This is a genomic window from Stenotrophomonas sp. 115C5 (assembly GCF_056861055.1).
In genome coordinates this window covers 229,826-285,052 of record NZ_JBSPUQ010000002.1, presented here as the reverse complement: position 1 = coordinate 285,052, position 55,227 = coordinate 229,826, and the positions used below count along the sequence as shown (strand labels likewise).

The 55,227-nt window shown below is 63.7% G+C and carries 54 protein-coding genes (1 of these 54 running past the window's edge); 24 read left to right on the top strand and 30 right to left on the bottom strand.

Going from position 1 to position 55,227, the window contains the following annotated elements; genetic code table 11:
* The first annotated feature begins 414 nt into the window (after positions 1 to 414).
* Positions 415 to 1,074: an RIO1 family regulatory kinase/ATPase domain-containing protein gene (locus tag AC13FN_RS04725; protein WP_401742241.1), complete on the top strand. Its 660-nt coding sequence runs from the start codon at positions 415 to 417 to the stop codon at positions 1,072 to 1,074.
* A gap of 125 nt (positions 1,075 to 1,199) precedes the next feature.
* Here AC13FN_RS04725 and AC13FN_RS04720 read toward each other — a convergent pair whose 3' ends face one another.
* The gene (locus AC13FN_RS04720) at positions 1,200 to 1,538 is read right to left on the bottom strand and encodes a P-II family nitrogen regulator (protein WP_478488866.1); all 339 of its coding nucleotides are present in this window, start codon (positions 1,536 to 1,538) and stop codon (positions 1,200 to 1,202) included.
* A 155-nt stretch (positions 1,539 to 1,693) separates the two neighbouring features.
* Here AC13FN_RS04720 and ubiK point away from each other — a divergent pair, with 155 nt between their 5' ends.
* Positions 1,694 to 1,945, top strand: coding sequence for a ubiquinone biosynthesis accessory factor UbiK (gene ubiK, locus AC13FN_RS04715; protein WP_049456468.1), 252 nt, complete (start codon positions 1,694 to 1,696; stop codon positions 1,943 to 1,945).
* A 126-nt stretch (positions 1,946 to 2,071) separates the two neighbouring features.
* On the top strand, positions 2,072 to 2,506 hold the full coding sequence (gene arr / locus AC13FN_RS04710) for an NAD(+)--rifampin ADP-ribosyltransferase (protein ID WP_329923720.1): 435 nt from the start codon (positions 2,072 to 2,074) through the stop codon (positions 2,504 to 2,506).
* 151 nt (positions 2,507 to 2,657) lie between these two features.
* Here the strand turns inward: arr and AC13FN_RS04705 are convergent, their stop codons facing one another.
* Both AC13FN_RS04705 and AC13FN_RS04700 read right to left on the bottom strand, forming a co-directional pair.
* Complete coding sequence (locus tag AC13FN_RS04705) at positions 2,658 to 3,023, bottom strand: hypothetical protein (protein ID WP_026347203.1); 366 nt, start codon at positions 3,021 to 3,023, stop codon at positions 2,658 to 2,660.
* 55 nt (positions 3,024 to 3,078) lie between these two features.
* Positions 3,079 to 3,681 (bottom strand): DUF998 domain-containing protein, encoded by a 603-nt coding sequence (locus AC13FN_RS04700; RefSeq protein WP_329923777.1) that lies wholly within the window; start codon positions 3,679 to 3,681, stop codon positions 3,079 to 3,081.
* Between the two features lie 645 nt (positions 3,682 to 4,326).
* On the opposite strand from AC13FN_RS04700, the gene AC13FN_RS04695 reads away from it, so the two are divergent.
* Both AC13FN_RS04695 and AC13FN_RS04690 read left to right on the top strand, forming a co-directional pair.
* The gene (locus AC13FN_RS04695) at positions 4,327 to 4,683 is read left to right on the top strand and encodes a hypothetical protein (protein WP_094001232.1); all 357 of its coding nucleotides are present in this window, start codon (positions 4,327 to 4,329) and stop codon (positions 4,681 to 4,683) included.
* 45 nt (positions 4,684 to 4,728) lie between these two features.
* Entirely contained in the window at positions 4,729 to 5,226 is a 498-nt protein-coding gene (locus AC13FN_RS04690; RefSeq protein ID WP_482984598.1) for a cold-shock protein, read from the top strand.
* Between the two features lie 49 nt (positions 5,227 to 5,275).
* Here the strand turns inward: AC13FN_RS04690 and AC13FN_RS04685 are convergent, their stop codons facing one another.
* The 6 genes from AC13FN_RS04685 to AC13FN_RS04660 form a co-directional block, all read right to left on the bottom strand.
* Positions 5,276 to 6,523: an ABC transporter permease gene (locus AC13FN_RS04685; RefSeq protein WP_482984597.1), complete on the bottom strand. Its 1,248-nt coding sequence runs from the start codon at positions 6,521 to 6,523 to the stop codon at positions 5,276 to 5,278.
* A complete protein-coding gene (locus AC13FN_RS04680) occupies positions 6,520 to 7,827 on the bottom strand; it encodes an ABC transporter permease (protein WP_482984596.1) in 1,308 nt (435 codons plus the stop codon). The genes AC13FN_RS04685 and AC13FN_RS04680 overlap by 4 nt, the downstream gene beginning before the upstream one ends.
* 10 nt (positions 7,828 to 7,837) lie before the next feature.
* A complete protein-coding gene (locus tag AC13FN_RS04675; RefSeq protein WP_482984595.1) occupies positions 7,838 to 8,611 on the bottom strand; it encodes a class I SAM-dependent methyltransferase in 774 nt (257 codons plus the stop codon).
* Positions 8,601 to 9,446, bottom strand: a complete 846-nt coding sequence (locus tag AC13FN_RS04670) for a hypothetical protein (RefSeq protein WP_482984594.1) — start codon at positions 9,444 to 9,446, stop codon at positions 8,601 to 8,603. Before AC13FN_RS04670 ends, AC13FN_RS04675 begins: the two co-directional genes overlap by 11 nt.
* Positions 9,443 to 10,690 carry a hypothetical protein gene (locus AC13FN_RS04665; protein WP_482984593.1) on the bottom strand — a complete coding sequence of 416 codons (1,248 nt, stop codon included), beginning with the start codon at positions 10,688 to 10,690 and terminating at the stop codon, positions 9,443 to 9,445. Before AC13FN_RS04665 ends, AC13FN_RS04670 begins: the two co-directional genes overlap by 4 nt.
* A gap of 170 nt (positions 10,691 to 10,860) precedes the next feature.
* On the bottom strand, positions 10,861 to 11,169 hold the full coding sequence (locus tag AC13FN_RS04660; protein ID WP_482984592.1) for a hypothetical protein: 309 nt from the start codon (positions 11,167 to 11,169) through the stop codon (positions 10,861 to 10,863).
* A 447-nt stretch (positions 11,170 to 11,616) separates the two neighbouring features.
* Here AC13FN_RS04660 and AC13FN_RS04655 point away from each other — a divergent pair, with 447 nt between their 5' ends.
* Positions 11,617 to 11,967 (top strand): helix-turn-helix domain-containing protein, encoded by a 351-nt coding sequence (locus tag AC13FN_RS04655; protein ID WP_134731015.1) that lies wholly within the window; start codon positions 11,617 to 11,619, stop codon positions 11,965 to 11,967.
* Positions 11,968 to 12,097: 130 nt separating this feature from the next.
* Positions 12,098 to 13,603 (top strand): YifB family Mg chelatase-like AAA ATPase, encoded by a 1,506-nt coding sequence (locus AC13FN_RS04650; RefSeq protein ID WP_482984591.1) that lies wholly within the window; start codon positions 12,098 to 12,100, stop codon positions 13,601 to 13,603.
* A gap of 7 nt (positions 13,604 to 13,610) precedes the next feature.
* Here AC13FN_RS04650 and AC13FN_RS04645 read toward each other — a convergent pair whose 3' ends face one another.
* The 4 genes from AC13FN_RS04645 to yidA form a co-directional block, all read right to left on the bottom strand.
* Positions 13,611 to 13,907, bottom strand: coding sequence for a hypothetical protein (locus AC13FN_RS04645; protein WP_159360672.1), 297 nt, complete (start codon positions 13,905 to 13,907; stop codon positions 13,611 to 13,613).
* Positions 13,908 to 13,931: 24 nt separating this feature from the next.
* A complete protein-coding gene (locus AC13FN_RS04640) occupies positions 13,932 to 14,321 on the bottom strand; it encodes a hypothetical protein (RefSeq protein ID WP_482984590.1) in 390 nt (129 codons plus the stop codon).
* A gap of 100 nt (positions 14,322 to 14,421) precedes the next feature.
* Positions 14,422 to 16,740: a TonB-dependent receptor gene (locus tag AC13FN_RS04635; protein ID WP_478413016.1), complete on the bottom strand. Its 2,319-nt coding sequence runs from the start codon at positions 16,738 to 16,740 to the stop codon at positions 14,422 to 14,424.
* 360 nt (positions 16,741 to 17,100) lie between these two features.
* Entirely contained in the window at positions 17,101 to 17,934 is an 834-nt protein-coding gene (yidA, locus tag AC13FN_RS04630) for a sugar-phosphatase (protein WP_329760671.1), read from the bottom strand.
* A gap of 149 nt (positions 17,935 to 18,083) precedes the next feature.
* On the opposite strand from yidA, the gene AC13FN_RS04625 reads away from it, so the two are divergent.
* Positions 18,084 to 18,746, top strand: coding sequence for an exopolysaccharide biosynthesis protein (locus AC13FN_RS04625; protein ID WP_329760672.1), 663 nt, complete (start codon positions 18,084 to 18,086; stop codon positions 18,744 to 18,746).
* Between the two features lie 90 nt (positions 18,747 to 18,836).
* Here AC13FN_RS04625 and AC13FN_RS04620 read toward each other — a convergent pair whose 3' ends face one another.
* Both AC13FN_RS04620 and AC13FN_RS04615 read right to left on the bottom strand, forming a co-directional pair.
* Positions 18,837 to 20,147, bottom strand: a complete 1,311-nt coding sequence (locus AC13FN_RS04620) for a PQQ-dependent sugar dehydrogenase (RefSeq protein WP_478413017.1) — start codon at positions 20,145 to 20,147, stop codon at positions 18,837 to 18,839.
* Entirely contained in the window at positions 20,140 to 20,580 is a 441-nt protein-coding gene (locus AC13FN_RS04615; RefSeq protein WP_010482106.1) for a DUF2231 domain-containing protein, read from the bottom strand. Before AC13FN_RS04615 ends, AC13FN_RS04620 begins: the two co-directional genes overlap by 8 nt.
* Positions 20,581 to 20,909: 329 nt before the next feature.
* On the opposite strand from AC13FN_RS04615, the gene AC13FN_RS04610 reads away from it, so the two are divergent.
* Entirely contained in the window at positions 20,910 to 22,688 is a 1,779-nt protein-coding gene (locus AC13FN_RS04610; protein WP_482984589.1) for a S8 family serine peptidase, read from the top strand.
* Entirely contained in the window at positions 22,688 to 23,281 is a 594-nt protein-coding gene (locus AC13FN_RS04605) for a S8 family serine peptidase (protein WP_478413019.1), read from the top strand. The genes AC13FN_RS04610 and AC13FN_RS04605 overlap by 1 nt, the downstream gene beginning before the upstream one ends.
* A gap of 145 nt (positions 23,282 to 23,426) precedes the next feature.
* On the opposite strand, the gene AC13FN_RS04600 is transcribed toward AC13FN_RS04605, so the two are convergent.
* The 5 genes from AC13FN_RS04600 to cyoA form a co-directional block, all read right to left on the bottom strand.
* Positions 23,427 to 24,098, bottom strand: a complete 672-nt coding sequence (locus AC13FN_RS04600; RefSeq protein ID WP_010482109.1) for an SCO family protein — start codon at positions 24,096 to 24,098, stop codon at positions 23,427 to 23,429.
* Between the two features lie 143 nt (positions 24,099 to 24,241).
* Entirely contained in the window at positions 24,242 to 24,574 is a 333-nt protein-coding gene (gene cyoD / locus AC13FN_RS04595; protein WP_005411473.1) for a cytochrome o ubiquinol oxidase subunit IV, read from the bottom strand.
* A gap of 1 nt (position 24,575) precedes the next feature.
* Positions 24,576 to 25,211, bottom strand: coding sequence for a cytochrome o ubiquinol oxidase subunit III (gene cyoC / locus AC13FN_RS04590; RefSeq protein ID WP_082783343.1), 636 nt, complete (start codon positions 25,209 to 25,211; stop codon positions 24,576 to 24,578).
* The gene (gene cyoB, locus AC13FN_RS04585; RefSeq protein ID WP_006474876.1) at positions 25,208 to 27,184 is read right to left on the bottom strand and encodes a cytochrome o ubiquinol oxidase subunit I; all 1,977 of its coding nucleotides are present in this window, start codon (positions 27,182 to 27,184) and stop codon (positions 25,208 to 25,210) included. The genes cyoC and cyoB overlap by 4 nt, the downstream gene beginning before the upstream one ends.
* Before the next feature lie 5 nt (positions 27,185 to 27,189).
* Positions 27,190 to 28,095 (bottom strand): ubiquinol oxidase subunit II, encoded by a 906-nt coding sequence (cyoA, locus tag AC13FN_RS04580; RefSeq protein WP_049435746.1) that lies wholly within the window; start codon positions 28,093 to 28,095, stop codon positions 27,190 to 27,192.
* Between the two features lie 183 nt (positions 28,096 to 28,278).
* Between cyoA and AC13FN_RS04575 the strand changes: the two genes are divergently transcribed.
* Genes AC13FN_RS04575 through AC13FN_RS04560 form a run of 4 tightly spaced genes read left to right on the top strand, consistent with a single transcriptional unit; the run spans position 28,279 to position 32,151 of the window.
* Complete coding sequence (locus tag AC13FN_RS04575) at positions 28,279 to 29,694, top strand: aminotransferase-like domain-containing protein (protein ID WP_482984588.1); 1,416 nt, start codon at positions 28,279 to 28,281, stop codon at positions 29,692 to 29,694.
* Between the two features lie 55 nt (positions 29,695 to 29,749).
* Positions 29,750 to 30,028: a hypothetical protein gene (locus AC13FN_RS04570; protein WP_227852303.1), complete on the top strand. Its 279-nt coding sequence runs from the start codon at positions 29,750 to 29,752 to the stop codon at positions 30,026 to 30,028.
* Positions 30,028 to 30,627: a DUF6436 domain-containing protein gene (locus AC13FN_RS04565; protein ID WP_049435748.1), complete on the top strand. Its 600-nt coding sequence runs from the start codon at positions 30,028 to 30,030 to the stop codon at positions 30,625 to 30,627. Before AC13FN_RS04570 ends, AC13FN_RS04565 begins: the two co-directional genes overlap by 1 nt.
* Before the next feature lie 9 nt (positions 30,628 to 30,636).
* Positions 30,637 to 32,151: an aminotransferase-like domain-containing protein gene (locus tag AC13FN_RS04560; RefSeq protein ID WP_482984587.1), complete on the top strand. Its 1,515-nt coding sequence runs from the start codon at positions 30,637 to 30,639 to the stop codon at positions 32,149 to 32,151.
* A gap of 223 nt (positions 32,152 to 32,374) precedes the next feature.
* On the opposite strand, the gene AC13FN_RS04555 is transcribed toward AC13FN_RS04560, so the two are convergent.
* Both AC13FN_RS04555 and AC13FN_RS04550 read right to left on the bottom strand, forming a co-directional pair.
* On the bottom strand, positions 32,375 to 33,676 hold the full coding sequence (locus AC13FN_RS04555; RefSeq protein WP_482984586.1) for an aminotransferase class V-fold PLP-dependent enzyme: 1,302 nt from the start codon (positions 33,674 to 33,676) through the stop codon (positions 32,375 to 32,377).
* Positions 33,676 to 36,078, bottom strand: a complete 2,403-nt coding sequence (locus tag AC13FN_RS04550; RefSeq protein ID WP_482984585.1) for a TonB-dependent receptor plug domain-containing protein — start codon at positions 36,076 to 36,078, stop codon at positions 33,676 to 33,678. Before AC13FN_RS04550 ends, AC13FN_RS04555 begins: the two co-directional genes overlap by 1 nt.
* Positions 36,079 to 36,277: 199 nt before the next feature.
* On the opposite strand from AC13FN_RS04550, the gene AC13FN_RS04545 reads away from it, so the two are divergent.
* Genes AC13FN_RS04545 through AC13FN_RS04535 form a run of 3 tightly spaced genes read left to right on the top strand, consistent with a single transcriptional unit; the run spans position 36,278 to position 38,924 of the window.
* On the top strand, positions 36,278 to 37,105 hold the full coding sequence (locus tag AC13FN_RS04545; RefSeq protein WP_460134258.1) for an AraC family transcriptional regulator: 828 nt from the start codon (positions 36,278 to 36,280) through the stop codon (positions 37,103 to 37,105).
* Positions 37,106 to 37,118: 13 nt separating this feature from the next.
* Positions 37,119 to 38,198 carry an alpha/beta hydrolase family protein gene (locus AC13FN_RS04540; protein WP_482984584.1) on the top strand — a complete coding sequence of 360 codons (1,080 nt, stop codon included), beginning with the start codon at positions 37,119 to 37,121 and terminating at the stop codon, positions 38,196 to 38,198.
* A 54-nt stretch (positions 38,199 to 38,252) separates the two neighbouring features.
* Positions 38,253 to 38,924, top strand: coding sequence for a VOC family protein (locus tag AC13FN_RS04535; protein ID WP_197578207.1), 672 nt, complete (start codon positions 38,253 to 38,255; stop codon positions 38,922 to 38,924).
* A gap of 1 nt (position 38,925) precedes the next feature.
* Here AC13FN_RS04535 and AC13FN_RS04530 read toward each other — a convergent pair whose 3' ends face one another.
* The 3 genes from AC13FN_RS04530 to AC13FN_RS04520 form a co-directional block, all read right to left on the bottom strand.
* Positions 38,926 to 40,329 (bottom strand): TPM domain-containing protein, encoded by a 1,404-nt coding sequence (locus AC13FN_RS04530; protein ID WP_482984583.1) that lies wholly within the window; start codon positions 40,327 to 40,329, stop codon positions 38,926 to 38,928.
* 2 nt (positions 40,330 to 40,331) lie between these two features.
* Positions 40,332 to 42,170, bottom strand: a complete 1,839-nt coding sequence (locus AC13FN_RS04525; RefSeq protein WP_049435758.1) for a M3 family metallopeptidase — start codon at positions 42,168 to 42,170, stop codon at positions 40,332 to 40,334.
* A gap of 73 nt (positions 42,171 to 42,243) precedes the next feature.
* On the bottom strand, positions 42,244 to 42,771 hold the full coding sequence (locus AC13FN_RS04520; protein WP_482984582.1) for a hypothetical protein: 528 nt from the start codon (positions 42,769 to 42,771) through the stop codon (positions 42,244 to 42,246).
* An 82-nt stretch (positions 42,772 to 42,853) separates the two neighbouring features.
* Here AC13FN_RS04520 and AC13FN_RS04515 point away from each other — a divergent pair, with 82 nt between their 5' ends.
* Positions 42,854 to 43,480 (top strand): YiiX/YebB-like N1pC/P60 family cysteine hydrolase, encoded by a 627-nt coding sequence (locus AC13FN_RS04515; RefSeq protein ID WP_482984581.1) that lies wholly within the window; start codon positions 42,854 to 42,856, stop codon positions 43,478 to 43,480.
* A 54-nt stretch (positions 43,481 to 43,534) separates the two neighbouring features.
* Here AC13FN_RS04515 and AC13FN_RS04510 read toward each other — a convergent pair whose 3' ends face one another.
* The 3 genes from AC13FN_RS04510 to ubiA form a co-directional block, all read right to left on the bottom strand.
* Positions 43,535 to 43,693 (bottom strand): hypothetical protein, encoded by a 159-nt coding sequence (locus tag AC13FN_RS04510; protein ID WP_162838410.1) that lies wholly within the window; start codon positions 43,691 to 43,693, stop codon positions 43,535 to 43,537.
* Positions 43,694 to 43,966: 273 nt separating this feature from the next.
* The gene (locus AC13FN_RS04505) at positions 43,967 to 45,391 is read right to left on the bottom strand and encodes a short-chain fatty acid transporter (RefSeq protein ID WP_482984580.1); all 1,425 of its coding nucleotides are present in this window, start codon (positions 45,389 to 45,391) and stop codon (positions 43,967 to 43,969) included.
* Between the two features lie 187 nt (positions 45,392 to 45,578).
* Complete coding sequence (gene ubiA / locus AC13FN_RS04500; protein ID WP_054172712.1) at positions 45,579 to 46,472, bottom strand: 4-hydroxybenzoate octaprenyltransferase; 894 nt, start codon at positions 46,470 to 46,472, stop codon at positions 45,579 to 45,581.
* Positions 46,473 to 46,587: 115 nt separating this feature from the next.
* On the opposite strand from ubiA, the gene AC13FN_RS04495 reads away from it, so the two are divergent.
* Positions 46,588 to 47,790 carry an alginate lyase family protein gene (locus AC13FN_RS04495; RefSeq protein WP_281055732.1) on the top strand — a complete coding sequence of 401 codons (1,203 nt, stop codon included), beginning with the start codon at positions 46,588 to 46,590 and terminating at the stop codon, positions 47,788 to 47,790.
* A 68-nt stretch (positions 47,791 to 47,858) separates the two neighbouring features.
* Here AC13FN_RS04495 and AC13FN_RS04490 read toward each other — a convergent pair whose 3' ends face one another.
* On the bottom strand, positions 47,859 to 50,087 hold the full coding sequence (locus AC13FN_RS04490; RefSeq protein ID WP_053443664.1) for a polysaccharide biosynthesis tyrosine autokinase: 2,229 nt from the start codon (positions 50,085 to 50,087) through the stop codon (positions 47,859 to 47,861).
* A gap of 769 nt (positions 50,088 to 50,856) precedes the next feature.
* Here AC13FN_RS04490 and AC13FN_RS04485 point away from each other — a divergent pair.
* Together AC13FN_RS04485 and AC13FN_RS04480 are read left to right on the top strand one after the other, a co-directional pair.
* The gene (locus AC13FN_RS04485; RefSeq protein ID WP_197643960.1) at positions 50,857 to 52,119 is read left to right on the top strand and encodes a lipopolysaccharide biosynthesis protein; all 1,263 of its coding nucleotides are present in this window, start codon (positions 50,857 to 50,859) and stop codon (positions 52,117 to 52,119) included.
* The gene (locus AC13FN_RS04480; RefSeq protein ID WP_100050590.1) at positions 52,112 to 53,434 is read left to right on the top strand and encodes a hypothetical protein; all 1,323 of its coding nucleotides are present in this window, start codon (positions 52,112 to 52,114) and stop codon (positions 53,432 to 53,434) included. Before AC13FN_RS04485 ends, AC13FN_RS04480 begins: the two co-directional genes overlap by 8 nt.
* Here AC13FN_RS04480 and AC13FN_RS04475 read toward each other — a convergent pair.
* Entirely contained in the window at positions 53,406 to 53,783 is a 378-nt protein-coding gene (locus AC13FN_RS04475) for a hypothetical protein (protein ID WP_482984578.1), read from the bottom strand. The two genes, AC13FN_RS04480 and AC13FN_RS04475, sit on opposite strands and share 29 nt — an antisense overlap.
* Between AC13FN_RS04475 and AC13FN_RS04470 the strand changes: the two genes are divergently transcribed.
* The 3 genes in view from AC13FN_RS04470 to AC13FN_RS04460 are tightly spaced (each overlapping or abutting the next) and all read left to right on the top strand, a layout consistent with a single transcriptional unit that may run on beyond the window.
* Positions 53,775 to 54,035 carry a hypothetical protein gene (locus AC13FN_RS04470; protein ID WP_197575406.1) on the top strand — a complete coding sequence of 87 codons (261 nt, stop codon included), beginning with the start codon at positions 53,775 to 53,777 and terminating at the stop codon, positions 54,033 to 54,035. The genes AC13FN_RS04475 and AC13FN_RS04470 overlap by 9 nt on opposite strands.
* Positions 54,032 to 55,009 carry a glycosyltransferase family protein gene (locus tag AC13FN_RS04465; protein WP_482984577.1) on the top strand — a complete coding sequence of 326 codons (978 nt, stop codon included), beginning with the start codon at positions 54,032 to 54,034 and terminating at the stop codon, positions 55,007 to 55,009. Before AC13FN_RS04470 ends, AC13FN_RS04465 begins: the two co-directional genes overlap by 4 nt.
* A protein-coding gene (locus AC13FN_RS04460) for a glycosyltransferase family protein (RefSeq protein WP_053443668.1) crosses the window boundary here: on the top strand, positions 55,002 to 55,227 show its start. The gene runs 230 nt beyond the window's last position; the window shows 226 of its 456 coding nt (coding positions 1-226); its start codon is at positions 55,002 to 55,004; the stop codon falls past the right edge of the window. The genes AC13FN_RS04465 and AC13FN_RS04460 overlap by 8 nt, the downstream gene beginning before the upstream one ends.

Here is a 55,227-nt window from a genome sequence, read left to right as displayed (position 1 = left end):
AGCCGGAATGGGAAACGGGGCGATGCACGGCCAAGCGGCCAGCACCGGTGGGGACCGCGGCAGGGGACGGGGACGTGCCAGGAAGGGGCGGCCGCCGATGTCGCGAATTAACAGCTTATGGTCGGCAGGCCGTGCGTCGGGGTCAAGCTGGACGTGCGTGGCGTTCAGCGGGCCGCGGATGAACGAAGCGATGCGACACCCAACATATTGATTCTGAAAGAATCGAAGACAAAGTGAGACAGAATTGTCCGATTGGGCGCGACGAACTGTTCCAGCCGCGACCCCGACATTTCTCCGACAAACCGTGGAATAGCGAACTGGCGAGTACTAAAATTAACGAAAACTTAGTAACTCCCTGTAACACCGGTTCGCTTGACGCTTTGCGCCACCCACCGGGTCGTCCGAGACCCCGACATGTATCTTCCTGCTCTCCCCCCCTCCTCCTGCGGCAATGACGCCGCCTCCCCGCTGCTGCTCAAGCGTGGCGAACGTTTCCTGGCCCCCGACGTCTATCGCACCTGCCTGGACGGGCGCGAGGCGGTCATCAAGGACTACTCCCGCTACCGCGGCACTCCCGTTTCACTGATCGCGCGGCTGATGGTGCACCGCGAAGCACGCATGCTGCAGCGCCTCGGCGGCTGGAAGCACGCACCCGCGCTGCTCGGCACCCTGGGTGGCCTGGCACTGGGCATGGAGTTCATTCCCGGCCAGACCCTGAGCACCGCGCAGGCCGTGGGCAATGAAGTGTTCGAGCAGCTGCAGCACGCGCTCAGCCGTTTGCACGCCGCCGGCATCACCCACAACGACCTGCATGGCACCAACGTGGTGGTCAGCGGCGGCGTGCCGGTGCTGCTGGACTTCACCTCCGCCTGGCGCGCCCCGCGCTGGCTGCGCCGCAACCCGCTCAGCCGGCAGATGCGCCGCAGCGACATGAAGAACCTGCTGAAGATCCGCCAGCGCATGACCGGCCAGGCCCCGAGTGCCGCGCAGGCCGCACTGGTGGCCGACCCCGGCTGGGTCGCTGCCGTGCGCCGGGGCTGGAAGCGGTTCTACAAGTGGGCCAAGCGCCGGTAGGGGGCGAGCTCGCTCGACCGCTTTACCGCTCTTTGTAGAGCCGAGCCCGCGCTCGGCTGCTGTTCCTGCATCGCGCGAAATGCAGCCGAGCATAGGCTCGGCTCTACAACATCCCGCCGAACGGGTTACAACGCGTCCGCGTCCAGCTCACCGGTACGAATACGCACCACACTGCCCAGGTCGTACACGAACACCTTGCCGTCGCCAATCTTGCCGGTGCCCGCCGCCTTCACGATGGCCTCAACCACGGCCTCCACCTGGTCGTCGGTCACCGCCACTTCCAGCTTCACCTTCGGCAGGAAATCGACCACATACTCCGCGCCGCGGTACAGTTCGGTGTGGCCCTTCTGGCGGCCAAAGCCCTTCACTTCCGTCACCGTGATCCCGGTAGCCCCACGCTCGGCCAGCGCTTCGCGCACGTCGTCGAGCTTGAACGGCTTGATCACCGCCATGACCATCTTCATCGTCTATCTCCTGTCTTCCGGCGTGGAGGATAGCGCCTGAACGAGGCCCGTGCGAAGCCGCTGCGGCCTGTCCGGGCAATGGGTGCCGGCAGTATCCTTGTGCCCGAACGGCCTGCCCGCGCCGGATGCACGGGCCCACCCCCACGGAGCACCCCATGATCGACCTGAACCACATCGATGACCTCGCCCGTCGCCTCAGCGACCTGGTGCCGCCGGGCCTGCGCGAATCGCGCGAGGAACTGCAGGCCACCTTCAAGAGCGCGCTGCAGGCCGGCCTGGCCAAGCTGGACCTGGTCACCCGCGAGGAGTTCGAAGTGCAGCGCGCCGTGCTGCTGAAGACCCGCGAAAAGCTGGATGCGCTGGAAACGGCCGTGCGCGAGCTGGAAGGGCGCGGCGCCGCAGAATGAAAAAAGGAGGCGCACTGCGCCTCCCGTTTACAGATTATTTCCCGGATGGGGCCTTGCAGCAAGGCCCACCGGGCGCCCTAGACTCGCCGGCCTGTCGATCCGGCAGCACAGAGAGGGGCAGCAGCGATGGCGCAGGACACCGATTGGACACCCGTTTCGCATGACACCTGCGACCAGGTCGACGGGCCGTTCTATCACGGCACCCGCGCTGACCTCGCGGTGGGCGAGTTGCTGAGCGCGGGCTTCCGCTCCAACTATCGCGACAGCGTGGTGATGAACCACATCTACTTCACCACGATTGCCAAGGGCGCCGGGCTGGCTGCGGAGATGGCCCGCGGCGAGGGTCGGCCGCGTGTGTATGTGGTGGAGCCGACTGGACCGTTTGAAGACGACCCGAATGTGACCAACAAGAAGTTTCCGGGGAACCCGACGCGGTCGTATCGCAGTGCGCAGCCGTTGAGGGTGGTTGGGGAGATTGTGGAGTGGGAGCTGTATGACGCGGAGTTCGTCCGGCAGTTGAAGGCGTTTGTTGCTTCGGGGAGTGGGGAGATCATCAATTGAGGGAAGGAGAGACACGTGCTTTGGCCGACGGAGGATCAACGCAGCAGATCGTCGAACGATGTCCGCTCCCGGCCAAGAGCGGACTCTCGCAGTGCCTCGAACAGACCCAACCACAAATTTTCCTGACCTGGAACGAAGTATCGGGCCGGCACTACTTGAACATCTCCAACAGATCCTTGTCTTCATGCCGCTTCTCCCACGTGGAGAGAAAACAGAAGCTCACACCACTTCCCATGGCAGCCTTCTGGAACCCGGCCAGTTCTTCCTTCGTGACCGGGTACTCAACCGGATCAAAGTGCAGAATCCCCCACGGCTTGACGAGAGAGAACCCAGGCAGGAGTTCCGAGAAGATCGCCTTGAGCAGGGGCCGGATACTCGAAAAGTCCTTGATCGGGCCCGCGCGATTGCCAAGGGCATGACACTGACGACGGATGGTCCTGTCTCCACCAACCACGCGCGCAATGAAGTGGTACTGGTGCACTCGAACGTAGATCAGCTGACGGCGAAAGATCTTCATCCCCATCTCAAAGCCACGTGCTCAACAGCCATCCATGCAACTGCATGCCTATCCATCAATGCGCAGGCTCCGCCTTCAGCGCGCTTGAACCCCTTCGCAGCAGGTACAGCGCAACCAGGAACGGCCACAGCGAGTTGATAGACGAGAACACGCGCTGGGTCAGCCCCCTGAACCCTTCCGGGTCCGCTCCCACCACGTTCAACCAGAGATAGACAATCCCCGCGACGCTCACCGTAGCAGTCACGGCGTACGCCCTTCGGTTGGCAGACCACGCGCTCAGTTCGATGTGCGACATCGCCGGTGCAATGATGTTTGCGATACCGATGGTGTAGAAGCCGTGCATCGGATGGCCCATGGGCCAGAGACCGTTGGTCAGCATGGAGATGCCAAAGATCATCCAGCAGATCGCGCCTACGGCAATCCGGCGGCCGGACTCCCGCCATACCCCGATGGCAAACGCCACGAAGCCCACGCCGCAGCCGATGGGGGCAATCCTGGCGCAGATGCTTGCAAGCGTTGGTGCCTGCAGCAGTTCGCTGGCGTGCTGTGCAAGCGGGTTGTAGCCCGGCGCGAACAGGGCGGCAACGCTGGTCCAGAACAGGAACCACGGAAGCGGGACCAGGCCCGCGCAGAGAAGCAGTCGGCTGCGGCGTTGCACGTGCAGTGATCCTTGTTTTGGCCTGCGCCAGTGGGTGGAATCCATTCGAACGCTGCAGAACCTTGCTGCTGTGGGCAGGACGGCCTTGCTTGACTACAGCGGTAGTCAGATTGCGCGCGGCACTCGGTAGGTTCAATAGGCAGGAAGTCATTTAAACCATCCAGCCGATGTCGCAGCGGTTCGGTTGCATGAGCGATCACGCATGCCCGATGGGCGAGTGCTGTCGCATTTGCCGCGCCCTGCATCCTTGACGGAAGGATCTGACGACTCCGTTCCAGAAGTGCCTGTACGCCTAGCCCGCCAAGGCTCTCGCCCCTTTCCGCGCTATGCGACAATGCCGAAAACGTCTCGGGTTTTGGCGGCATTGGCCTCAAGCCCTTGGTATTCCACACAGCCGCGGGTAATCGTTAATGCGCCACCGTGCATCGGTGGTCGGGACTCGAAAACCCGTCGTTGTGATGAAGTTTGCGCTTGCCAGCCGGCATCACCTCGCGTGGTGCCGGCTGGCAATCCGTCTGCCGGCTACGGCGGGCGGGGCGTGGGGGCCTCGTGCCCGCCGGCGATCATCACACACCGGTTTTCGAGCCACGCCCCGTCCGCCACCTTTAACGGTGGCGGCTTCCGCCTGCTTGCACGGAGCCCGCCATGACCACGCCGCACTCCCCTCCCCCGCGCCCCATCCAGGAAGCGCCCTCGGCCGCCCCGGCCCTGGACCCCAACAGCCTCATCGCCATCCTGCACGCCATCGGCGCCGGTGCTGCAGCCGACGGTCAGCCCTGGCCTGAGCGCCATCACCTGCGCAGCCGGCAGATGCAGTTGTCCGACGCCGACTGCGCACTCACCGGCCAGCGCATCGTGCAGGAGATCCTGCTGGCGGCCGAGCGCACGCGCCAGAACGGCGAGCCGGAGCAGTACGTCGGCGACCGGGTGATGGAGGGGCTGGTGATGGCCGATCTGGCGCTGACCGCCTTCATCCACGAGCGGATGCGACCCAAGGACTGAGCGCGCTTATGGCGCGAACCCTTCTGCCTGTGTGCGGGGTGACGAATGAAGAAGCACGGCCTGGCCGCTGCGGCGGCGTGCATCGCGGTGATCGGCGCGATGTGGATGGAGTGGCTCGAACCAGCGGGCGATAAGGTGTGGGCCTATCAGAAGCTGCAGCCGGCCGATTACCGGTTGCTGCACAGTGATGCACTTGGCTTTGTGACCGCGAAGGCCCACGAGGGCTCTGAACTGCACGCGCGCCATGCCGGGGCTACGTCCTTCGAGATCCGATGCAAGGGCGTTCGGGTGCTGGCGGTGGAGAACGCATCGCCGCGTGTGGTGATCCGAATCCCTACGGATGCACTGCGGCGTGCGCCTGACATCGCACACTTGCACGCCAACTTTCGCCGTTTGTTGAGCCAGGCCCCGAACCGCGCACGGTTACTGTGGGCATCTGACGAGCCGTCTTGGCTTGGGGCAAGGTTGCATAGCGCCTTAGGACGCGTGCCCCGCAAGCAGCCGTGCGGGCTCGACGCTACTGTTGACCCGCACCGCTCGTAAGGAACGGTGCGCTGGCAGAGGCATTGGCCGGATGACCGGCCTGTCGGCGTCAGGCCCTGCGCAGGATCGCTACCGGGGCTTCTTTGGCTGCTCGTCGAGCCGGTACAAATGCTGCGGCCTGCCCCAACAGAAGCACCGTGAGTACGCCAATCGCGAGGAATGGCGCTTCGATCCTGGCTACCTCGTAGTATCCGGCCACGGCCATGTTCAGGCCGATGGCCAGTGCGGTACCGACAACAGACCCGGTGGCGGTGAGAATCAGGTTCTCCACCAGGAAGTACCGGAGGATGTCGGATTTCCGGGCGCCCAGTGCGCGCCGGATACCGATCTGCCGATACCGCTTGCGGACCCAGAAGCTGGCCAGTCCGTACACGCCTGTTGCAGTTACCACCAACAGCGCCAACCCGGAACTCAGGAACATGATCGCCATGGTCTGATCGTGGCGGAAGTAGTCGGCGCGCAGCTCGCGGAACGAGGTGCTGCGGGCGATGGTGCGGTTCGCATCGCGTTGCGACAACGCGGCTTCACTGGACGCAATCACGTCCGCCACTCGCCCATCCCCAGCACGGATGGCGAACATCACACGAGGCCCGTCCGGAATCAGCGGCAGGATGAGTGACATGTCGTTGTCTGTATCGGTCTTCAGTACAGGCCGGGAAAGTGTCTTGACGATGCCGACCACTTGGATGGGATGCCGCGCATCGGCATACAGGAACTTGCCGACTGCACCACCCTCCGGAAACAGCTTGTCCGCCAGTGTCTGGGAGACAACGGCCTCGCTCGCCTTGTAGAGCCCGGCATAGTCGGCGCTGGCCTCCATCGGCACAAATGCTCCCGCAGAGAGGTCTCGGCCGGCAACAATGGTCAGACCCAGCACCTTGGCTGCAGGCGAAGATGCCGTGTAGACAGTCGGCTCTGCCTCGACGATGCCGGAGAGATCATTCCCTTCAAGCACCTTGTTGGTGAATCCCACCGTCCAGCTGCGCTGGGAAAGGGGAAGCGATTCTGCTGCGATAGCCTGCTCCACGCCTGGCTGCTGCCGGATGGCCTCCAGGTCGGTCTTGATCGAGGCTGCAGGGTTGGCTGCTGCAGGCCCCAGGTACTCGGTCTCGATGATACCCAGGTTCGCCTCTTCCAGGCCCGTCTTGTAGGTGAGGGTTCCCAACCGCTCGGACAGCAGAAACGCAAGGTTTGTCACACACGCGGTGGCAACCAGCACCTGCACCAGAAGAATGGACGCGATGAAGCGGTTGCGGGTGAGCGCCCGGACGATAAGGGGGAGGTCTGCAATGCTCATTCTGACGCCTTGATCTGCATGGCCAGACGGCCTGAGGTAGCGCGCAGCGCAGGGAAGAACGCAGCAACCACACTGGAGACACACGCCAGGCCCACGGTGAGAGCAGCCATGCTCAGATCCATGTTGGCCAGTGAGGCGTAGTCTTCCGGCTGCATCCGCACAAGGGACAGGCCGGCTTCCGCAACGATCAACCCTACCGCCCCGCCCAGGCCGCCGATGATCAGTGCTTCAGTGCAGAGCTGATAGATGACGTCCTGCCGGCGCGCACCCAGCGCCCGACGGATCGATATCTCATGGGACCGGCGGATGAAGCGGGCGAAGATCAGGGCACTCATGTTCAGCAGGCAAACGATCAGGAAGCCCAGGCAGAGCGCCAGCTGCAGCTTCACCTCGTTGGGGATGATGCGATGCTCGACCAGGAAGTCCTTCAAGGAAACCATGCGCGGCACGGTTGTCCTGTCAAACCTTCCCGCCTGCTGCTGCGTACGTGCGTAATTGCCCAGGAAGCGCTCGTACTGCTCGACATTGGCCGCGTCAGGCAACTCGGCCCAGAACTGGATCCATGATGTGCGGGCGTCCTGCAGGCGATTGATGGGTTTGTCACTACTCCATGAGAAGACGCTGTTGGAAACCGTCATCTGCATTTCTGCCGCGACACCTATCGGGATGAAGAAGTCTTCGCGCCCCTTGAACACGTCCTGCTGAAGGTCCGTATAGAACCGGGGGCGCGGGCTCCACGGACCGGCAACACCCACCACCGTGAATGCTTGCCCCCCAAGCCGAACCGTTGTTCCCACCAGGCCTTCACCGCCCAAACGAGCAGCGAGATCCTGACTCAACACGACAACCCGGGCCTGGGCAGCATCATCTTCACGGCTCCAGGCCCTGCCCTGCGCCACAGGGATGCCGAACATGGCAAACGCATCTGCAGTGACATACTGCCCCTGCGCGAAAAATGGAATCTGCACGCTGCGCTGCGCATCCACCAATAGACGAGCAGATGCCAGCGCGGTCTGATGGGAGGCGGGGCCCTGCCGAAGCAGGTTCTGCGCATCTACCCAGGTGAGGGCCACGCGTGGGTCCATGCCAGGCCTGACCTCGTACGACGCGGGGAGTGCGTCAATAAAGGGGTGATAGAGATGCTCGCTTCGCCCCGGTAGTGGATCCCACGTCATTGTCCGCACGACAGTCAACATCGTCATGCTTGCGCCGATGCCCAATCCCAGCGCCAGGATCAGCGCGGCGCTCATCCCCTTGGTTTCCAGAAGCCTTGTGCGGGCCAGCGCAAAGTAATAGCCGAACATATACGTTGCTCTAATGCAGGAAGGTGGCTGCAGTCGGAATCACGTCGACCGGCTCAATCGAGATCCACGCTGTGCTGTTCTGCACCCTGTCGCAGGCTTCCAGCAGATGCATCAGGCGGAAGCGCGAGCGCTGGATGATCCGAAGGACAACTTCGATGTCTTTCTCGCTTCGATCCTTGAGGAACGCCCTGGGTATCTTGTTCTGATTCAGGGAGTCCACAACGGCTTCCAGGGTCAGGTAGCTGAGCCGCTGGGTTGAGGCACTGTCGATGAAGATTGAGGCGCTTTCCGCCATGCGCGGCAGAAACGCCGCCAGCAAGGCCTGAATGCTGTCCTGGGAGTGGTTGAAGTCGGAAAAGACCATGTCAATTCCGCCGTCAAAGGCGGCGGCCTGGGCAATATCGGCAAAGGCGATCTCCTGCCAGTTGGCAACAACGTGATTCTCGACCCCGGCCCACTGGAATACATGCTTCAGGAAAGCGGGATAGTCCTGCCCCATCTCCCGCAGTGAATCGGCAAGCGGCCCCTGCAGGCCCTCGACAAACCTGATGCCTGGCTCACTGGAGAAGTGCGAACCATTGTCATAGGTGTGAATGACACCGCTGCCGTTCTCCCGCAGTGCACCGGCCATCCAAGCCGCAGTGACGCCAAACCCGGTACCCAGTTCGACCACGATGCGCGGGCGCGTCCGCTTGACCAGGCTGTACAACAGTACGCACAGGTCCTCGCTTCCGTAGGCCCAGCCCATCGACTCGCGCAGCGAGCTCAGCTTCTCAAGCAGCATTCACACCTCCGGCGTTGCAGGCAAGCAACCACGCATCCAATGCAGTCTGCACAGCGGTATCGGCGGCGACGGAATGAAGGTAGGGCGAAAATGCATGGAAGGTGACTGCTTGATCCGTCACGTACAAGAGCATCTCTCCCGCTTCGGAACGGAAGGCCTGTGCAGCTGCTCGCGTCAGCTGCCCACACACAACATCATCGACCTCAACGCTTGCACGGGGAAAACAGATTCCGTTGTAGTCCCGCCCAAGGAACCAGGCAATCACAGGTATGCCCTTTGGCCTGGACACGTGGAACTGATGCCTGCGGCGCTCTTCATCATCAAGCTGTCGTTCCTCCCGCCAGTCAAAAAGCGACCAGACCGACTTCTGCATGGGGTCTTCGATGCGGGACAAGTCTGGTTCTTCGTACCCAAAACTGTAGGCGAATTCAGGCGTATTAGCCTCTGGAAGAGCGCGTTCGATTTCAAGCCACTGCACGTTCAGCGGGGCCAAACATCGGGATACGCCGCGCGTGCCGGTGTCGTGACAGAGGCTCACCCCCAGCGCCAGAAGCGGCTGCAGGCGGATATGGAACCAGCGGGCGTCCACTCCGTGCTCGGCCAGAAACCGTTCGATCTGCGTTCCTTCCAGAGAGAAGACCCGGTTTACCACGTTGGCCCCGCGGAACAGACTCTCAAGATGCGCACTGGGGCTCAAGCGGAGAACCTCGGGCCAGGGCTGATCCTTCATTACCGGTATCAGCTCATCAATGTGCACGGCAGGGACACCCGTAGCCAGCGCCCGCAGCGCAACCGGGTCAAAGTGATCCGCATGGATGACGACTGTTCTGCTCATTGCTGCCACTCCCCATAGCGATACTCTCGCTTCATCTCGGCCTGCATCTGATCAATCATCTGCCCGACCTCACCATTGATGGCATCCTTGCTCATCAACCGACCGCTGAGATCCTGCTCGATCAGGAAGCCGGCGGCGCAGACGGCCAATCTGCGCTGGACGTGGCGCGTGGCGGCTTCACCCAGGTCCGGAGAAATCTCGAGATGACGCTTGAGCAGGCGGTGACACACGTAGTAGACGAAGACCGCGTGGATATAGGAGGAGTCGGGAATGGGATTGCCGGACCACGGAGACACGACACGGTGCCGGTAGTCATTGGCAACGAAGAACCCGTTGGCAAGCTCCCATGCGGCCAGATAGTTGTGGGTGCTTTCATGCATAATGCTTTCCATGCACGCCTCAACCAGAAGTTCCGGGTTATGCGTGTTCAGCAGTCGAATGGAACCTGGCTGCCTCGGCACATGCTCGGAGCCGTAGCGGCCGGCTTCATCGGACGCAACCTCTGCCGACTTGCGCACGGTGATCCGCCGGACGAAGTTGCGGATGAGAAGGCCGTACATGGGTTCTGACCGGTCGATCGCTGCCAGCGCCTCTGCCAGCTTTTGCGAGACATGCTCGCGCTCCGCATCGGTCAGCGGTAGGCACGGTTGGCTCAGCACTCCAAAGCGTGGCTCATGGTGCCGCGCCGGTGGGCTCTCAAGATCGAGCGCGATACAGTCACCCAGCTTCGGCAACTGCCGAAGGGTCCACACGCCCGCGGCATCCTTTTCCGCAACGCAGTCTCCAACCGGACTGTAGAGCTGCCACTGCCGTGCCTCTCTCAGGTACCTGTCGGTCCGTCCCTGCGCCAGCTCGGCGATCGACTTCTCCCGAGCGATGATATCGTGCAGCGCTCCAAGCGCGCGGGCCTGTTCCTCTGCCCTCTCCTCCTGGTCGGCTCCTGACTCCACCCTGCCCTTCCGCGCAGACTCCAGGCACAGATATTGCTCGCAGAATTCGGAACTGAGCAGCACACGGGCTTGGCGATCGGGCCCGATTGACTGGTAAATCTGGTGCATGGCACGAGTCATGACTCCGTACTTCTGGTCAGCAAGCACTTCCTGAAGTCGCGCTCTCATCCTGCGGAGTCTTGACCACAGGATGCCCTCGACGACCGACTCCATGCATTCTGACGTGTCTGCGATCTCCATCAGGCAGATCGGGCTTCTTACATCAGGCCGTTGCGCCTGGGTCATCGAATTCATCTTTCTCCTCCATGCAGTCATCGCCGTCCTCGCTACTTGCTCCTGGCCGCTCTTATCCACCCTTCAAATCCAACTTGAGGCCAAAGATCGAAAACCACCTCCGGCCTCTATAGGCTCTGCATGACAGTGATCTACGTGCAAGGGGCGGAGAGATCCCCGCCCCTCTCCCTTCAGACGTCGAATCGGGAATCGGCGGAACTGCGCGAAGCAAATGCCATCTGCTTGCTCGCCGTGTCATGATGGTGATGCGACCCGATGGAATCGGAGTGATGGTGCCCATCTGCGAGAAGCGCAGATTTTTCGTCTGTGAACTCACTAATGCTCAGGGACTGCATATCCGCCTGGATAGAGGTCGACGCCGCAATGTCATTGACGAAAGTGCTGTTCCGTGCGGCAGCAGATGCCGTGCCTGCGGCCGCAACACCCGCAATGATCAGCGCGAGGGGCGAGAGATTCTTCACAGCAGTGCGTTGGGTCATTTGTCTTTACTCCATGTAATGGTGGGCATTTGATCTTCTGAGCTGCGAACGTGATCAGCGTTGTAGCTCAACTTGATTCAACGACCTGACGGTATCCGGCTGCAACCTCGCTGCTGTGCCGCACACAGCTTCCGCCTCGCGTGGGCGGTTGCGCCCCAGCTGCCACTGCGTTCAGAGAACAATCATCACGGGTTGAGCGCTTGCATTTGCACTTGTGCGCTTGCCCTGAAAGGGCGTCACTGTCGCGAATGTCTTGGCCAGGGATAGGGAGGACACGACTGCCACCCCGTATCGTGACCTGTGAGAAGCAGCGTCCTCAGCACATTCAAGAAGAGATTCGTGCGAGAACCGACATATATAGACCTGCTACAGAATTGACGATCTGTCTTGACGCCCACACACTTCCCTGCATGTTCTGTGCAAGGCGGCCTAGGAAGGGGGGTATTCATGGAGTTCCGCACAGATTCACTGTCGGCTCGGATCCGCGCTGCTCGTATCGGCAGCGGGCTATCTCAAACCGATCTCGCCAAAGCCCTGAACGTGAACCGGGCGACGGTGGGCCACTGGGAACGCGAACTAGGCTTCGTGCCGTCTATCGACCATCTGCATGCGTTGAGCAGGGTCACTTGCGTGAGCGTATCTTGGCTGATTTCAGGTGACACCATCGCCAATGGTGGGAAGCCGGAAGGAATGCGCCTGCAATTGGAAGCACGCATGTTGACGGCATCGCGCAACCTTCCGATCTCCCTCCTCGACAACATTGTTGAGTTGATGAGGTCTGCCGAACGCCATATCTGACGTCGTCCCGACGACTGAACCACACGTAGTGGCTGGCCGGATAAGTCCTAGATATCACGCCGAAGTATTCCGATGGTGATCGGCACGCCACCTGTCGCACCATCAAGCACCCCTCCGCAGGAAACCACACATGAGCCTGGCGCTGGTTCACAGCCGCGCCCGCGCCGGGGTTGATGCCCCACTGGTGCGGGTGGAAGTGCATCTCTCTGGCGGCCTGCCTGTCACGCAGATCGTTGGCTTAGCCGAGACCAGCGTCCGCGAATCGCGCGAGCGCGTGCGTGCCGCCCTGCTCTGCGCGCGCTTCGACTTCCCGCAGCGACGCATCACGTTGAACCTCGCGCCCGCTGACTTGCCCAAGGAAGGTGGGCGTTACGACCTGGCGATTGCCTTGGGCATTCTCGCGGCCAGCGGCCAGGTCGATCCTCAGTCGCTGCTGCAGTACGAATTCCTTGGCGAGCTGGGCCTGGCTGGCGAGCTTCGGCCGGTGGCGGGTGCGCTGCCCGCCGCGATTGCCGCCGCCGAGGCCGGGCGCATCCTGGTGGTACCGCCCGGGAATGCTGCGGAGGCCGCACTGGCCGAGCACGCCGATGTGCGTGTAGCGCGTACGCTGCTGGAATGCTGTGCCGGGCTGGGCAATCCACGCCTGTTGCCGTCCGTGGAGCGCGTGGACACGACGCCGTTGCCGCTACCGGATCTGGCCGATGTGCGCGGACAGGCGCATGCACGGCGTGCGTTGGAAGTGGCCGCTGCGGGTGGCCACCATCTACTTCTGATCGGCAGCCCAGGCTGCGGCAAGACGCTGCTGGCCTCGCGCCTGCCCAGCCTGTTGCCGGACACCGAGGAAACCGAGGCGTTGCAGCTGGCTGCGATTGCGTCGGTGAGTGGCGAAGGACTGGACCCAAGACGGTGGCGGCAGCGTCCCTTCCGGGCGCCGCACCACAGTGCGAGCGCCGCGGCGCTGGTGGGTGGGGGCAATCCGCCCTGCCCCGGCGAAATCTCGCTGGCGCATCACGGCGTGCTGTTCCTGGACGAACTTCCGGAGTGGAACCGAAGTGCGCTGGAAACCCTGCGTGAGCCGCTGGAGTCCGGCCACATCCGCATCGCCCGCGCGGCACGCAGCGTGCAGTATCCGGCGCGATTCCAGCTGGTGGCGGCGATGAACCCCTGCCCCTGCGGCTGGGCGGGCGACCGCAGCAACCGCTGCCTGTGCAGCGACGAGCGCATCAACCGCTACCGCGCGCGGGTGTCCGGCCCGCTGCTGGACCGTATCGACCTGCATATCAGCGTGGCGCGCATGGACGCGGTGGAGCTGCGGGAAAGCACGCCGCTGGGGGAGCCCAGTGCTGCGGTACGCGTACGGGTGGAAGCCGCACATGCCCGGCAGCAGGCACGTGGTGGGCTGAATGCCCATCTTCCGCCGGCGGCGCTTCGGGCGTGCACCAAGCTGAGCGAGGGTGATCAGGACATGCTTGAACAGGCCATCGAGCGCCTGCAGCTGTCCGCGCGGGCCATGCACCGGATTCTGCGGGTCGCGCGCACGATTGCGGATCTGGCGGGTTGCGAGGTTATCCAGACGGCGCATCTGGCTGAGGCGATTGGCTATCGGCAGTTGGATCGGGGAAAACCGGGGGTATGACGAAAGATCACATCAGGATGAATGAGGCGCGCCGCGTCTCGTCAAACTGCAGGCTATTCACTGGAAGGACGCCAATGTCGGGCAGTAGCCCACGAGTGTGATGCTCCCATACCTCCGAAGGCCCCGCGATGTCAGCATCCACGGCGTGAATGCGATACACCGGCGCGTAGCCATCCCGTTCTTCCTCGAACGGACAGTCGAGCACCCAGCGCTTTGATGCGCTATCGGTTACCAGCATCATTCGCGGCAGGTCATGGAATCCGCGATACGCCAGGATGCGGTACTGCCCCGAAAGAAGGGTCATCGGAACTCTCAGCAGATTTGCGGTTCAGCGGCCGCGTCCGAACAGTACACCCCGCTTCGCCAGCAACGCCACCCGACGGCTGACCAGCGCGTGCAGCTCCGCCAGCTCCGATGCCCGGCCAGCCGTCATGTTGTCGCCGAACAGCACCCGCGACAGTCCCGCCGCCTCGCTGTCCTCCGGGTGCTGCCAGCGGTCGCGATACACCTTCTGGCACACCAGCCACGCCTGCGGCAGCCCACCACCGGGCAGCGGGCGGACCACGCGTTCGTAGACCTGCCAGAACTGGTATTCGGCGCGCAGGTCGATTGCAGGCGCCACGGACAGCGCCTGCAGGGGCCGTCCTAGGCCCCGGATGCCGAACAACGGGGTTCGCGGGTTGTGCTGAGCCATGCCGACAGCATGACCCAGCAACATTGTGGGAACCTTGCGTCGCCGCCAGAAAATCCCTGCCGATTGCGCAAGGCGGGGTTTGGGGGTCAGAGCCCTTTGCACGGCAAAGGGCTCTGACCCCGTCTCAGAACGCCATCGAGGTACTGAACATCAGCTGCCGTGGCGCGCTGCGCTGCAGGGTCTGGTAATCCCCAGAGAACGACGAGCCGGCGATGGTGGCAGTGCCGATGTTGTGGCGGTTGAACAGGTTGCTCACGTCCAGCCGCAACTCCAGACCGGGCACGGCGCTGTCGGCACCGAAGCGGTAGGCGGCATAGGTGTTGACCTGCCAGAAGGTCGGCACGCGGATGTCGTTCTCGTAGGTGAAAGGCTGGCGCAGGTACGAGGTGCTGGTTGCACCAAAGCGCCAGTCACCGAAGTGGGCGGACAGGTCACTGACCAGCGAGATCTGCGGGTAGCCCGGCTGGGCATTGCCCTTGATCGGGTACACCGTGTCGCCCACCACGAAATCGCTGTCGTAGTACGAACGGGCCACGGCCACGCCCTGGTAGAACTGCAAGTGGTCGCTCAGATCGGCGGTGATGCCGAGGTCGGCACCGATCACGTGCATCTTCGGCATCAGCCGAACCGTGTTGATCTGCGCGAACTGAGTACCGATGGCGGCCGACAGCAGGCGGTTGCGGATGTCGTTGTAGAACACGTCGCCGGTGATCGTCAGCCGATCGAAGCGATGCGACGCGCCCACGGTGAGGTTCCAGTTCTTCTCCGGGCGCAGCGTGCCGGCCACGCGGTCAAACTCTTCCTGGTCGGTGATGGTCCACGCCGAGGCGGTGTAGCCGATGTTGCCGCGCTGGGCCACGCGGTAGCCGTTCATGGTGTTGGCCAGGTCGATGAAGGCATCGGTGGATTCGGTCGGGCTCCAGAACAGCGAGACGTGCGGCAGGAAGTTGCTCTTCGCGCGCAGCGTGCCGTTCACCGGACGATCCTCGGCATCGCCCAGGCCGCCACCACTGGTACGGAAGTCGACGGCCTTGAAGCCAACGCCCAGCTTCAGCGTGTCGTTCAGCACGATGTCGTCCTGCAGGTAGAACTGGCGCGAGCGGGTCACCCAGCTCGATGCGTTGTCGGTCTTGAACGCCGGACCGTACACATCGAACGGACCGGTGGCCTTCAGCGGCGGGCCCTCGCCCAGCAGTGGCTGCTGGTACCACTCGGTCTTGGCCGCAGCCTTGCTCTTCTCCTGCCAGAAGCCGGCGGTGAAGGTGTGCGCGCCGGTCTCGAACTGCAGGTTGAGCATGCCGCCCAGCCGGTTGAGGCGCGGCGTCTGCACCTGTTCGGAGAATGGCGCGCCGTTGGGCGACGGTACGGTCGGGTCGGTCAGCGTGGCCTGGGTGTGGCTGTTGGCGTTGTACAGCTGCACGTTGCCGCTCAGTGCCGGAGTGATCTGGAAGCGATGGTTGATCGAGGACACGCGGTCGCGGGTGGTCTGGCCGGTGTCGTACGGAATCAGTTCGGACAGCTCACCGCAGGTGTAGGCGCCGCAGGATTTGTCTGCGTTCTCCGGCGAGGCCACGTACCAGGCCCACGCGTAATCGGGATAGAAGATGTCGGCCTTCCAGCCCAGCTTGCGGATCATGTCGAAGGAGATGTTGTTGTAACCCCAGACCTTGGCCTTGCTGTCGGACAGGAACACGGTGAAATCGCCCCAGGCGACGTCCTGCTGCAGTTTCAGGTCGCCGCGCAGGAAGTTCTGCGTGCCCTCGCCCTGGTACTTGTCGGCCGATACACGCTGCAGGTCGACCAGCACTTTCGGGCCGTGCTCACCGAGCTGGCCGCTCTGCCCGGACACGGTGGTGACCAGCGTGTTGTTGCTGCCCACACCCTGCTTCACGCGCAGGCTGGGCGTGTCCTGCAGGTTGCGCAGGCGGTATTCCAGGCTGCCGCCGTTGACGCTGCTGGAGAACACGCTGACCGGTGCGCCACCGGGACTGACCGTGATCGCGCCGATGCCATCAGGCGCGCCCACGTTCACCACGCTGGTGCCGGTGAGCGAGAGGAAGCCGTTGTCGTTCAGCGGCACGCCTTCGAAGGTGATGCCCATTTCATTCATGCGGAAGCCGCGCACGAACAGGCTGGTGGCCGAGATATCCAGACCCAGCCCGTCGGTGGCGGTATAGCTGGCGCCGGGCACCTGCTTCAGCATGGCCAGGCCGTTGTTGCCGGTGACCATCGCGTCGAGGTCTTCTGCCTTGATGATGTAGCGGTTGGGGCCGACCACCTGGGTCGGTGCAACGGCGGCGCCGCGCGGTGTGGCGATCACCTGCAGGGCATTGAGCGTGGTGGGCGTGTCGTGCGCGGCATCGTGCGTTTCTGCGGCGTATGCAGGTGCGGTGATGGCCGCGATGATGGCCAGGGCGAGGCGCGTCGTGGGTGGGGTGTTCATGGACAGATCCAGGTGCAGGGAGAGAGCGGCGCAGGCGCACGCCCAGCGCGTTGCAGCACCGGTGTCGGCGCCCTGGCTGGCGATGCGATTGCGTTGAGGGAGCGACGACGCAGTGCGCGCCGGTCAGCAGACGAAGACGATCATCTGCCGTGGGATTCGGTGGGGTGATTTCGACGTGCGAAATTCTTGCATCGCACTGCCGCATTCGCCATTGCGCGGTGGTACAGCGCGAATGGCGATAGGGATGGGTGGGTTATACGTGGGTATAGCCCCGGCGTGGTGGAGGCCAACCTTGACCGGTGCTTACGGTCTGCGTGTGCCAACCAAGGTTGGCATCTACCGGGGCAGCTGGACGCGTGGTTACTGCAGGACGAAACGCTCAATGGCGCGCGCCACGCCTTCATCGGCATTGCTGGTGGTTTCAAACCGCGCCACCGCCTTCACCGCGTCGATGGCGTTGCCCATCGCCACGCTGGTACCGGCGTACTGCAGCATGGTCAGGTCGTTTTCCTGGTCGCCGATGGCCATCACGTTGGCCCGGTCGATGCCCAGGTGTTCGGCCAGCTTCTGCAGGCTCGGGCCCTTGCCGGCACGGCGGTCGAACACTTCCAGGAAGAACGGTGCGCTCTTCAGTACCGCGAAGCGCTCGGTCAGTTCGCTGGGCAGGCGCGCGATGGCGGCATCCAGCACGTCGGGCGCGTCGATCATCATCAGCTTGATGAAGGACATCGACGGGTCCATGTCTTCCACGCGGCGGTAGGACAGCGGCATCCGCGAAAGATGCGAGTCGGCCACGGTGTAATAGCTGATGTCCTGGTTGGGCGTGTACATGCGCTGGCTGTCCAGCGCCTGGAAATGCACGCCCACTTCGCGGGCCACCTGCTCGCAGAACAGGAAATCGTCGAAACTGAGCGGATACTCGACCACGGTTTCGCGCGTGCCGATGCGTTGCACCAGGCCGCCATTGCAGGCGATGCAGTAGTCGTCGTCGCCGTCGATGCCCAGTTCGTGCAGGAACGGCGCCAGGCCCGGCACCGGGCGGCCGCTGGTCAGCACGATATGCACGCCCAGCGCGCGTGCCTGCGCGATGGCCTGCCTGGCCCGCGCGGTGAGCGTGTGGCTGGGGTCCAGCAGGGTGCCATCCATATCGATGGCGACCAGTTCGATGGTCGATTGCCTGCGGCCCATGTCCATTGCGTTCAACTCGTGCGGGGCACGCCAGTTTAACCCCTCATGCCCGGTTCACCTCTTTGCCCACGCTGGCCGGGATACTGCGGGAGCCTGTGCGTCCCCCGCCGCAGGACGGCCCGCTGACCGCCCTTCCCTGGAGAACCTTGCGACGCATGACCTACCGTGCCCCCGAAACCAATGACAGCGCGCCCCTGGCCCAGCAGATCGAGCAGATGATCGACGAACTGCCCGGCGACCAGGTGAGCGTCGGCACCCTGCTCAGCGCGCTGGGCGATGAAGGCCTGCTGCTGATCGTGATCCTGCTCTCGGCCATCTTCATCATTCCGGTGTCGATTCCGGGGCTGAGTACCGTGTTTGGCGCCTCGATCCTGCTGATCGGCCTGAGCCGCGTGCGCAACCGCCCGCTGTGGGTGCCACAGAAGCTGGCGGGCCGCGAGATCGCCACCGACAAGCTGAAGGCCAACCTGGGCCGTGCGCTGAAGTGGGTGCACCGCATGGAGCGGCTGTCGCGGCCGATGCGGCTGGCGGTGATGGTGCGCTCGAAGAAGATGATGCGCCTGAACAACCTGATGCTGGTGTTCGCGACCCTGCTGCTGATGGCGCCGGCCGGGCCGATTCCCTTCAGCAACACGCTGCCGGCGTTGGCGCTGATGTCCTTTGCGATCGGCTTCATCCAGCGCGATGGCGCGGCGGTAGCGGCCGGATACGGCTTTGTGGTGGCCACGGTGGTGTATTTCGGCGTGCTGCTGGGCGGCGTCGGGTTTGCTGCCGAGTCGGTGTTCAGCGGGTTCCGCAGCAGTACTGCGGAACTGTAGAGCCGAGCCCATGCTCGGCTGCCATTCGTTCGGTGCACGGAAATCCCCGCGCTGCGCGCGTAAGCCGAGCATGGGCTCGGCTCTACAGAACTACTTGGCCGACACCCGCCACACCACGTCGCCCACGTCGTCGGCGACCAGCAGCGCGCCCTCTGCATCCATGGCCATACCCACCGGCGCACCCATCAGCGTCTTCTCGTCCTTCGAGGCGAAGCCGCTGACCACAGTCTGCGGCCGCCCGGTCGGCTTGCCGTCCTTGAACGGTACGTACACCACTTCATAGCCGCTCAGCGGCGAGCGGTCCCAGCTGCCGTGCTCGCCGATGAAGGCGCCGCCGTGGTACTGCGCCGGCAGTGCCTGGCCGGTGTAGAACAGCAGGCCCAGCGGTGCCACGTGCGAGCCGATGGCGTAGTCCGGCACGATCGCCTTGGCTACCAGATCAGGTCGCTGCGGCTGCACGCGCTCGTCCACGTGCTGGCCGTAGTAGCTGTAGGGCCAGCCGTAGAAGCCATCTTCCTTCACCGAGGTCAAGTAATCAGGCACCAGGTCGGCACCGATCTCGTCGCGTTCGTTCGCCACCGCCCACAACGTGCCGGTGCTCGGCTCCCAGTCCAGTCCGGTCGGGTTGCGGATGCCCGACGCAAAGATGCGGCTGCCACGGGTGGCCACGTCCACTTCCAGCACCACCGCGCGGCGGTATTCGACGGCCAGGCCATTCTCGGTGATGTTGCTGTTGGAACCCACGCCCACGTACAGCTTGCGGCCATCGCGGCTGGCCAGCAGTTCCTTGGTCCAGTGGTGGTTGATGGTGCTGGGCAGGTCGGTGAACTCGCGGCCCTTGTCGGACATGCGGGTTTCGCCGGGCACGTAGTGGTACTGCATGATGTTGCCGGTGTTGGCCACGTACAGCGTGTCACCGATCAGCTGGATGCCGAACGGCGAATGCAGGCCTTCGATGTAGACGTGCTGGACCCAGGTGTTCGTTCCCGGCGTGCGGCGCAGCAGGGTGACCCGGTTGCCGCCCTTGCCGGCCTTGCCCGAGCGCGCCTTCACCTTGCCAGCGATCCACTGCTTGGGTGTGGTCACCGGTTCCTCACCGGGGCCATTGCCCTCCACCACCAGCACATCGCCGTTGGGCAGGGTCAGCAGGCGCCGCGGATGTTGCAGGTTGGCGGCGATGCGCTCGATCTTCAGGCCCTCGGCTACCGTGGGCGCTTGGCCATCGGCCCAGCCCACGCCGCGTGGCACCTGCATCGGCGGCATCAGGAAGTTCTTCGGTGCCGGCAGCGGTGGCTTCGCACCCGACTGGTCGGTGGGGTGGTATTCGGCCTTGCCCGCGCACGCCGACAGGGTGACGGCCAGAGCCAGCGCGGCCACGGTGGGCAGGATGTGCTTAACCATGACGACCTCCCTGCAGCACCGGCGGCTGCAGTGACAGCAGGATCAGGCCCAGTGCGATCAGGGCCACGGTCAGCGCCGACAGGATCGTGCCTGGCACCGCAACGGCATAGGCGTCGCGGCTGTGCACGAAGGCGTTCCAGATGGCCAGCACCACTGCGACCAGATTGAGGAAGAAGTCGATGCGATCGATGCGGGTGGCCGTGCCGTTGCGGCGCCAGACCGTGAACAGGTTGATCAGGCGCGGAATGATGGCGATCAGCAGGCCGAAGGTGATCAGCCAGGCGGCGGCCTTGCCCCACATCACCTCGGCGCTGTTGAGATAGATCGCGTCGAAGATCAGTGCGCCGACGAAGAAGCCGAAAGGTATCGGGTTCAACAGGCTGAACAGCGTGGTGCCAAGGCCGCGATGGGCCTGGGCGAGCGGATTGACCATCATCGTGCTCCGACGCGGAAGGGTGCACGGGCTGTAGTAGCACAGCCGGATGTGAGGGCGCGCGATGACACTGCCTGTGTAGAGCCAAGCCCATGCTCGGCTGCTTTACACACGGGACCGTCCGATCAGCCGAGCATGGGCTCGGCTCTACAGGAACGCGCAGTCGTCATTACCCCGCGGCATAAGCGTTTGTGACGCAATCGGCACATCTGCAGATTGGGTGTGTGAAGAGGTAGGGGGTTGTTCGTTGTGTCGCGTTTGGCTCGTTGCGATGGGGCAGTTCCGCCCCGCCGTCCTGCCATGCCGATTCACAACAGAAGGATTCGTGTATGAAGCGACACACGCAACGCTCCGCGCCACCGCGCTCCGCGCGCCTGGCCCTGGCCACTGCCCTGGTACTGGGCAGCCTGGCCGTCACCGCCCAGGCCCAGCAGGCCGATCCGCTGGCCGGACGCCAGTGGCACCTGCTCAACACCGGGCAGGCCGTACTGGGCGATACCCTGCCGGTGGCCGGCAACGATCTCAACGTGGATGGCCTGTTCCGCAATGGCATCCGTGGTCAGGGCGTCACCATCGCCATCGTCGATGACGGCCTGCAGATTGCCCACCCGGACCTGGCCGCCAACGTCGCGGCAGTCGCGGGCAAGAACTTCGCCAACCAGAGCAACAACCCTTCACCGTCCAATCCGGACCGCGACAATCACGGCACCATGGTCGGCGGCATCGCCGGTGCGGTGGGCGCCAACAACCTGGGCGTGCGCGGCGTGGCCTCGGCGGCCACCCTGAAGGGCTTCAATTTCCTGGCATCCAATGCCCAGGGCAACTCGAATTCCAACATCGAGTACTCATGGTGGGATGGCGCCGAAGTGGCCGACGTGGGGGTCTTCAACAACAGCTGGGGCTCAAGCCCGGGCAACCCCAGCCTGCCGTTGGCCTACAGCCAGAACGACATCACTGCCTATGAGCAGGCCATGTCCGGCACCCGTGGCGGGCGCGGTGGCATCTACGTGAAAGCCGCTGGCAACAACCACGACAACGGGTACTGGGAAGATAGCCTCGGCAATGGCTACGAAACCTGCTCGAATGACACCAAGAACCGCAACACCGGCTGCGTTCCAGCCGGCCGCGATCCGCGCAACAACCTGTTCAACGTGATCACCGTGGGTGCGGTGCGCGCCGATGGCGTGCGCTCGTCCTACTCGTCCACCGGTTCGGCGCTGTGGGTGTCGGCCTTCGGCGGCGAGAACGGCTGGCAGCGGCAGATCGTGCCGGGGCAGCTGGCGATCCGTTACGATCCGGCCATCCTCACCACCGATGTCACCGGCTGCGCGCAGGGCAGCAACAAGAACGCGAGCCTGCGCAACACATTGGACGGCGACCAGTCGGCCATCGACAGAACCTGCAACTACACCGGCAAGATGAACGGTACCTCGGCAGCCACACCGATGGTCTCGGGCGTGGCGGCACTGGTGCTTGAGACCAACCCGAACCTTTCCTACCGCGATGTGAAGTACATCCTGGCCACCACCGCCACCCGCAACGACCCGAACCTGGCGGCCGTGACACTGGCTGATGGCCGCGTGCTTGTACCAGGCTGGACGGTGAACGCTGCCGGCCGCGCGTACAGCAACTGGTACGGCTTCGGTGTGGTCAACGCTGCGCGCGCAGTGCAGGTCGCGGAGAACTTCCAGTCGCTGGGTGCACTGGTCGACAGCGGCTGGCGCACCACCACGCGCACCGTGGCCATCGGCAATACCTCGGCCGCCGCGGCGCGGCTGACTTTCCAGGTCGCCAATGGTGCGCGCAGCATCGAGAGCGTGCAGCTGGGCTTCCGGGTCAACCACAGAAACACCCGCCAGCTGCAGTTCGTGCTGATCTCGCCCAGTGGCACGCGCAGCGTGGTGCAGCCGGCGTTCACCGGGATCGGTTCGGGCACCGGTGGGGTGCAGCGCAATTTCACCAACTGGGACCTGTTGTCCAGCAATGCCTTCCTGGATGAGAACGCCACGGGCACCTGGACGCTGGAAGTCACCGACCTGGGGCAGGCCGCGAACGCTGCATCGCGTGGCAACCTCGAATTCTTCAAGATCCGCGTTCTGGGGCACTGATGATGAAGACAACCATTCTGTTGAGCACCCTCGCCCTCGCGGCGATGACCACCACCGCCTGGGCCCAGAGTTCGGGCCAGACACCACCGGCGAAGACCTTGTCGACCGTAGACGCGCAGCAACTCAAGGCGGAGGCCACAGGCCGTTCGTTCAATGTGGGCGGCTCCCGCTTCCAGCTGGCGCCGTCGGCAAGCGTGCAGCAGGCCAGCGGCGGCCAGTTCCGGATCACCACCGGGGCTGATGCCAGCGCGGCGGCCGTCGGCACCCGCAGCAAGCGGTCCACGGATGCGTCTACCGGTGTGGCCGCACGTGCGGATGCCGGTGCCAGCAAGTTCGCCGCCGCCGTCTCCAACGACGGCGCACCGGTGGTGGCGACCTCTCGGGTGAAGGTGTTCTTCACCGATGCGGCCTCGGCCCAGCGTGCGGCCACCGCCACCGGCGGCACCGTGGTGAAGGTATCCAAGGCCGCGGGCCGCGCGATTGTGGAGTACCCGTCGGTGAACGCGGCGCTGGACGCAACCACCAAGCTGCTGTCGAACGCCGGCATCAAGGCGGCCGAACCGGACGTGGTGCAGTGGGAAGAAACCAAGTAAGGCGTTGAGTGGTGCCCCCGGCCGGTTGGCTCTCCTGGCCGGCCGGGGGATTGGTGTCAGGGTGTGCCGACCAACGGTCGGCACCCACCGGATTCATGCATCACGTGTCGACCAACGGTCGGCACCCACAGCGGTGGAGGTGACGTCAGCGCGCGGCGAGTGTGTCGCTGTGCTTGCGGCTGCAGCTGGCCAGCGCGTCATTGCCTGCCGCCGGATGTGCCGGTTCCAGCAGCAGGCGCTGCACGTCGGAGAACAGCTTGTCCACCGGCATGCCATAGGGCGCGAACAGGCGCAGGCGGCCCTGGCGGTCGAACACGTAACCGCCCGCGATGTGGCTCATGGTGTAGGTCTCCGGCACCTGGCCGGGCTCTTTCTCGTAGAACGCCTTGAAGTCGCTGGCCATCGCGGCCAGTTGTGCCTCGTTGCCGACCAGTGCGATCGCCTTGGGGTCGAAGGCTTCCACATAGGTGCGCGCAACCTCCGGCGTATCACGCGCCGGGTCGACGCTGACGAACACCACCTGCAGCTGGTCGGCATCCTTGCCCATCAGGTGCTTCACCTGGCTCAACTCGACCATGGTGGTCGGGCACACATCCGGGCAGCTGGTGAAACCGAAGAACAGGTAGGTCACCTGCCCCTGCAGGTCCTTCGGGCCGCGCACGGTGCCGTGGCTGTCGGGCATCGACCACTGCTGGCCAAGTTCTTCACAGGCGATGTCCTTGGAATAGAAGTCCATGCGCGACTGCGCACTGCAGCCGGCCAGCAGGCCGATGGCCAGGCCTGCCAGCAGCGGCAGGCGGAAACGGGGAGAGAACAACGAACGGACAACAGCAGCAGGACGCTTCACGGGTACCACCAACGCAGATGCGGGCGGGGTCTCGGTCAGGCCTGCCCTTGGGGGAAAAGAGGGCTGAGGTGCCGGGGTGATCGCGCGATCCGTGCCGATCACCCCGGCCACGGTCAGTTGATCATCATGTGGTAGTGCATGCTCCAGATGATCCATACCGACAGCGCGACGATGATGAACAGGATCACCAGGGTGAACACGAAGCTGGCCAGGTTCCAGCCACCTTCGGACTTGCGGTCCATGTGCAGGAAATAGACCAGCTGCACCAGGATCTGCGCCACCGCAAAGCCGACCAGCAGGAACAGCGTGAGCGGACGCGACAGCACCGGGTTCATCACCAGCGCGAACGGCACCACGGTCAGCAGCGCGCACAGCACGAATCCGATCAGGTAGGACTTGGTGGAGCCGTGCGCATTGCCGGCGCGCGAGGTTTCGACGTGGGCCATGTCAGAAGGCTCCGATCAGGTAGACGAAGGTGAAGACGCAGATCCACACCAGGTCCAGGAAGTGCCAGAACAGGCTCAGGCACGACACGCGGGTGATGTTGGTCGGGGTCAGGCCACGGCGGTAGACCTGGTGCATGACCACCGCCATCCAGATCAGGCCGCTGGCCACGTGCAGGCCGTGGGTGGCGACCAGCGCAAAGAACGCCGACAGGTAGGCACTGGTGCTGGGGCCTGCGCCTTCGTGGATCAGGTGCGAGAACTCATAGATCTCCATGCCGATGAACGAGGCACCGAGCACGAAGGTCACGCCCAGCCAGCGCAGCACCGCCGAGGCATCGTGGCGATGCATCGCCAGCACGGCCTGGCCATAGGTGATGCTGGAGACCAGCAGCAGGAAGGTCTCGGCCATCACGAACGGCAGCGAGAACAGCTCCTTGCCGGTGGGGCCGCCGGCGTAGGCGGTGCTGAGCACCGCGTACGAGGCGAACAGCGAACCGAACAGCACCAGGTCGGACATGAGGTAGACCCACATGCCGAACACCTTCATGCCGCCCTGTTCGTGGCCGTGGTCGTGTTCGTGGTGGTCCTCGTGCGCCTGCGTGTCGCTGGCCAGCTCCGGGCGGGTCAACAGGTTCATGCGCGTACCTCCTTCAGCTTGGCAAGGTTGGCCGCTTCAGTGCGCGCCACCTCTTCGGAACTGACGTAGTAGTCCACGTCCTCGTCGTAGGACCGCACGATCAGGGTGACGATCATCGCGATGAAGCTGGCCGCGGCCATCCACCAGATGTGCCAGACCAGGGCGAAGCACAGCACCAGGATCCAGATGTTGAGGATCAGCGGCACGCCGGTGTTCTTCGGCATGTGGATCGGTGCGTACTTCTTCGGCGGCGGCGGCAGGCCGCGCTTCTTCGCTTCGTGGAAGGCGTCCAGCTCATCGGCCTTGGGCACCACCGCGAAGTTGTAGAACGGCGGCGGCGACGGCGTGGCCCATTCCAGCGTGCGCGCATTCCACGGGTCGCCTGTCAGGTCCAGGTTGCGCTTGCGGTCGCGAACGCTCACGTAGATCTGCACCAGCATCAGGATGATGCCCGCGAACACGAACAGCGCACCGATGAAGGCGGCGATCAGGTACGGCGTCCACGCCGGGTTGTCGTACTGGTTCATGCGGCGGGTCATGCCCATGAAGCCGAGCATGTACAGCGGCATGAAGGCCAGGTAGAAGCCGATCACCCAGCAGGCGAACGACCACTTGCCCAGGCGCTCGTTGAGGGTGAAGCCGAACACCTTCGGGAACCAGTAGGCGAAGCCGGCCAGGTAGCCGAACAGCGCGCCACCGATGATGGTGTTGTGGAAGTGGGCAACCAGGAACAGGCTGTTGTGCAGCAGGAAGTCCGCGCCCGGGATGGCCAGCAGCACGCCGGTCATGCCACCGATGGTGAAGGTGACCAGGAAGGCGATGGTCCACAGCATCGGCACGCTGAACTCGACGCGGCCACCATACATGGTGAACAGCCAGGTGAAGATCTTCACGCCGGTGGGAATGGCGATGATCATCGTCATGATGCCGAAGAAGGCATTGACGCTGGCACCGGAACCCATGGTGAAGAAGTGGTGCAGCCAGACGATGAACGACAGGATGCCGATCGCCAGCGTGGCGCCGACCATCGACTTGTAGCCGAACAGCTTCTTGCGCGCGAACGTGGCGGTCACTTCAGAGAAGATGCCGAACGCCGGCAGCACTAGGATGTACACCTCCGGATGGCCCCAGGCCCACACCAGGTTCACGTACATCATCGGGTTGCCACCCAACGTGTTGGTGTAGAAATTGAAGTCCAGGTAGCGGTCCAGGGTGAGCGCACCCAGCGCCACGGTCAGGATCGGGAAGGCGGCGATGATGATCACGCTGGTGACCAGCACGGTCCAGGTGAACACCGGCATCTTCATCAACGTCATGCCCGGCGCACGCATGCGCAGGATGGTGATGAACAGGTTGACGCCGGTCAGCAACGTGCCGATGCCGGACGCCTGCAAGGCCCAGATGTAGTAATCGACACCGACGCCTGGGCTGAACTCGATGCCCGACAGCGGCGGATAGGCGACCCAGCCGGTCATGGCGAACTCGCCGACGCCCAGCGAGATCATCATCAGCGCTGCGCCGACCACGAAGATCCAGAAGCTGAAGGCGTTGAGGAACGGGAACGCCATGTCGCGTGCGCCGATCTGCAGCGGCACGATGATGTTCATCAGGCCGACCACGAACGGGGTGGCCACGAAGAAGATCATGATCACGCCGTGCGCGGTGAAGATCTGGTCGTAGTGCTCGGGCGGCAGGAAACCATCACTGCCCGGCCCAGCCGCGGCCAGCTGCGCGCGCATCATCAGCGCATCGGCGAAGCCGCGCACCAGCATGACCAGCGCCACCACCACGTACATGATGCCGATCTTCTTGTGGTCCACGGTGGTGAACCAGTCACGCCAGAGCGGGCCCCACAGCTTGAAGTACGTCACCGCGCCGAGCAGCGCGAGGCCACCCAGCACCATGGCCGCCAATGTGACCACGACGATCGGCTCGTGCAGGGGCACGGCCTCCCACGTCAATTTACCCAACATGTTCGTTACTCCTGGGAAACCTGGGCACCGCCGGCAGCGCCCGCCGGGGTAGCAGCTGCGGTGTTCTCACCGACGCCGATGAACTGGTCGATGACCTTCTTGAACAGCAGCGGTTCAACACTGGAGAAGTGCTGCACCGGTGCGTTCTTCGACGGCGCGGCCAGCGCCTTGAACTGCGTGAAGCTGAGCGCGTCGGGCGCGCTGCGCACTTCGGCCACCCAGCGCTCGAAGTCTTCGTTGCTGCTGGCAGTGGCGATGAACTTCATGTTCGAGAAGCCATGCCCGCTGTAGTTGCCGGACATGCCACGGAACTGGCCGGGCTCGTTGGCGATCAGGTGCAGCTGCGTGCGCATGCCGGCCATCGCGTAGATCTGCCCACCCAGCTGCGGGATGAAGAAGGTATTCATCGTCGAGTTGGAGGTGATGTTGAATGCCAGCGGGCGGTTGGCCGGGAAGTTGAGCTGGTTGACCGTGGCGATGCCCAGGTCTGGGTACACGAACACCCATTTCCAGTCGGTGGCGATCACGTCCACGTGCAGCGGCTCACCGGCCACGTCAAGCGGCTTGTAGGGGTCTAGCTCGTGGGTCGACTTCCACACGATCACCGCCAGCACCGCGATGATGATCAGCGGCACGCCCCAGACCACGATCTCCACCTTGGTGGAGTGCGACCAGTCAGGCATGTATTTCGCTTTGGTGTTGCCGGCGCGGTAGCGCCACGCGAACACGAAGGTCAGCACGATGGCCGGTATCACCACGATCAGCATCAGGCCGATGCAGATCAGGATCAGGTCGCGCTGGGCGAGCCCGACCATGCCCTTCGAATCCAGCAGCACCCAGTCACAGCCCGACAGGCCGACGCAGGCCAGGGCGACCAGCGCCAGGCGGATGCGGTTCCAGCAGATATTCATTGGAGGTCAACCCTGTTGAAGAAGCGCGCTTGACCGGCTCGCCTGCGCGCAGCGCTCGGGCGTGGAGCGGCTACACTGTGGGTACGAGGTCGCCTACAAGAAGGCGACCCACTCCAATCAAGCCCATACAAGATACATCATTGTATGGACTTGTGCATCTGCACGTATGGAAAAATCTGACCGATGACGCCACCTGCCGCCGGCCGCCGCCTGAAACATCCCAATCGCACCTGGGTCCGCCCCTTCCGCGAGGGCGCCGGCCCGCTGTACCTGCAGATTGCCCAGCAGGTGCGCGAGGCGGTGGATGACGGCGTGCTGCGCCCGGGCGACCGCCTTCCGCCACAACGCGACCTGGCCCAGCAGGTGGGCGTGGACCTGACCACGGTCACCCGTGCCTTCGCCGAGCTGCGCCAGGCCGGCCTGCTCGACGCCCAGGGCGCCGGCGGCACCTTCATCGCACTGTCGGCCGGCAACCGCAGCACCTCGGTCGACCTGAGCATGAACATCCCGCCGCTGCTGGGCAGCGCGCCCTTTGCACAGGGCATGGAGGCCGGTTTCCAGCACGTGGGCCAGCAGCTGGGCCAGGGCGAACTGATGAGCTACCACGTTGGCGCCGGCACCCGCGAGGACCGCGCCGCCGCGGTGCAGTGGCTGGCGCCGATGCTGGGCACGGTGGGTGCCGACCAGGTAGTGATCTGCCCCGGCGCGCAGACCGCGCTGTGCGCGCTGATCCTGGCCCGTACCCAGCCAGGCGAGCTGATCGCCGCCGAGCAGCTGACCTACCCGGGCCTGCTGGCGGCCGCGCGCGTGCTGCAGCGGGGCGTGGTGCCGGTGGCGATGGACGCCGAAGGCATGCTGCCCGAGGCTCTGGAAGAAGCCTGCCAGCTGCGCCGCCCGCGCCTGCTGTACCTGGTGCCGACCATCCAGAACCCCACCACGGCAACGATGTCGGCGCAGCGCCGGCAGGCCCTGCTGGATGTCGCCAAGCGCCACGATCTGACCGTGATCGAAGACGATCCCTACTGGTTGCTGGCCGGTGACGCCGCGCCGCCGCTGGCCGCCCATCGCGACGCCGGCTGCCCGGTCTACTACATCTCCACCCTGTCCAAGTGCCTGGCCCCGGGCCTGCGCACCGCTTACCTGATAGTACCGGCCGGCGAGCCGATGGAACCGGTGCTGGACGCGCTGCGCGCCATCGCGCTGATGCCGACCCAGTCGATGGTGGCGGTGGCCTCGCAGTGGATCCGCAGCGGCCAGGCCCAGGACATGGTGCTGCGCTTCCAGCAGGAGCTGCGCGAGCGCCAGGCCATTGCTGCCCGGTACCTGCCGTCCCGCGCGCGGGCGCACCCGGCCGGCCTGCACGTGTGGCTGCCGCTGCCGCCGCGGCTGGACCAGTACCGGCTGATCCAGGCCGCACAGGAGCAGGGGCTGGGCATCGCCAGTTCCGACGCCTTCAGCGTGGAAGAACCGCCGCCGGGCAACGCGATCCGCCTGTCGCTGGGCGGCGCGGTCGACCAGGGCGCGCTGGCCGGGGCGCTGGCCAAGCTGAACGAGATCCTGTCTGAAGCCCCCGAGGCCCGGCATAACGCCATCGTTTGAGCCATCCACGTGGCACGACATCCATACAAGATGATATTTTGTATGCAATGTATGGATGAAGGGACGTGCATCGATGCGCGCCGAGAAACTGAAGTTCCACCTGGTGATGGCCGGGTGCGGTGGCTTTGTTGTGCTGATGCTGGCCGCGCTGGCCTGGGTCTGCCTGCAGCCGCAGACCGTGGACGTACAGGCCGCCGAACGCCATGCCATCGAGCAGTGCCTGCAGCGCAGCGAGGATCCGTCGCGTAGCGAGATCCAGCGTCGCGCCCAGGCCGACTCCTGCCGCGAGATGCGCAAGCAGTACGTGCACAAGTTTGGCGGGGACGCGTCCTGATGGGCGCAGCCGCGCCGCGTCGCCGCTGGCTGCTGCCGACGATGATCGCCCTCGCCTGCCTGTTCATGGCCGGCGTGGCGGCTGCGCTGTGGCAATACTTCGGCTACAGCGCGCAGTCCACGTTCACCGAACAGGCCATCGTCTTCGACGACTCGCAGTTGCGCCTGCCGGCCGATCTGGCCGGAGATACCGGCCGCATCCGCGTGGTGCATTTCTGGGACCCGGCCTGCGGCGTGTGCAACCGCGAGACCGGTGCCCACCTGAGCTACCTGATCAGCATGTATCGCCGCGCCGGCATCGACTTCTATGCGATCCGCCGCCCGGGTACACAGGGCGAGCTGCCCGAGCCGCTGCGCAACAAGGTGATCAACCTGCCGACCATCGATGGCATCGACCACATCCCGGCCAGCCCTGCCGTAGCCATCTGGGACCGGCACGGCCATCTGGCGTACGCCGGCCCGTACAGCATCGGCATGGTCTGCAACTCGGCCAACAGTTTCGTCGAACCGCTGCTGGACAAGCTGGTACGTGGTGAGACCGTACGCCCGAAAGGACTGCTTGCCGTGGGCTGCTACTGCCCGTGGCAGGCCAAGCGCTGAGGACGCGCAATGACATCACTGACGCCGGCCGACGTGGCCGCCGCAAACAACAACGGCGGTCACCTGTCCGAACCGACCGATGGTTATGGACAGGCTCCCGCCGTTGGAAGCAACGATACGCCCCGACATGCTCCGTACATGCCGCGACCGGATGTCGCAGCGCGCGAGTGGGTGCAGGACGTGCTCGCGCACAGCGGTCCGATCTACCTGCGCATCGTCAATTCGCTGGAACGCACGGTGCGCCGTGGTGGTCTGGCACCGGGACAGCGCCTGCCCTCGCAGCGCGCGTTGGCGCAGCAGCTGGGCATCGACCTGACCACGGTCACCCGCGCCTTCGATGAAGCACGCAAGCGTGGCCTGATCGAAGCGCGTGGACCACAGGGCAGCTTCATCGCACCGCCCAAGGCCGGCTTCGACCAGGTGGTGGACCTGAGCATGAACGTGCCGCCGGTGCCTGATGCCGACGCGCTGGCGGAGACGCTGCGCCGTGGTGCCGCCGCCGTGCTTGCGCGCAGCAACGCACCGAACCTGATGACCTATCACCTGGGGGGCGGCAACCCCACTGATCGCCATGCCGCGGCGCGCTGGCTGCAGCCGATGCTGGGCGTCGTGGCTGACAACTGCCTGCTGCTGACCGAAGGCGCACAGGTGGCGCTGGCCGCGATCCTGGTCAGCCAGGGCCGCGATGGCGATACGATCCTCTGCGATGCGCTGGTCTACCCGGGCCTGCTGCAGGCCGCCGCCGCACTGGGTCGGCGGCTGCTGCCGGTGGACGGCGACGAACACGGCATGTGTCCTGAAGCGCTGCTGCGGCAGGCACGCGAAAGCGGCGCGCGCCTGGTCTATCTCAATCCCACCTGCCAGAACCCGACCGCGCTGACCCTGCCGCTGCAGCGGCGCGAGGCGCTGGCGCGTGTACTGGAGAGCGAAGGCCTGCTGGCGATCGAGGATGATCCGTACTGGCAACTTGCCGAAGATGCACCTACACCGCTGGCGGCACTGGCACCGCGTCATGTGTTCTACGTGGCGACGCTGTCCAAGGTGATCAGCCCAGGCCTGCGCACCGCGTTCGTGCGCTGCCCGAGCGCGGCGCATGCCGAGGCGATGACGGCGGCGTTGCGGGCGACGCGACTGATGGGGCATCCGCTGGTCTCGGCGTTGGCCAGCCAACTGCTGCTGGATGGTTCGGCCCAGTCGCTGCTGGCCCAGGTGCGCACCGAGGCACGCGAGCGCACGCGCATGGCGCGCTACCTGCTGGCACCTTCGCTGCTGCAGCGCGCGGAAGGCCTGCATGCGTGGTGCCGGATACCGGCGCCGTGGACCGACGCCACGCTGGTGCGTACCGCACATCTGCAGGGGCTGGCGATTGCGCCGTCATCGGCGTTCTGCCCGCCGGGGGTCTCGCACCAGTGCGGCGTGCGGTTGTCGCTGGGGCTGGCCGCGGACCGACGGCAGCTGGAAAGTGCGCTGCGGCGGATTGACCGGTTGTTGTTGTCGGATGCGTTGCCGGCGATTGATCGGTAGGCGAAGAGCATCCACGCAGGGCGTGGATCTACGGGACCCGCTTCGGTAGATGCCAACTTTGGTTGGCAATGCCCGTGCACGCCACGCGTGGATGGAATGTGCCGACCAACGGTCGGCACCCACCAGGCTGGAGGAGGATCGGTAGTGCCGGCCGCTGGCCGGCGGAAGATTCCCCGGCACGGTTGGAATGTGCCAACCAAGGTTGGCACCTACCAAAGCAGGGTCAGGCCAGGGCGGAGAGCGCCTGCAACAGCGCATCCATCTGCTGCGGCCGGGTGAACACCGACGGCGTCACCCGCACGCAGGCGCCGGAGTCCAACCCGTCGCGATGCGTGGTGAACACGCGATGCTCGTCCAGCAGGCGCTTCTGCAGCGCCATGTTGTCTGCCACGCTGGTGCGCCCACGCAAACGGAAGCTGGCCAATGCGCTGGCCAGCGCCGGATCCGGCGAAGACAGCACTTCGATATGCGCCATCTGCCGTGCCGGCAGCGTCCAGCGCTCGCGCAGGTAGCGCAGGCGCGCCTGCTTGTTGGCCACGCCGATGCGCTGGTGCAGCGCGATCGCTTCCGGCAGTGCCAGGTAGGCGGCGAAGTTGACCGTGCCGGTGTGTACGCGGCTGCCCACGCGGCCGTCGTCGGTCTCGCCCATGTACGGGTCGAGGTCCGCAACGCGGCCCCTGCGCACATACATCGCGCCGACGCCGACCGGCGCGCCGATCCATTTGTGCAGATTGATGCCCACGAAGTCTGCCTTCAGCTGTGGCACCGCGTAGTCGATCTGGCCAAACCCATGCGCAGCATCGACGATCACATCGATACCGCGTGCGCGCGCACGCTCGGCGATCTCCGCCACCGGCAGCACCAGCCCGTGGCGATGGCTGACCTGAGTCAGCAGCACCAGTTTCAGGCGCGGCAACCGCGCGAATGCGGCCTCGTAGGCCTGCAGGATCTGCGCGTGGTCCGGCACCGCCGGCAGCGCGATACGCTCGACCTGCACGCCGCGACGCTGCTGCAGCCAGCGCATCGCGCCGATCATGCTGTCGTAGTCGATGTCGGCATACAGCACCTGGTCGCCGGGCAGCAGGCGGTTGTAGCCGCCAATCAACGCCAGCATCGCCTCGGTGGCACCCCGAGTCAGTGCGATCTCATCCGCACCCACACCCAGCAGTTCGGCTACCTGCCGCTGCACCGCCATGTACTGCGCCGGGAACTCACGACGACCGTACCAGGCGTTGCCACGGTTCACTTCAGCGGTGTGGCGCTGGTAGCTGGCCAGCGTCTCGCGGCCCATCGCGCCCCAGTAGCCGTTCTCCAGGTGGTTCACTTCATCGGTGATGTCGAAGTGGCTGGCCACGGCGGCCCAGTAGCCTTCATCGCGGGCCAGCACGTCCGGCGCCGCGGTCGTTGCGGGAATCTGCATGGGCGCAGCGTAACGCGCGGACGCCTTGGCCGGCAGTGAAGACAGGGCGGCTGCGGCGGGCAGCAGGGTGCCGGCACGCAACAGGGAGCGGCGGGCCGGGTCCATCAGAAGCTCAACCGGTACTGTGCGTACAGGTTGGCACCGTCGGTGTCATATGGTGCATTACGCGAGTAGATCAGGCCGCGGCTGGCCTGGAACACGGCCTCATCCGGGTAGCGATCCAGTACGTTGTCGGCGCCGACGCGAAGGCTGTGGTGTTCGTTGATGCGATAGCCCACCGCGAGGTCGAGGAAGCTCATCGCACCGAAGCGCTGGTAGATGTCGCCCACCGCATTGCCGCTGGAATCAGTCCAGGCACCGTAGTAGCGCATGCGCGCCATCAGCGACCAGGCGCTGACATCCCAGCTGCCGGTCAGGCTGCCCTTGTGCTCGGGCAGGCGGTCTTCGAACAGCACGCGCTGGGTCTCGTTGGTGGCCACCGAGGTGCTGCCGTTGTCCACGCGGGTGCGGTTGTAGTTGTAGGCCAGGGTCAACGTCATGCGGCCTGCGCCAAGATCGCGCAGGTAATTGCCGACCACGTCCACGCCGGTGGTGGTGGTATCGAAGTCGTTGGTGAAGTAGTTCACCGAGGTATAGCCCAGCGGGTTGGGAGTACCGGCCGGAATGGCGAAGCTGGCCGACTGGCTGAAGCGGTCGATGAGCTTGATCTGGTAGACGTCCACCGAACCGGACAGGCCCAGGTCGGTGCGCCAGGTCAGGCCCAGCGATGCGGTACGCGATTCCTCCGGCTTCAGCGGCCTGGCACCGAGCAGCTGCGCCAGTGGATCGTTCGGCGACAGGCGGCCACTGGTGAAGATCTGCAGGGTGCGCGTGTCCAGGCCCTGGGTGGTACTGGTGGTGTTGAGCTGCGCCGGCGTCGGCGCACGGAAGCCGGTGGACACGGTACCGCGCAGGGCCACGTCCGGCGTGATCGCGAAGCGCGCCGACAGCTTTCCGTCCAGCGTGCTGCCGAAGCTGGAGAAGTCCTCGTAGCGGCTGGCCGCACCGATGCTCCAGCGCTCGCCCAGCGGCACTTCCATATCCACGTAGGCCGCCTTGCTACGCTGGCTCCACTGCCCAGCCTGGCTGGCCGAGAAGCCCGGTGCGCCATTGGAGTTGGCCTCCAGGCCTGCGGCCGCGCCCGGGCCCACCGCGTACGAGGCCGGATCACCAGCGCGCACCTGGTAGGTCTCCTGGCGGAACTCGCCACCGAAGGCGACGTTGATCGGCTTGGACAGCGCGCCCACGTCCCACTCGTAGTTGAAGTCGGCGTTGGCGTTCTTCTCGGTCTGGGTCAGGCGGCCGAGCTCGAACGCGGTCGGGCTGGCCGGACCCAGCGAAGCATTGATCGAGTTCTTCAGGCTGTAGTCGATGGCATTGCGGCCGTACGAGGCGCTGACATCCCAGCGCAGCTTGGGCGTGATCTCACCGCGCAGGCCGCCGACCAGCTGCAGATCGTTCTGGACGTTGCCGTACTGCGGGCTGAAGCCCACCGGGTACAGCGAACGCAGGTTCCAGCCCGGGAAAATGGCGGTGGTGCGGTAGGCGCCGGTGGTGGTGTCCGGGTTGCGCCAGTTGAAATCGCTGACGCCATCGCTGTGGCTGTAAAGGCCGAACGCATACAGCTCCAGCGTCTCGCTGGCGTTGGCCTTGACGTTGAAGCCGACGCGGCGGCTCTCCAGTTCCGGTTGGCCCCAGCGCTGCACCGGGTTTGGCACATCCAGCTCCGGATGCGCAGCCTGGAAAGCAATGGCATCGGGGCGCTGGCGGGTGCGCGAGGTGGCATCGGAGTTGGACGATTCGGCGAACAGCACCAGGCTGCCATAGTCGCCCAGCGACCAGCCGGTGCGCGCACTGAAATCGCGCGAGGCACCGTCGCCCTGCGCGTACTGCGAATAGCCTGCGCTGATCTCGGTGCCCGGACCATCCTCGAGGATGATGTTGATGACACCGGCGATGGCGTCCGAGCCGTACTGCGCAGACGCACCATCACGCAGTACCTCGATGCGCTTGATTGCACTGGTCGGAATCTGCGCCAGGTCGGCGGCCTGCGCGCCACGGTTGCCGAGCAGCGCGCTGCGGTGGAAGCGACGACCGTTGACCAGCACCAGGGTCTGGTCCGGCGACAGGCCACGCAGGGTGGCCGGACGCACGAACACCTGCCCGTCGGCCATCGGCAGGCGCTGCACCACGAACGACGGCACCAGCTGCGCCAGCACGTCCTTCAGGTCGGTGGATTCAACGGACCTGATGTCTTCCTTGGTGAACACGTCTACCGGCGCCAGCGTTTCGAACTGGGTGCGGTTGAAGGCACGGGTACCGGTGACCACCATCGCATCGAGCTGGGTGGGCACGGCACGGCTACCGCCTGCGGCGTCGATCGCATCGGCCTCCGCTGCGATCGCGCCTCCTGCGCTGGCCATGGAAAGGGCAAGGAGGATGGAGCGCGAAAGCTTCGAACGATGCACAGCAGGACTCCGGGAGGACGCGACAGGGCCAGCACCTGTGCGGACACAACAGGCCTGGACAAGGCGCGCAGTCTCGGCCCGATGTGTGAAGGAGGCATGACGTCAGTACGACAGCTTGATGCCGCACAGGCGCAAGAACTGCTAAGCGCCGCGCCTGCCGATCCGCTACTGTGCCGGCATTGGATTCGGGGAAAGGCAGATGAGCGCGGCGGGCAAGGCGTTGTGGTACATCGAAACCCATGCGGACCGGCCATTGGCACTGGCCGATATCGCCGCTGCGGCGGGACTGTCACCCTTCCATCTTTCACGCCTGTTCCAGGCCCGCACCGGTACCTCGGTGGTGCGCTACCTGCGGGGACGGCGCCTGACCGCTGCCGCGCAACGATTGGCCAACGGTGCGGGCGACATCCTGCAGGTCGCGCTGGGGGCCGGCTATACCACCCATGCCGCGTTCACCCGCGCCTTCTGTGAACAGTTCGGGCAGACGCCCGAGCGGGTGCGCGAGCAGGGCACCGATGGACTGGCACTGGTGCAGGCGATCCGCGTGGACGATGCACCGGCGGCCTGCGGTGAGGCACCACGCCTGCTCGACCCCCCGGCGTTCCAGCTGGCCGGGATCGGCATGCGCCACACGCGCGACAGCGGCGGTGCGATTCCCGGGCAGTGGGCACAGCTCAATCGCGAATGGCCGGCGCCGGCCCCGATCAGTTTCGGTGTGTGCTGCAACAGTGATGACGACGGTGGCTTCGACTACGTCGCCGCGCTGCCGGTCAGTTCGCTGCGCAATGTGCCTGCGCACTGGCAGCGCGTGGGTGTACCCGCGCGGCGCTACCTGGTGGCCTGGCATGGTGGGCATATCTCGGCCATCCGCTCGACCTGGTTCTGGCTGCTGGATCATTATCTTCCTGCGTCCAACCTCAGCCTTGCCGATGCACCGGATCTGGAATGCTACGACGCCCGATTCGATGAGCACACCGGCAACGGCGGCGTGGAGATCTGGCTGCCAGTCGACGAACGTCCCAACTGACAAGGAACTGAAGATGCGCATGACGGTTGCTGTGCTGGGAATGATCCTCATGGTCTTCACTGTCGTGGCCGATGCCAGCGAGACGCAGGCAGCCGGCGAGCGCCACGGCGCCACCACGGTGGCCAGCGCGGCTGTACGCGATGCGCAGCACCACGACGCGCTGCGCTACACGGTCTGGTATCCAGCGCTGGCCGGCAGCCGGGAAACCGCCCTGACCATCGGCCCGCCCGACGCGCCGCTGTTCGACGTCGGACGTGCCGCGATGGAGGCTCCCGTCACAGGTGATCGCCTGCCAACACTGCTGCTCTCGCATGGCAACGGCGGCAGTGCGCGCATGATGGGCTGGCTGGGCACCGCGCTGGCGCGGGCCGGGTATCTGGTGATCGCGGTCGATCATCCAGGCAACAACGGCATTGACACGATGACCCTGCCCGGCAGCATCCTGAGCTGGTTGCGTGCGGATGACCTGCGCGCCGCCCTGGCGGCCGTGCGGGCCGATCCAGTGCTGGGCCCGCACGTCGATCCTGAACGCCTGGGTGTTGCCGGGTTCTCGGCCGGTGGCTACACGGCACTGCTGGCAGCCGGTGCACGACCGGACCTGCAGCGACTGCTGGCCTTCTGCACCGCACATCCGGATGACGGCGTCTGCCGGCCTCAACAGGAGGCCGCAACGCACTCAATGGAAGCGCGCGTTGCCGCTGCGGCCTCTCCCGCACTGGCGCCCTGGATCTCCCAGGCCAACGACGCGCGCGCGATTCCCGGCGTGCGGGCGGCATTCCTGCTGGCTCCGGCGATCATCCAGGCCTTCGCGCCCGAGCAGCTGTCCTCGTTGCGGCTGCCCGTGTCGATCGTGCTGGGTGAGGCTGACACGGTTGCGCCGCCACAGACCAATGGCGCGGCCGCCGGGGTCCTGATTCCGGGCGCGGAACTGCAGCGCTTGGCCGATGTGGGCCACTATGATTTCCTGGCCACGTGCACCGCGACCGGGCAGCAGCGGCTGCAGGACCTGTGCACTACGTCGGTGCCAAAGGCACAGACCCACGCGCAGGCAGTGGATGCAGCGATACGGTTCTTCGACCATTCACTGCGCTAGTGGCCGCCGGGCATGGCCTGGCGCTACAGTGGACGCGTCCACGGAGAACCGATCATGCGCCTGCTGCACCTCACTCTGCCGGTATCTGACGTGGGTGCCGTGGCCAGCTACTTCCACGATGTGCTGCAGCAGCGCGTGGTCGGCAATCATGTGCACATCGGCTGGAGCACGATTGAACTGCAGCCCGCTGAAGGACGTCCGCTCGGTGGTGTGCACCTGGCGTTCAACGTGCCGGACAACCGCTTCGGCGAGGCGATGACCTGGTTGCGCGAACGCACGCCACTGCAGCGCAATCCGGCGGGACTGGACTACTTCGCGCTGGAGAGCAGCTGGCAGTCGCAGTCGGTGTACTTCACCGGCCCCGATGGCTTGATCCTGGAACTGATCGGCCGCCGTCGCTTGCCGGCCAGTGCGCATCAGGGTGCCTTCCACGGCAGCGAACTGACCTGCCTGAGCGAAGTCGGCCTGCCCAGTCATGATGTTGATGCGGTGCGCGAGCAGTCCAGCCTGCGGTTCGGCCTGCAACCGATCAGCCCGCCTTCGCCGCAGTTCGCGCCGATGGGCGACGACGAGGGCCTGCTGATCGTGGTCGCTGCGGACCGGCGCTGGTTCCCCGAGCAGAAGGACCTGCCCAATGCACAAGGCCTGTTGCTGCAGGTCGGCGACGTGGCCGGCCCTGGCGTTGTGGAGGACGCTGCACTCGGCTGGCGGGTACAGGCGATCTGAGCTACCAGCTGCCGGACGCGCCGCCTCCGCCGCTGCGGCCACCGCCTCCGGACCAGCTGCTGGAGCTGCTCGACGACGAACTGCTGGATGACGAACTGGACGCGCTGCGTTCGCGGCGTGACGAAACCCGGCCACGTGCGCGCTCGCCCGGCAACATGGTGAACAACCCTACGAAGTACAGCAGCACGCCACACACACCTGACACAATCATCGCCAGCAGCCGTGGATCGTCACCTTCGGCACGATGGATCGCCAGCAACGCGCCCGCGGCATAACCGAGGGTCAACAGCACCAGCACCGTCATGCGCACGACGAAGCTGCTGCGATTCTTCTTCCAGCGTGCGCGACAGGCCTGCACCAGCAGGATCACCATCAGGGTGACAACACCCGCGGCGGCCTGCAGCAGCAGGTGCCGGGCCAGGCTCGGCGGCAGCTGGCCACGAAGCAGCGCCTGTACCAGCAAGACCATGCTGAGTACCAGCATGCCGCACAGGACGATGCGCACCCCGCGGCTGCGACGCCAGCACCAGCCGAGCAGGGCCGCCACCGGCACGCCCAGCACCATCACAAAGCACAGGCCCGGCAGCAGGTGGGGTGGCAGCAGCAACGCCACGGACAGCACCCCTGCGGCAACCACCGCTGTCAGCAGCATCGGACGCCCCCAGGCCGGCAAGGTCGGCCAGCTCGGCCTCGGTGCCGACGCATTGGCGGCCAGTGCCTTGCGCCGCCGCTCCCGACGGCTGCCGCTGAAATCGTCCTCGGTCTTCGCTGGCGGGAGGGGCGGCGGCGAGCGCCACAGCCCGGCCAGGAAGCCGGCCAGCAGGGTCAACGCCACCACCGAGTCTGCGCGGCGCCAGTCCGCAGGCAGCACATTGCTGGCCGACGGCGCTTCCCATGCAGGCAGGTCCTCGCCTTCGATCAGCGCCACCATGATCGTCGTGCCATCAAGCACGCCCTGGTCGAAATCACCCTCACGGAAGCGCGGCACGATCGCGTTGTCGATGATGCGAGCGGCGTACGCGTCCGGTAGCGCACCTTCCAGGCCATAGCCGGTCTGGATGCGTACGCGGCGGTCCTGCACCGCCACCAGCAACAGCACACCGTCGTCGACACCGGCGCGACCCAGCTGCCACTGATCGAACACCCGCTGTGCGTAGGCCTCGATGCCCTCGTTGCCCACGCTGGGTACCACCAGTACCTGCAGCTGCGCACCTTTCTGCACCTGCAGCTGCAGCGCCTGCCTGCGCAGGGTGGCGCGGGTTTCAGCGGACAGCGCGTTGGCAGTGTCCACCACGGGATCGTCCAGCGCCGGGACCGGGATTGCCGCCAGCGCCGCCATCGGCAGCAGGCACAGCAGCAACAACAGCCACCTCATGGCTGCAGTCCGCTGTCCTGCGCGCAGCATGCTCACGTACCCTGCCCTGCCTCGATCCGCGCATGCAGCGCCTGCAGCTGTGCCACCGCCTGGTTGAACACCTGCAGATCGGCATCCACCAGGGCCGCCCAGTCTGGCGCGTGCCCCAGCAGTTGCGCCACCTGCTCGTCCGGCGCGCGATCGAAGCCTTCGCCAAGCACGGCAAGATAACGCTCACGGAACCCGTCGGGGTCGCGCTGGTCCTGCACATACAGCTGCACGGCCAGCAGCCCCGCATACAGGTAGTTCACCAGATAGTTCGGGTCTTCATACATCAGGCGCTTGCCGATCCAGGTGTTGCGCAGCTGCGGGTAGCGCTCCGGTTGCTGGCCGAAGCGCGCCAGCACCTGCCCGGTCAGCGCGTCCAGATCATCGGCGGTGCCCAGCGTACCGGCGGCAACGCCCTGGTAGATCGACTGCTCCAGCTGCGCTTCCTCGGAGGAGGTGAACAGCTGCAGCACCATGTCGTCCAGCAGCGATTTCAGGTAATAGGCCTTGGCACGCGGGTCCTGTGCCTGCTGGTACAGCTGGTCGCGGAAGCGCAGCTCGTTGTAGATCGCGAACGCCTCGGTCAGCCACTGGCTGCCATTGCGCTGCAGCGGCGACGCATGACCGCGCTGCATCCACTCGCCATGCACGGCATGACCCGCTTCATGCGCGATTTCGACATCGCTTTCCAGATCGCCACGGCGCACGCCAACGAACAGCATTGCCGGCACACCGGGAGCGCTCACCGAGAACGCGTCCTGGCTGCGGTCACCGCGTTCGGTGGCCAGGTCCATGCGCTGGTTGGCTGGATCGAGCAGCGCGCGCAGTTCGGCGACGTACGCTGGCCCCAGATGCTGCATGGCATCGGCGGCGTTGTCGCGCAGCTGCGCCAGCGTCAGCACTGGTGGCGTGTAGCCGGCATCGGGCACGGTGGTATCCCAGATCTGCGGCGCGTCGATGCCCGATCGCGCAGCGTGGCGTAGCAGCATGTCCTGGTAGGCGCGGCGGTCCCCCGCGTGCTGCTCGATCGCCACCAGCGTTGCATTCACTACGGCGGTATCCAGACCCATGCGCTGGTAGCCGTGTGCCGGCGCCGAGCCATCGCCCTGCAGGCGTGCGGCCGCGTCATTCACCTGCACTAGCCCCAGCAGCACCGAAGCCATCGGCTCACGGCGCGAGTGCAGCCCCTGCCAGTAACCCTTCCAGCCTGCCTCGCGCAGGGCACGGTCGGGCTGCTGGGCCAGCGCCTGCTTGTCGCGCCCCGTGTCCCAGTGCCGGCCGCCGTGCTCGATCTGCGGGTACTCGGCGCTGCGCAGGATCTGCCCGCGCAGGCGCGCGAAGCTGTCCAGCGCCGGATCGGCCAGTGCCTCCACGGCCTCATCCAGCGCGGCGTTGGCCGGGGTGGCAGCTTCCTTCAGCGCGCGTGCGCGCAGGAAGCCATACGGTGCTGCCCACGCTGCATCTGCGGGTGCCTCGCGCAGTGCGGCGCGACCACTGCGAGCGATACGGCTGCACAGCCCCGCTGCCTGCTCCATCGCCTGTGCCGGGCGAAGATCGCGTGCGTTGCGGGCGGACTGCAGGTGCAGGTAGCCGAGATGACGCAGGCACTGCGCTTCCAGTACCTCGGCCTGCTGGAAGCGTTCCGCCGGTGCAAGGGCGGACGCCTGCTGCAGGGCCTCGACGCGCTTGCCCAAGGTGACACGCGCGGCCTGTTCGGCGGTGGTATTGGCGAAGTAGGCGCGGTCATCGGCATGCACCGACTGTGCCTGGGCGCCGCTGAAGGGAGCTATCGCCAATACGGCGACGACGGCGGCGGTGGTGGTGCGCTTCCTGAAAGCCTGCATCGGCGTCTCCCTGCCTGGACCAGGGATCGAGCCTAGCAGCCACTGGCCCGTCGCGCCTGTGCCGGATCAGGCTTCAGATCGACTCGTCCTCACGCTTGACCAGTGTCCAGCAAGGCGCCTGCGCGAAGGTATAGGTCTGCTGGTCGCTGCTGTCCGGCGTACGGATCTGCACCTGCCGCTGCCCATCGGCCAGGTGGCTGACCTGCATTTCACGGCCCTGCCCGGCCAACGCGGCAGGATCGGGCATCACCGGCCACTCGACATCGGCCAGCGCCAACCGGCTTTCCACCTTGCGCGGTTCCGGCTCGGCCTCCGCATCGATGTAGCTGTCCAGCAGCGGATCGGCAGTGGCCTTTTCCTGCAGCGTGATCTCGTTGCCGAAATGCTTCAGGAACGTATCGAATTCCGGGTAGGCGCATTCATTGCGGGCAGGGACCGGCGCGGACTCGACCGTTGCGGCGGTGGTTGCTGGCGCCGCGGGGGGAGCCGGCGTCGTGGCAGGCGCGGCGTCGGCGGGCATCGCCTGCGGCGCAGGCGTGCACCCCACCAAGCCGATGCCACACACGAGCATCAGCGGTGCAGCAGAAGGGTATCGACGCATGGGCTCATCCTGAATCCGGTCCGGTCGCTCCATGCTACCGCGCACCCTACAATTCCGACATTCCGCCTGTCCGAGAGTCCTCATGCATCGCCTCCTGCTCCTGATCGGCCTGCTGCTGCCCGCCCTGTGGCCGGCGGTGGCGTTGGCCGTCGATGTCCACGAAGGCGACCTGCTGTTCGTCACCGCCGGCCGCAGCGGCCTGAGTGCGGCCATCGACGATGCCACCGGCACGCAGGGCGCACCCAGCTTCGATCACGTCGCCCTGGTCGCTTCCACGCCGAAGGGCTGGGAGGTATTGCATGCGGACGAGAAAGGATCGCGCCGGCAATCGCTGGTCGAGTTCCGCCAGGAGGCGCGCGCCAAGCAGCGGCAGATCGTGGTCTATCGCCTGCGCGCGCCGCAGCAGGCGGCCATCAAGGATGCGGTCGCCACCGCGCGCACGATGCTGGGCAAGCCCTACAACATGTCGTATGTGTTGAACGAGGACAGCTATTACTGCTCGGACTTCATCGAGCGTGCGTTCCGTGCGCACCACGTGTTCGCATTGCAGCCGATGAACTTCCGCAACCCGCAGACCGGGCAGATCGCCCAGCACTGGGTCGATCTTTACCGCGGCATGGGCATGGACGTGCCGCAGGATCAGCCGGGCACCAATCCGAACGACATGTCGGCGGCGCCGGTGCTGCAGCGTATCGGCGTGCTGGAATAAGCAAAGCCCCGCACGGGGCGGGGCTTCGCCGGTCACGTTGCACGCGCAACGCGATCATTCTTCTTCGTCGTGGCCGCCCTGCTGCTGGTTCTGGTTGCGCTTCTGCTGTTCCTGCTGCTGTTGCTGCTGGTCGCGGCCACGACCCTGCTGCTGATCCTGCTGGTTCTGCTGGCCCTGCTGCTTCTGGTTCGGGTTCTGGTTCTGCTGTGCCATGTCCGATCTCCAAAGCCACACGCGGAATGCGGTGGACGTGGCCATCGTCTGCAGCGAATGGTTAATCACGCGTGGGTGGGCGGCTACATCTGTGTGTACGCCTGTGAATGAACGCGCAGAAGCCCTTGTGGCACAAGCGGCTGAAGGATTCATGCGGGTTCGGCATGTGCTCATGCCGACATCGGCGTTGCACGCATTCATGGCGCTCGCAGCCGGAAACACGCGCTGAACGAGGCTGGCTTCCCGGCTCACGCAGGGAAGCCAACGCTGCATTCAGGGCATCACCGGCGGCACGTACGCCAGGGTCATCCCCAGCAGCCACAACAGGCCCAGCACCAGCGGAATGTGCACCAGCAGCTGGATGAAGGTGAAGCCGACGATGTCGCGTGCCTTCAGCCCCAGCACGCCCAGCAGCGGCAGCATCCAGAACGGATTGATCAGGTTCGGCAGCGCTTCGGCCGCGTTGTAGACCTGCACCGCCCAGCCCAGGTGCGCCTTCAGTTCGTTGGCGGCCTGCATCACGTACGGCGCCTCGATGATCCACTTGCCACCACCGGAGGGCACGAAGAAGCCCAGCACGGCCGAATAGACGCCCATCACCAGCGCGAAGGTATCGGTGCTGGCCACGTGCACGAACAGGCTCGACAGCCGGTGCGCCAGCGTCTGCCCATCGCCACCGACAGCGTGGGTGAGGATCATCGCGATGCCACCGTACAGCGGGAACTGGATCAGTACGCCGGTGGTGCTGGGCACCGCCTTGGCCACCGCGTTGAGGAAGCTGCGCGGGCGCCAGTGCAGCAGCAGGCCCAGCGAAATGAACAGGAAGTTGTAGGTATTGAGGTTGGCGATGGCGGTGATCACCGGCTTGTTGGCGAACTCGTTGAACAGCCAACCGAACGCCAGCAACGAGAGCAGCACGGTCAGCAGCGGGCTGTATTCCAGCCACTCGCCCGGGCGCGTGCGTCGCTGCAGCGGCTCCGGCTCGGCCTGCGCGGCGCCGGGGAAGTCTTCAGCGGCGCGGGCACTGCCGGCGGCCGGTGCGGTCAGCCAGGCGATCAGCAGCGAAACCAGGATCAGCACTGAGGTCAGCGCGATCGACTGCCACAGGAAGATGGTTTCGGTGAACGGCAGCACGCCAGTGATTTCGACCAGCCCTGGCGGCATGCTGGCCGGGTTGGCCTGCAGCTGCGCGGCCGACGAGCTCAGGCCCATCGCCCACACCGCGCCCAGCCCCAGGTAGGCCGACGCACCGGCCGCGCGGTAGTCCATGCGCAGCTCCGTGCGGCGTGCCAGCGCACGCACCAGCAGGCCGCCGAACACCAGCGAGAACCCCCAGCTGAGCAGCGAGGCCAGCATGCTGACCAGGCCCACGTACACCACTGCACCGCGGCCGGTGCGCGGCACGCGGGCGAGGAAATCGATGAAGCGAGCGACCACCGGCGCGGTCGCCACGGCGTAGCCGCCGATGACCACGAAGGCCATCTGCATGGTGAAGGGAATCAGGCTCCAGAAGCCGTCGCCGAAGGCGCTGGCGGTGGCCTGCGGGGTCGAGCCGAAGCCCATCGCCGCCAGCGCGACGATGACCACGCCCAGCACCGCGAACACGTACGCATCGGGGAACCACTTTTCCGCCCAGGCGGCCGAGCGCAGCGCCGCGCGCGCCATCCAGCCGTCCTGTACTGCTGCCGTCGAGGCCATCGCCTACCCTCCCAGGTTCGATGGCCCGATTCTGGGCGGTGGGGTGCGGGCTGTCTGCCACCTATTGGTCGTAGGCGACGGGATACCCGGCGCTACGCACCGCCGCCCGAGCATGGGCTCGGGCGCTACGGATATCCGGTTTCGGGGTTGCCACCTGTAGAGCCGAGCCCACGCTCGGCTGCGCGTCTCAGCGCAGCGCCAGATCCACGGCGATGCCGGCAAACAGCGCGGCACCCACCCAGTTGTTGTGCAGGAACGCCTTGAAGCACGGGCCGCGCTCGCGGTTGCGGCAGATCCAGAATTCGTAGACCACCAGCACCGTGGCCGCAGCCACGCCGGCCAGGTAGTAGCCACCCAGCCCGCCACGCACGCCAACCAGCGCCATGGTGGCCAGGAACAGCGCGTACAGCACGCCCTGGATGACTAGGTCCAGGTCGCCGAACAGGATTGCAGTGGAGTGCGAGCCCATCTTCAGGTCGTCCTCGCGGTCGACCATGGCGTACCAGGTATCGTAGGCGGTGGACCACAGGATGTTGCCGGCATACAGCAGCCAGCCCAGCATCGGCACCTCGCCCTGCACGGCAGCGAACGCCATCGGGATGCCCCAGCCGAAGGACATGCCCAGGTAGACCTGCGGCAGGTGGGTGTAGCGCTTCAGGTACGGATAGCTGGCGGCCAGGAACACGCCGATGAAGCTCAGGCCGATGGTCAGCCCGTTCATGGTCAGCACCAGGCCGAACGCCACCAGCATCAACACCGCGAACAACGCCAGCGCAGCGCGGCCACTGATCGCACCGGTGGCCAGTGGGCGCGCTTTGGTGCGCTCCACGTGCGGGTCGAGCCAGCGGTCGGCGTAGTCGTTGATGACGCAGCCGGCCGAGCGGGTCAGCCACACACCGGCGGTGAACACGAACAGGGTCCACAGCGGCGGCAGGCCGCCTGCGGCCAGCCACAGCGCCCACCAGGTGGGCCACAGCAGCAGCAGCGTGCCGATCGGGCGATCGGCGCGCATCAGACTCCAGTAATGCCGCCAACGCGGCGTCGCCGGCGACTGCGGCGAAGTGAGGGGGGTATCAGCCATGGCGATAGGATACTCCTGTCCAGTGGCGTGCCGACGCAGAAACTGCTTACGATTGCCTTCGAGACAAAGATATCGATCAAGACAACCACAGGCTCAATCGTTAGGGGAAAACACGTTGACCGCCCAGCCCAAACCACCCTCATCATTCTTGAACGTTCGCTTTCTAGGCTTTGAGGCGGCTCTTGCCTTGATGATGACATTCAGGTGTGGCGCGTCAGATTTTGTTCACCCGGGAATTCTTGTCGATCGCCAATCAATTATCGACACACAGACTCTTCTAAAGCGGAATGACCTAGTTCGGACCCAAGCGATTGAGGTCATGAAAAATTCTCCACTGGCTAGACTTACTTACAAATCCCAGCCGCATGCGCAGGTATTGTGCGGCCCATACTCACGGCCCGACATTGGCTGCTCGGATGAAGTGCGCGATGCCCAAGCAGCGTACACCCATGCACTGCTGGGCGCCTACCTGAGTGATTCGCGTCACTTCATGGTCTCCGCAGAAATCATGGATTCCTGGTCTGAGACTCTCACCGGCGGCCATCTGGGAACCAATAGATCATTGCAGGCTTCATGGGCAGCTGAACTGTGGACGCGTTCGGCTGAAATCCTGAGATATACCAGTCGGGCCTGGCCAGAAGATAAAGCAAAGCTATTTGGAGAATGGCTGCTTGAGCAGTACCTGGGCGACATCGACGCGATGCCCGAATGCGTCAATGGCAATTGGTACGCGAGCGGCATTGAGGCTCGCATGAATATTGGCGTGTACACAAATCGGAGAGACGTCTATAACAGTGCTGTGATGGATTGGAAATCACAGTTCCCCGCGTACGTGTACATGAAGTCCGATGGCGCCAAGCCAAAACCCCAACCAAATTGCAACAAACCATCACCATCGAACTGGTTCAACCAGAAGCAGATGGCGTCTGGACTCGCACAGGAAACCTGCCGCGACCTGCCACACACTGCTTTTGGCTTGGCCGCATTTATAAATGCTGCAGAGACAAACAGGATCCAAGGCGGCACGCTGTATCAGGACTACGCCGATCGACTCCAACAAGCCATGGAGTTCCAGACGAGCGTGGCATTGGCTCCTACGCCACCCAAATGGCTCTGCAGCGGCCAGCTGAAGGGCTCACTGGCCGGCACTCTGGAAATCGGCTACGCGCAACTTCACGGCCGCATGAAGCGCCCGATGACAAATACGGGAAAGTGGCTTTCTTTGAATCGACCAAGCCGCGGCCAACTACACTTCATCTGGGAGACCGCGACGCACGGCATGGAAATCACCGGTGCAGCTGTCACTTCCACTCCCTGATTGGCAGACATCCAAGGGGCAGAGCTGCGAAGACGGGCAAGTCTTCGCAGCTCAAATATCAACATCCGCTATTCCTTACCATCCGACTGGTACTCGTAGTACCCGTAGCTGTAGTAGCCAGTTGCGCGCCTTTCCACTGCATTGAAGATCGCGCCCTTGATCTGAACGCCATTCTGCTCAAATCGCTGCAATGTCAGCTCGATCTCCTTGACTTGGTTCACACCAAATCGAGTGACCAGGAGGCTGGACCCGGCGTGCGCTGCCACCAACGCCGGATCAGTGACCGCTAGAACTGGAGGGGTATCTACAAGAATCAGATCGTAGCGGCTCGACATATCTTGAAGCAGCTGCGCGAACCGGGGATGCATCAACAACTCTGCCGGATTAGGCGGAACGTCTCCCCGCACCATGTAGTGCATATTGTCCAGGCCGGGAACTGGATGGATGACGTCATCTGCAGCCAACTTTCCACTGATCACATCCGACAGGCCGGACTGCGCTGGCACGCCCAGAATCTTGTGCAGCGTGCCCTTGCGCATATCAGCATCGATGACCAGGACACGCTGTCCAGCCTGCGCGATAACTGCAGCCAAATTGGTGGAGACGAAAGTCTTGCCCACGCCCGGGCGAGGGCCGGAGATCGCCAGTATGTTGTTCTTTGCCTCCAGCATTGCAAAATGCAGGCTGGTACGAAGGCTCCGCAGCGCTTCCACAGTTGGATCAGCGGGTGCCGTGAGAGCAAGAAGGTGCTGGCGACCATCCGCGATTACGCGCGTACCGTGTCTGCTCTTACGCAGCCTTGGCAGCGTAGTTGACACACTGAGAGGAATCGCGGCGTAGACAGGCAGTCCCAGAGCTTCAATATCCGCAGGATCTTCGATTCCTGGATTCAGCATACGCTGGAGCAGTGCTACACCGGCAGCCAGAAACGCACCAAGCAAGGTCGAAATGATAACAACCAGACCCTTGCGCGGGCGAACCGGATTCGCCGTATCGACCACAGCGGCGTCAACAATCCGAACATTGCCAACCGCACCAGCACGGGCGACATCCAATTGCTGAGCCTGGTTAAGCAATGCAGTGTAGAGCTCATTGCTGACCTGAAGATCACGGGTCAGACGGAGAAGCTCCTGCTGCGTGTTTGGAAGAGTACCTACTTCGCGCTGGAATCCAGATTTCCTAGACTCCAATTCGCCGATCTGCCGAAGCAGCGCACGATATGCTGGATGCTCACGGGTAAAGCTGCGATCCATTTCCGCCTGTCGCAACCGAAGCTGCTGGATGCTGGCCTCGACCGCAACTTCCTGTTCAAGCAAACCCTTGGTCTGCATCGTGATATCAACCGCGTTGGAACGGGATTGATATGCACTCATTGCAGCCTGTGCCTGCTCGACCTGCAGCCGAATGGTGGGCAACTGCTCCTTGACGAACTGCAGCTGCGAGGCAGCCTCCGCAGAACTGCGGTCCACGTTCTGCCTGACATAGGATTCGACAACACGCTGGACGACTGCCTGCGCGCGATCAGCATCCACGTCTTCATACGTCAACTGGAGAATCCCGGAATCCTTGCCGTCCTCGCTGGCCTGTAGATTCTCCCGGACCTCGCCCACTACATCCAAGCGACGCATTTTGGTGATACGGAAGTGCGTCCCAGGGTTTGCACGAAGAGCGGCAACGTCTATCTTCAGGTCCTTGACCTGAGCGGTCGTGCCTGCCTTTCCTTTCAGCAGCTCCGTACCATCTTCGTCCAGAAGACTAAAGCTGCCGGCCTCCTCCCCTGCAATCAGAGTCAATGCCGAGCCCACTTTCGACTGGGGAACAACAAGGCTTGAGACGCGAAGCTCTTCGCCGCCCCAGCCATATCGAGCAATGCCGAGCCAAGGACTAGAAACCTCATTGGGAAGCTCCGGACTGAACCGACGGGCCATGAAGCCACCGATGAGCGGGAAACGGTAGGGCTCCACGGTCACGTCCAGCTGCAGGTCATCCACGGCCGTGCCAACAACAGTCCTGGACGTCAGGAGCGCCACCTCCGTGGTAGAAGCAGTGCTCCCGCTTCCTCCAAGCGAAGCCAGATCGGCCAAGCCCGGGATGGTAGGAACCTTGGATTCGACCTGCACCATGGCCTGCGCCTGGAACACGGGGGGCGCAAGCAGCGCGTATGAAACACCCACAAGGAAGAAGAGCCCCGTAGTGCCGACGATCCACCACTTGCGATCAAGGAAGATGCCCGCAAGTTCGCGCAGATCAAAGTCGTCTTCCCTAGAAGAATTCCGCGATTCCATTTTGTTGTTCATTGCTTCCACTTAGGTTTTAAATCGACGTCAAAGCCCATCAATACGCGATACGCGCCGAGCGCTCCCGCCCACTATTGCAATCGAACCAGCGGCATACGACATCATGGCCCGCCTACCCCCTCCCCAAGGGGGGGAACTCCCGCGCTGTCCAGGGCCAATGCGGCATTGACCATGCTATTTTTTCAGGCTAGAACCTTACAGTGTACCTGATCTTGATGCAGACAGCCTGCCCGCCATGCGAACCGATACGCCATCGGCGCAGCACGCAGACAGCCCTGCCCGGCACCCTCCCAGACCGCCGCATGATCAGGAGGCCGAACGCCCGGAAATCCCTACCTGCTATGATGGGGCGTTAGGCCCTATGCACCGAACCGCCGGGCATCCAGAAGGCCTCTTGTTGGGCCAAAGACAGCAAAGAAGCTGCTTACGAGGACTCCTCATGTGCACGATGCACAAGAAGACCGGCCCGCAGTTCCAACAGCTACCGCAGACTACCTCAAGGACGAAGGACCGCTAATCGCGCAGCAAATTGATCAGGCCCAAGGCATAACAAGGCGCATCAGCATGCTCGCACCCACATCGACGTCGCAGGGGGAGCCTGGACGAGCGCCTTCTCGTCGACCTTCCGTGCAACTACAACCCCACGCCCATAGATGGCATTACGGCGGGCCAGACTGCATGCCCTGCCGCACAAGGCACAGGCACCGTACGGCGCCGGCCCCCTTAAGCACAGAAGAACAGCAACCGAAGAACTGGCGCAGCACTCTTGATGATTGACCTTATTCGCAACAAGCTCAAAGGCGGAAGCGGAAAAACTGCAAAGGCGGCGATAACGGTCGTTTTGGCTAATGTCGCACGTCTAGCGGCACAAGCTCTCTACTTTGTCGCATTTGCGAGATCCGTGGGCCCTGACACCTTTGCCCATTTTTCGGCCGCCATAGCGCTCTCGATCATCATGTCTCCATTTATTGGACTGGGCAGCGGTGCGCTGATCGTAAAACGGTGTTCGCGCGATCCAAGCACACTCTCTTCCTACTATGGAAGTGCACTTGCGTTCACGCTTGGCACGCTGTTCATCGCCAGCCCCGCTTATCTACTCATTTTAAATGGAAGCCTCGGACCGGGAGGGTGGGCAATTGCGGCAGCGGTGCTTCTCTCGGAGCTCCTTGCAACCAAACTGCAGGAGATCACGGTTCAGGCATTCCAGTCACAAAGCCGGATCAACGCCGTGGCAGGTGCCACAATCCTGACGTCCCTCTTCAGGATCGCGGCAGCTGCTCTTGGCTTCATGATTGCCGAAGACAGCCTTGGGATCTGGCTTTCGCTGTACATGGCGAGCGCAATCATCCCATGCGCGATCTACGTATCTGTATTCATAAAAAATTACGGCATCAAAAGACGCCTGCACACCGCTGAAATTCTCGACGGACTCAAGTTCTCACTTGGAATTTCGTCCCAGGGAATCTACAACGATGCAGACAAACTGATCATGCCAAGGCTCGCATCAGCCGACATATCTGGAAACTATGCTGCAGCCTATAAGATCGTCGACGTTGCCTTCTCGCCAGTTCGCGCTCTTCTGACGGTTACATATCCGGGCTTTTTTAAGGCCGGAGCCAATGGCATTTCCGAGTCTCTCGCCTATTCCAGAAAGTATCTCCCAGCCACAGTCGGCCTGGGACTGATCGGCAGCATGGGAATATTTGCGTGCTCCGGAATGGCAACATGGATACTTGGGCAGGATTATGAGCAGACGGCCACGATCCTGAAGTACCTTGCAGTAATTCCGCTGCTTCGATCATTCCACTTCCTCATGGCAGATGCAATGACGGGAGCCGACTACCAGGGAATTCGCAGCGTCATACAGATCATCGTCGCCGGCGCAAACATCGTCGGAAATATAATTCTGATTCCGCAACTAGGTTGGAAGGGTGCAGCGTTCGTTTCGATCGCCTGCGATACCGCGCTTTGCCTGTTGCTCTACGTAACGGCCGTTGGACTGCGCAATCGGGAGAGCAACGCCCATGGTTAAAACCTTCAGGAACGTCATTGCAGCAACTGCCCTTGCGGCAGGCTTTGCCGGCATACTCACACTCTTTTCCGCAGGCCAACAGGATACCGCCTCACTGGTCGGATCGATAGTAGGCTTGGTGCCTGTTTTCCTTCTTTCCTTCATCCTGTACCCAGCAGTAGTAGATGTAGCACGCAAGCCAGACGTTGCCTTCCTAGCGGCACTGGTGGCCTATTACGGCTTCGGAATTGTTTCCTTCACGACATATCGCGGATACATAAATCAATACATGTGGGCGGGCATTCTGCTGCTGGCAGTAGCCGCGTATCTAATAGGCCGCCAGATCGGACGCCGTACCAGCCAATTGCCAACCGACGCCCCAAGCTATCGCCTCAAGAGTTGGGCCTGCTACGGAATTATTATTGCCTCAACCGGCGCAGCCCTCTCGATTGTGGCAACGCACGGGCTGGTTCTGCTGAATCCGGAGGCTCGGTTCGGAGTATCTGCCAAGGCATCCTACCTGGTTGAACTTTCAATTCCCGTTGTGCTTTCAAAATTCTGCATCGACATGATCCGTCAACAGCGTTTCCGCTGGTCCATGCTCGGACTTCCGACTCTCGCATTGCTCATGTTGCTTTGCCTGGGCTATAGAAACCAGCCGATTCTACTTGTACTGGGAATCGGGCTGATTGTCCTGATGTCTTTGAAGGATGACGCGAAGGTCAAGCGCTTTCGCCTGGCGTTCGCTGCAATCGCGCCAGTTGCGATGTTTTCCTTTGGTCTTTCATATCTGATTCGAACCAACAACTCTATCGGTCGGACTCTGAGCTGGCAGGGGATGATTCGCGAGTTTGACGTCAAATTGCCAGAGTTCAGCCTGCCGTACATTCCACTCCATCTTGCCTCCAGAGAGGGCATGGGCGTTGCCGAGGCATCGATGGACAGGGCCGATGACATGAGCTCATATATCGAGCGGTCGTGGTTCTTCTTCTCTGACTTTCTGACGATGCTCCCAGGCTACTCGCTTACATCTGGGCGCATTCTTGGCATGGTCGTGAACGGCAGAGAAGACTCGTCGCTGACACCTTCAATCCTTGGGGGCTTGATGATCGGCTACGGATATATTGGCGTAGTGGTCTATTTCTTGCTGTCAGGCTGGCTGCTTGGAAAGCTCACAGCACGTTTCAACGTCACGCGCGATCCGAAAACACTGGCGTTGCTAACCATCTGCTTCCTTTACACCCTGGAGCTGATGAACCGCGGAATCTTCAAGCCCATGTACCTGATAGCACCACTCGTTACTGTTTTCATGTTCCGAAGAATTGAAAAAAAATAAATAGAGCCCGGCTCACAGCGACCCGAAAGGGAATTTTAAAACCTTGCAATGGAGGCAAAAATTGAGCGCCCGACTGACCATCAAGAAGCTTGCCGTCGAACTTGCAAATGTCGTGCTCAGCGCAGCCTTCTTTTTCCCTGCTCGACGATTTATTGCTTCCCTGGCTTTCGGCCCCATCGGAAGCGGGACGACCATTCATGGGTTCGTGAGATTCTTTGACCTCAGGAAGTGCCGCATCGGAAGCAACACAACTATCAACAGGTGGTGTTTCATTGATAATCGAGGCAGCGTGACGATAGGATCCAACGTGAACATCTCCCATGACTGCAGGATATACACCATGGGCCATGATATGAAGGATCCTCATGCACGGGTCTTCTGTAGCGAAGTCACCATTGGTGATGATGCATGGTTGTTTCCGGGAGTCCGAATCATGCCAGGGGCCAGCATCGGGCGCGGAGCAATTGTTTATCCTGGCAGCATCGTGACCAAGCCGGTGGAAGATTTTGCCATCGTCGCCGGCTCACCCGCGCGTAGAATTGGAAGCAGATCACCTGACATTCAGTACACCGCCTCATTCCCCGTGCATTTCTCGATATGAAAAAAAACAGCTCAATGATAGCCTGGGTCGGCTTCCAGCGTCGCGCAGAGACAATGAAGGCGCACTGGGGTTATGACATCGCATACTTCCCAAAAGTATTCAAAAGCCGAAAGCTCATGCTCTTTGACTATATGGCGCGGATACTCAAAACCATGCGACACCTGGTCCTTGGAGCGCCGAAAACAGTCTGGATTCAGGCTCCACCGAGCTTTCTTGTCTACTTGGCTGCTCTTTACAAGATTCTTCACGGAGAAAAAGTCAAAGTAGCAATCGACGTGCACAACAGCTATTTTCGACAGAAATGGCTCGCCTTCCCTGCCTTGAATTTCTGCATGTCGAAGGCGGATGCGGTGATTGTTCACAACGAACAAGTGCGCCATGAGTGTCAAGCGATTTTCCCGAATCTGCGCAACATCCTCGTACTCGAGGATCGCGCGGCCGATGAGGCCGTGCCAACTGGAAGAGAGGGTTTCAGCCGATCCGTTCTGTTCCCTTGCTCGTTTGACGAGGATGAACCGATAGAAGTTGTGCTTGAGGCTGCCAGGTTGACCCCGGATGTTGAATTCCATGTGACTGGGCGTTTTGATGGCAAGATTTCAAACGACACCGTTGCGATGGCACCAAGCAATGTAAGATTCACTGGATTCATGCCGCTGAAGGATTTCGACAACCTTCTGGCCAATTGCGGCGCGGTCCTTGGCCTTACTACCCGATCAAATGTCCAGCTCAGCGTTGCCAACGAGGCCATCAGCTTTCAGAAGGCCATGATTCTTTCCGACACACCGACACTTCGGGAACTTTTTCTTGGTGCAAAGTTCGTGGATACACTTGACGCACGATCGATATCAGAAGGAATCTTGGAGGTACTCTCTGATATCCGCGCATTTGAGGAGGCATCCAGGCGGGGCCTGCAGCTAAAGAATGAGCGATGGCGTTCCCAAGCGAGCGCACTTTCCGGAGTGCTCAATGGATAAGCGGGTACTGCTCATCTGTTCAGGCGGAGGCCACTTGGTGCAGATGCAGCGCATCGCCGTTGCGGCAAGGACCACTGGCACGCTGACTCTTGCCACGGTAGCTGCCGAGCAGGAATTGAAGGGCGACGTCTACGACGCCGTGGTGTCTCTTCCTGATTTCAATCGGCAATCCCCGTTCGCGGCACTCTTGGGGATCCCGAAGGTTTTCTTCAAGGTCC

Excerpts from the sequence above, each read along its gene's own strand:
- AC13FN_RS04725 (WP_401742241.1), top strand. The coding sequence starts at position 415 with ATGTATCTTCCTGCTCTCCCCCCCTCCTCCTGCGGCAATGACGCCGCC.
- AC13FN_RS04720 (WP_478488866.1), bottom strand. The coding sequence starts at position 1,538 with ATGAAGATGGTCATGGCGGTGATCAAGCCGTTCAAGCTCGACGACGTG.
- ubiK (WP_049456468.1), top strand. The coding sequence starts at position 1,694 with ATGATCGACCTGAACCACATCGATGACCTCGCCCGTCGCCTCAGCGAC.
- arr (WP_329923720.1), top strand. The coding sequence starts at position 2,072 with ATGGCGCAGGACACCGATTGGACACCCGTTTCGCATGACACCTGCGAC.
- AC13FN_RS04705 (WP_026347203.1), bottom strand. The coding sequence starts at position 3,023 with ATGAAGATCTTTCGCCGTCAGCTGATCTACGTTCGAGTGCACCAGTAC.
- AC13FN_RS04695 (WP_094001232.1), top strand. The coding sequence starts at position 4,327 with ATGACCACGCCGCACTCCCCTCCCCCGCGCCCCATCCAGGAAGCGCCC.
- AC13FN_RS04690 (WP_482984598.1), top strand. The coding sequence starts at position 4,729 with ATGAAGAAGCACGGCCTGGCCGCTGCGGCGGCGTGCATCGCGGTGATC.
- AC13FN_RS04685 (WP_482984597.1), bottom strand. The coding sequence starts at position 6,523 with ATGAGCATTGCAGACCTCCCCCTTATCGTCCGGGCGCTCACCCGCAAC.
- AC13FN_RS04680 (WP_482984596.1), bottom strand. The coding sequence starts at position 7,827 with ATGTTCGGCTATTACTTTGCGCTGGCCCGCACAAGGCTTCTGGAAACC.
- AC13FN_RS04675 (WP_482984595.1), bottom strand. The coding sequence starts at position 8,611 with ATGCTGCTTGAGAAGCTGAGCTCGCTGCGCGAGTCGATGGGCTGGGCC.
- AC13FN_RS04670 (WP_482984594.1), bottom strand. The coding sequence starts at position 9,446 with ATGAGCAGAACAGTCGTCATCCATGCGGATCACTTTGACCCGGTTGCG.
- AC13FN_RS04665 (WP_482984593.1), bottom strand. The coding sequence starts at position 10,690 with ATGAATTCGATGACCCAGGCGCAACGGCCTGATGTAAGAAGCCCGATC.
- AC13FN_RS04660 (WP_482984592.1), bottom strand. The coding sequence starts at position 11,169 with ATGACCCAACGCACTGCTGTGAAGAATCTCTCGCCCCTCGCGCTGATC.
- AC13FN_RS04655 (WP_134731015.1), top strand. The coding sequence starts at position 11,617 with ATGGAGTTCCGCACAGATTCACTGTCGGCTCGGATCCGCGCTGCTCGT.
- AC13FN_RS04650 (WP_482984591.1), top strand. The coding sequence starts at position 12,098 with ATGAGCCTGGCGCTGGTTCACAGCCGCGCCCGCGCCGGGGTTGATGCC.
- AC13FN_RS04645 (WP_159360672.1), bottom strand. The coding sequence starts at position 13,907 with ATGACCCTTCTTTCGGGGCAGTACCGCATCCTGGCGTATCGCGGATTC.
- AC13FN_RS04640 (WP_482984590.1), bottom strand. The coding sequence starts at position 14,321 with ATGTTGCTGGGTCATGCTGTCGGCATGGCTCAGCACAACCCGCGAACC.
- AC13FN_RS04635 (WP_478413016.1), bottom strand. The coding sequence starts at position 16,740 with ATGAACACCCCACCCACGACGCGCCTCGCCCTGGCCATCATCGCGGCC.
- yidA (WP_329760671.1), bottom strand. The coding sequence starts at position 17,934 with ATGGACATGGGCCGCAGGCAATCGACCATCGAACTGGTCGCCATCGAT.
- AC13FN_RS04625 (WP_329760672.1), top strand. The coding sequence starts at position 18,084 with ATGACCTACCGTGCCCCCGAAACCAATGACAGCGCGCCCCTGGCCCAG.
- AC13FN_RS04620 (WP_478413017.1), bottom strand. The coding sequence starts at position 20,147 with ATGGTTAAGCACATCCTGCCCACCGTGGCCGCGCTGGCTCTGGCCGTC.
- AC13FN_RS04615 (WP_010482106.1), bottom strand. The coding sequence starts at position 20,580 with ATGGTCAATCCGCTCGCCCAGGCCCATCGCGGCCTTGGCACCACGCTG.
- AC13FN_RS04610 (WP_482984589.1), top strand. The coding sequence starts at position 20,910 with ATGAAGCGACACACGCAACGCTCCGCGCCACCGCGCTCCGCGCGCCTG.
- AC13FN_RS04605 (WP_478413019.1), top strand. The coding sequence starts at position 22,688 with ATGATGAAGACAACCATTCTGTTGAGCACCCTCGCCCTCGCGGCGATG.
- cyoD (WP_005411473.1), bottom strand. The coding sequence starts at position 24,574 with ATGGCCCACGTCGAAACCTCGCGCGCCGGCAATGCGCACGGCTCCACC.
- cyoC (WP_082783343.1), bottom strand. The coding sequence starts at position 25,211 with ATGAACCTGTTGACCCGCCCGGAGCTGGCCAGCGACACGCAGGCGCAC.
- cyoB (WP_006474876.1), bottom strand. The coding sequence starts at position 27,184 with ATGTTGGGTAAATTGACGTGGGAGGCCGTGCCCCTGCACGAGCCGATC.
- cyoA (WP_049435746.1), bottom strand. The coding sequence starts at position 28,095 with ATGAATATCTGCTGGAACCGCATCCGCCTGGCGCTGGTCGCCCTGGCC.
- AC13FN_RS04575 (WP_482984588.1), top strand. The coding sequence starts at position 28,279 with ATGACGCCACCTGCCGCCGGCCGCCGCCTGAAACATCCCAATCGCACC.
- AC13FN_RS04570 (WP_227852303.1), top strand. The coding sequence starts at position 29,750 with ATGAAGGGACGTGCATCGATGCGCGCCGAGAAACTGAAGTTCCACCTG.
- AC13FN_RS04565 (WP_049435748.1), top strand. The coding sequence starts at position 30,028 with ATGGGCGCAGCCGCGCCGCGTCGCCGCTGGCTGCTGCCGACGATGATC.
- AC13FN_RS04560 (WP_482984587.1), top strand. The coding sequence starts at position 30,637 with ATGACATCACTGACGCCGGCCGACGTGGCCGCCGCAAACAACAACGGC.
- AC13FN_RS04555 (WP_482984586.1), bottom strand. The coding sequence starts at position 33,676 with ATGGACCCGGCCCGCCGCTCCCTGTTGCGTGCCGGCACCCTGCTGCCC.
- AC13FN_RS04545 (WP_460134258.1), top strand. The coding sequence starts at position 36,278 with ATGAGCGCGGCGGGCAAGGCGTTGTGGTACATCGAAACCCATGCGGAC.
- AC13FN_RS04540 (WP_482984584.1), top strand. The coding sequence starts at position 37,119 with ATGCGCATGACGGTTGCTGTGCTGGGAATGATCCTCATGGTCTTCACT.
- AC13FN_RS04535 (WP_197578207.1), top strand. The coding sequence starts at position 38,253 with ATGCGCCTGCTGCACCTCACTCTGCCGGTATCTGACGTGGGTGCCGTG.
- AC13FN_RS04530 (WP_482984583.1), bottom strand. The coding sequence starts at position 40,329 with ATGCTGCGCGCAGGACAGCGGACTGCAGCCATGAGGTGGCTGTTGTTG.
- AC13FN_RS04525 (WP_049435758.1), bottom strand. The coding sequence starts at position 42,170 with ATGCAGGCTTTCAGGAAGCGCACCACCACCGCCGCCGTCGTCGCCGTA.
- AC13FN_RS04520 (WP_482984582.1), bottom strand. The coding sequence starts at position 42,771 with ATGCGTCGATACCCTTCTGCTGCACCGCTGATGCTCGTGTGTGGCATC.
- AC13FN_RS04515 (WP_482984581.1), top strand. The coding sequence starts at position 42,854 with ATGCATCGCCTCCTGCTCCTGATCGGCCTGCTGCTGCCCGCCCTGTGG.
- AC13FN_RS04510 (WP_162838410.1), bottom strand. The coding sequence starts at position 43,693 with ATGGCACAGCAGAACCAGAACCCGAACCAGAAGCAGCAGGGCCAGCAG.
- AC13FN_RS04505 (WP_482984580.1), bottom strand. The coding sequence starts at position 45,391 with ATGGCCTCGACGGCAGCAGTACAGGACGGCTGGATGGCGCGCGCGGCG.
- ubiA (WP_054172712.1), bottom strand. The coding sequence starts at position 46,472 with ATGGCTGATACCCCCCTCACTTCGCCGCAGTCGCCGGCGACGCCGCGT.
- AC13FN_RS04490 (WP_053443664.1), bottom strand. The coding sequence starts at position 50,087 with ATGAACAACAAAATGGAATCGCGGAATTCTTCTAGGGAAGACGACTTT.
- AC13FN_RS04485 (WP_197643960.1), top strand. The coding sequence starts at position 50,857 with ATGATTGACCTTATTCGCAACAAGCTCAAAGGCGGAAGCGGAAAAACT.
- AC13FN_RS04480 (WP_100050590.1), top strand. The coding sequence starts at position 52,112 with ATGGTTAAAACCTTCAGGAACGTCATTGCAGCAACTGCCCTTGCGGCA.
- AC13FN_RS04470 (WP_197575406.1), top strand. The coding sequence starts at position 53,775 with ATGGGCCATGATATGAAGGATCCTCATGCACGGGTCTTCTGTAGCGAA.
- AC13FN_RS04475 (WP_482984578.1), bottom strand. The coding sequence starts at position 53,783 with ATGGCCCATGGTGTATATCCTGCAGTCATGGGAGATGTTCACGTTGGA.
- AC13FN_RS04465 (WP_482984577.1), top strand. The coding sequence starts at position 54,032 with ATGAAAAAAAACAGCTCAATGATAGCCTGGGTCGGCTTCCAGCGTCGC.